We start from the raw sequence: 51,002 nt of genomic DNA, 5'->3' as shown, positions 1-51,002 counted from the left end.
GGGGGGGGCCGCCCCGCCGAGCGCGGCGCGCCCCCCCCCCCCCCGCCCCCGGGGGGCGGGGGGGGGGGCCCCCCCCGGGGGGGGGGGGGGCCGGGGGCGCCCCCCCCCCCCCACCCCTGTGCCATGACGGCGCACCGGACCAGCCGGGCGCGGACCCGCTCCGGGAACCCCGGTTCAGGCGCCCGACATCTTCCCGAGGTTCCAGGCGTGCTGGTGGCGGGACTGCAGGGTGTCCGGATGATCGGCGCCCAGCACGCGGGTCCGGTCCTCGACGATCGCCGCGTGCAGCGCCGCCGCCTCCTGGTACCGGCCGGTCGCGCTGATGTTCCAGGCATGCTGATGGCGCGACAGCAGGGTGCGGGAGTCGTCGGGGCCCAGGAGCCGCCTGCGGGCCTCCGCGACCGCCCCGTGCAGCTCCGCCGCCTCCTCGTACCGTCCGGTCCTGCCCACGTTCCAGGCGTGCTGGTGCCGCGACAGCAGCGTGTCCGGGTCGTCGGGGCCGAGCACCCGGACACGGTCCTCGACCAGGGCCGCGAAGAGCTCGGCCGCCTCCTGGTTCTTCCCCGCGTCACCCACGAACCAGGCGTCGTTGTGCCGGGACTGCAAGGTGTCCGGATGATCGGCACCCAGGACCCGGACCCGGTCCGCGATGACGCCCGCGAACAGCTCGGCCGCCTCCTGGTGCCGCCCGGCGCTGCCCACGTTCCACGCGTGCTGGTGCCGCGACAGCAGCGTGTCCGGGTGATCGGGCCCGAGGACGCGGGCACGGTCCTCCATCAGCGCCCCGTGCAGCGCCGCCGCGTCGAGGGGCCGGTTCGTGTGCCCGACGTTCCAGGCGTGCTGGTGGCGCGAGTGCAGGGTGTCCAGGTGGTCCGGGCCGAGGACCCGGGCCCGGTCCTCCGCGACCGCCGCGTGCAGCTCCGCCGCCTCCTTGTGCCGGCCGGTCCTGCCGACGTTCCAGGCGTGCTGGTGCCGCGACAGCAGCGTGCGGGAGTCGTCGGGCCCGAAGGCGCGGGCCCGGTCCTCGGCGATCGTGGCGTGCAGCGTCGCCGCCTCCGCGTTCCGGCCTGTCCTGCCCACGTTCCAGGCGTGCTGGTGCCGCGACAGCAGCGTGTCCGGATGTACGGGGCCCAGCACCCGTACGCGGTCCTCGACGAGCGCCGCGAAGAGCGCCACGGCCCGCTTGTTCCGGCCCGCGTCACCCACGAACCAGGCGTCGTTGTGGCGGGACTGCAAGGTGTCCGGATGATCCGCGCCCAGGATCCGGGTCCGGTCCGCGATGACGGACTCGAAGAGCGCCGCCGCCTCCGCGTGGCGGCCGGCGCTGCCCACGTTCCACGCCTGCTGGTGCCGCGACAGCAGCGTGTCCGGGTGATCGGGCCCGAGGACCCGGGCACGATCCTCGACGAGGGCCGCGTGCAGCTCCGCCGCCTCCGCGTTCCGGCCGGCGTTGCCGACGTTCCAGGCGTGCTGGTGCCGGGAGAGCAGCGTGTCCGGGTGGTCGGGTCCCAGGACGCGGGCCCGGTCCCTGACGAGCGCCGCGAAGAGCGCCACGGCGTCCTGCTTCGCGTCGGTCCCGGTCGCCTCCCGGGCGTCGTCCTCCCGGGGCCGCACGGCGTTCGCGGGCTCCGGCTCCAGGATGCGGGTGCCACCCTCGCCGGCGGCCCTGCGCTTGTCGCCCGGCACCGCGTCACTCGGCCGTCCTGCCCGGAAGCCGCCCGGCCAGGACGCGCCGTCACGCGGATCGATGACGCCGCGGAGCCGGTCGCGCACCTCCGCGGCCGTCGCGGGCCGTTGGTCGGGGTCCTTGGCCAGCAGGTCGGTCACCAGCTCGTCCAGCGAGGTCGGGATGCCGCCGCGGCGGCTGCCCGGGGGAATCGGCTCCTGCTGCAGGTGGGCGTACACCAGGGCCCCGGGCTCGGAGGCGTCGAAGGGCGGCCGTCCCGTGAGCAGTTCGTACAGGACGCAGCCGAGTGAGTACAGGTCGCCCCGCCCGTCGCCGGTCCTGCCCTGGAGCCGCTCCGGGGGCATGTACGCCGGGGTGCCGATGACGCGGCTGGCCAGGGTGGCCGCGGACAGGTAGCGGGCGATCCCGAAGTCGAGGACCTTCACGGTGCCGCCCGCGGTGAGCATGACGTTGTCCGGCTTCAGGTCGCGGTGCACCATCTCGACCGCGTGGGCGGCCACCAGCACGTCGGCGATCTGCGCCGTCCAGTCCATGGCCGCGGCCACCGGGGGACGGCCGTCCTGGCGCAGTACCGCGCGCAGGTCACGCCCCTCGACCAGTTCCATCACCAGGAAGAGCGTGCCGTCCGTGTCCTCTCCCAGATCGTGGACGCCCACCACCCCCGGGTGACTCAGCCCGCCCGCGGTGCGCGCCTCACGGAAGAACAGCTCGGCCGCCCCGGCCTCGTCCGGCATGTGGTGGAGGAGCTTGACCGCGACCCGGCGCATGATCCTGTTGTCGCGGGCCTGCCAGACCTCACCCATGCCCCCGCGGCCCAGTAGCTTCTCGAGTTCGTACCGGTGCGCCAACACCCTCGCTGCCAACACTGCCCCCACACTCAGTTCGCCGATGACCGCGGAGCTCCCGTGGACGGCCGCAAGCCGGCCGTACGCGAACGGTTTTCACGCATCCGTCCCCCGGCACGCGGCCCGCGTCGGCGAGCTGCCCCGGCTCCGGGGAGGAGGATGCCACGGCCTGCGACGAAGCGCTGCCACGAACCGGTTCAGGCTACCGCGCGGCGGTGGGGCCGTTGAATCCCAGGGCCGCGAGCGCCCGGGCCGGGTGCCGATCCGCCCGGATCCGCTTCCCCGTCCGGCACATGACGGCGCCGGCGCCCTCGACCGCGGGGGTCGTGGACGCCGGCGCCGCACCGGTTCAGGACACCGTCAGCGCGCGGATCGAGGTCGGCGCGTGGCCGGGCTCGGTCGCCACGTCCTCGAACTCGTTGACGGACGCGATGTCCGAGCCGCTCATCGAGATGTTGGTGACGCGCTCGAGGATCGCCTCGACCACCACCGGCACCCGGTGCTCCGCCGCGAGCTTCTTGGCCTCCTCGAAGGCGGGCAGCAGCTGGTCGGGCTCGGTGACCCGGATGGCCTTGCAGCCCAAGCCCTCGACGACCTTGACGTGGTCGACGCCGTAGACGCCCACTTCCGGGGAGTTGAGGTTCTCGAACTCCAGGTTGACCTGGAAGTCGATGTCGAAGGTGCGCTGCGCCTGCCGGATGAGCCCCAGGTAGGAGTTGTTCACCAGCACGTGGACGTACGGGATGCGGTGCTGCGCGCCGACCGCGAGTTCCTCCAGCATGAACTGGAAGTCGTAGTCGCCGGAGAGCGCGACCACCGAGCCCTCCGGGTCCGCCGTGGCCACGCCGAGCGCGGCGGGGATCGTCCAGCCCAGCGGCCCGGCCTGGCCGCAGTTGATCCAGTGGCGGGGCCGGTAGACGTGCAGCATCTGCGCGCCCGCGATCTGGGAGAGGCCGATGGTGGTGACGTAGCGGGTCTCGGGGCCGAACGCCCGGTTCATCTCCTCGTACACCCGCTGCGGCTTCAGCGGCACGTCGTCGAAGTGCGTGCGCCGCTGGAGCGTCGCCCGGCGTTCCTGCGTGGAGGCCGCCCATCGCGAACGGTCCTTCAGCTGTCCGGCGGCCTTCAGCTCGCGCGCCACCTCGACGAGGACCTCCAGGGCCGCCTTCGCGTCCGAGGCGATGCCGAGGTCCGGGGCGAAGATCTTGCCCAGCTGGGTGGGCTCGATGTCGACGTGGACGAAGGTGCGGCCCTTCGTGTAGACGTCCAGCTTGCCTGTGTGGCGGTTGGCCCAGCGGTTGCCGATGCCGAGGACGAAGTCGGACTCCAGGAAGTTCGCGTTGCCGTAGCGGTGGGAGGTCTGGAGGCCGACCATGCCCGCGTTCAGCTCGTGGTCGTCCGGGAGGATGCCCCAGCCCATCAGGGTGGGGACGACCGGGACGCCGGTCAGCTCGGCGAACTCCACCAGGAGGTGCGACGCGTCGGCGTTGATGATGCCGCCGCCGGCGACGAGCAGCGGGCGCTCGGACGCGTTCAGCATCTCGACGGCCCGCTCGATCTGCTTGCGGCTCGCGGCGGGCTTGTGGACGGGCAGCGGCTCGTAGAGCTCGGGGTCGAACTCGATCTCGGTGAGCTGCACGTCGATCGGCAGGTCGATGAGGACCGGTCCCGGCCGGCCCGTGCGCATCAGGTGGAAGGCCTGCTGGAAGACGCCGGGGACCTGCGCGGCCTCCAGGACGGTGGTCGCGGCCTTGGTCACCGGGGCCGCGATCGACGCGATGTCGACGGCCTGGAAGTCCTCCTTGTGGAGGACCGCCGTCGGGGCCTGGCCGGTGATGCAGAGGATCGGGATCGAGTCGGCGATGGCGGAGTAGAGGCCGGTGATCATGTCGGTCCCCGCGGGCCCCGACGTCCCGATGCAGACACCGATGTTGCCGGCCTTGGCACGGGTGTAGCCCTCGGCCATGTGCGAGGCGCCCTCGACATGGCGCGCGAGGGTGTGGTGCACCCCGCCGGAGGCCTTGAGGGCCGCGTAGAACGGGTTGATCGCCGCACCCGGCACACCGAACGCGTTACTGACGCCTTCGCGCTTGAGGATCTCAACTGCCGCTCGGGCAGCGGTCATACGAGGCATTGAGTGCTCCTGCTCGGACCTGGTGGATTCGGGCTCTGTCGCGCCACCTGAGAGCACCAATTCCGCATTACGGAAGTTTTGTTCTGCTATACGGAATCCAATGTAGGACGACCCCCCAGGGCCGTCAAGAGAACGGGATCCGGCGCTCCCGGGCGGGGGTGAAGACACGACCGCGAAGTACGCCAACTCCCTCACGGGAACGTCGCTCCTGGTGGACGATGGAGTACGGAACGCGGTCGCCGCCGGAGCGGCGGAGGGAAGGGGCAGCACGTGGAGTCCGTACCGGTGCGCTGCCCGGCCTGCCGCAGGGAGCACGCGTACATCACGCCGGTCTACCCCTGCCCGTGCGGCTCCCCCACCGCCCCACCGCTGATGCGCGGCGCGCCCGCGGTGCCCATCACCCACCGCACGTGGAACGACGACTGGGTGAGCGTGCGCTGCCACTCCTGCGGGCGCCGCGACCAGTGGCCGCATCCCGAACTCTGCTGCCCCTGCGGGACGGTGCTGCGCATCCCGGTGCGCCCCGTGGCGACGCGCGGCATCACGCAGGCCGCCGCGGGACCGGCCGCCCCCTCCCCCGTACCGCCGTCCCGCACCGCGGCGCGTCCGCGCCCGTCGTTCAGGCCGCTGGTGATACGCACGGCGCGCGACGCGGTGAGCACGGCGGCGCTGTACCTGCGCTGGCTCGGCTACCGCGACGTCGTCCAGCCCGAGGTACGGCCGAGCTCCCGGATCGACCTCCGGGCCGCCGGTCTCGTGGCGCAGGTCGACGCGACCACGCGGCCCACACCCCTGCGTGACGTCGAGTGCCTCTGGCTCAACGCCCTCAACGCCTCGGTGGCGGCCGTACTGTTCTCCCTGGCCGGCTACACGGACGAGGCCCGCTCCCGCGCGGACGGCCTCGCCATCCCGCTGTTCGTCCTCGACCTCACGGGGACCCCTCAGCCCGCCAACGGTCCGGCCGACGAATTGATCAGCGTCGGCCCCTGAGGCCGCATGATTTCGGTCACCTGTGCCCTGCCGACCGCATATGTTCGGGGCGTTGTCAGTATGAGGACGTAGAGTGAAGGCATGGTCTTAACTCCTCGGCATCCCACTCACTCCTCCCCCGTTTTCCTGACCCAGCCCGCCCACCCCTCCGCCGTCGAGGCGAACGAGGCGATCCGCGCGCTGGTCGACGCGCGCGCCGGCCAGGACTGGACCCCCGTGGAGGCCGCGGAGTACGAGGTACTGCTCGTCGAATGGGCGGCGGCCACCCAGGGCATCGGCTCCGGCGTCACCGAAGCCGCCTGACCCGCCGCCGCCCGTCCGGGACTACGCGCCGTAGGTCTCCCGGAGTTCGACCTTCCGGACCTTCCCGCTGACCGTCATCGGGAAGGCCTCCAGGATCCGCAGGCCGCGCGGGATCTTGTAGTGCGCGAGCTGCTCGCGGCAGTACGCCGTCACCTCGTCCAGCGTCGGCGGGTCCGACGGGTCACGGGGGATGACACAGGCCAGGATCTCCTCGCCGTAGGTCGCGTCGGGCACCCCGACCACCTGGACGTCCGCGATCTTCGGGTGGCCGTACAGGAATTCCTCGATCTCCCGGGGATACACGTTCTCGCCCCCACGGATGATCACGTCCTTGATCCGGCCGACGATCTGGACGTAGCCGTCCTCCCTCATCACCGCGAGGTCGCCGGTGTGCATCCAGCGTCCCGCGTCGACGACTTCGGCGGTCCGCTCGGGCTGGTCCCAGTATCCGAGCATCACGCTGTAGCCCCGGGTGCACAGTTCACCGGCCTCGCCGCGCGGCAGGGTCACGCCCGTCACCGGGTCGACGACCTTGACCTCGATGTGCGGCATCACGCGCCCGACCGTGCCGGTGCGGCGCTCCAGGTCGTCGTCCCTGCGGGTCTGGGTGGAGACCGGGGAGGTCTCCGTCATCCCGTAACAGATGGACACCTCCTCCATGTGCATCTCGGCGACCACCCGCTTCATCACCTCGACCGGGCACGGCGATCCGGCCATGATCCCGGTACGCAGCGAGGAGAGGTCGTACGAGGCGAAGCCGGGCAGGTTCAGCTCCGCGATGAACATGGTGGGCACGCCGTAGAGCGAGGTGCAGCGCTCCTGCTCGACGGCGGCCAGCACCGAGGCGGGCTCGAAGGCAGGGGCGGGGATCACGGCGCAGGCGCCGTGGGAGGTGATGGCGAGGTTTCCCATGACCATGCCGAAGCAGTGGTAGAACGGCACGGGCAGGCAGACCCGGTCCTGTTCGGTGTAGGCGATCATCTCCCCCACGAAGTAGCCGTTGTTGAGGATGTTGTGGTGGGAGAGGACGGCCCCCTTGGGGAAGCCGGTGGTGCCGGAGGTGTACTGGATGTTGATCGGGTCGTCGCAGGACAACCCGGCCTCCCGCTCGGCCAGTTGGTCTCCCGTCACCGATGCCGCGGCGGTGGTCAGCTCGTCCCAGGACGGGTCACCGATGTAGTGGACCGACCGCAGGGCGGGACACTCGGCGCGCACCTGGTCCACCAGCGCCCGGTAGTCACTGGTGCGGTGGGCGAGCGAGGCGACCAGGACGGAGATGCCGGCCTGCCCCAGCACGTACTTCAGTTCGTGCGCGCGGTAGGCGGGATTGATCGTGACCATGACGGCCCCGATGCGCGCCGTCGCGTACTGGACGAGGACCCATTCCGGGCAGTTCACCGCCCAGATGCCGACCCGGTCGCCCTTGGCCACCCCGGACGCCATCAGCCCCCGGGCCAGTTCCTCCACGTCGGCGCCGAAGCGCGCGTAGGTCCAGCGGCGTCCCGAGACCACGTCGACCAGGGCCTCCCGCTCGCCGAACGCCTCGATCGCCCGGTCCAGGTTGCGGCCGATGGTGTCGCCGAGCAGGGCGGTACCGCCCGTGCCGTGCGCGTAGGAGAGGCCGGTCACCGGAAGTCCCCCTCGTCGAACTCGGTACCGGCGCCCTGCGCCGTCCGCTCGCGCAGCTCGATCCTGCGGATCTTCCCGGAGACGGTCTTGGGCAGGTCGGCGAATTCCAGCCTGCGGATGCGTTTGTACGGGGCGAGGACCGACCGGGAGTGCTCGAACAGCACCTTGGCGGTGTCGGGGCCGGGTTCCCAGCCCGCCGCGAGCACGACGTACGCCTTCGGGACGGAGAGGCGGACCGGGTCGGGGGCGGGCACGACGGCGGCCTCGGCCACCGCCTCGTGCTCCAGCAGGGCGCTCTCCAGCTCGAACGGCGAGATCTTGTAGTCGGACGCCTTGAAGACGTCGTCCGCGCGGCCGACGTAGGTGAGGTAGCCGTCCTCGTCGCGCGCGCCGATGTCCCCGGTGCGGTAGTAGCCGCCTGCCATGGCCTCGGCGGTGCGCTCGGGGTCGCCGTGGTAACCCGTCATCAGCCCGACCGGGGCGTTGGACAGGTCGAGGGAGATCTCGCCCTCCCGGGCTCCCGGCTCACCGGAGACCGGGTCCAGCAGCACGACCTGGAAGCCGGGGCTCGGACGCCCCATGGAGCCGGCCTTGAGCAGCTGCCCCGGGCTGTTCGCCACCTGGACGGAGGTCTCGGTCTGGCCGAAGCCGTCCCTGATGGTGACGCCCCAGGCGCGCCGGACGCTCTCGATGACCTCGGGGTTGAGCGGCTCACCGGCGGCGACGGCCTCCCTGGGCGGGGTGCGCAGCTGGGAGAGGTCGGCCTGGATGAGCATCCGCCAGACCGTGGGCGGGGCACAGAAACTGGTGACTTCCGAGCGGTCCATCTCCGCCATCAGCCGGGCGGCGTCGAAGCGGGTGTAGTTGAAGATGAAGACCGTGGCCTCGGCGGTCCAGGGAGCGAAGAGGTTCGACCAGGCGTGCTTCGCCCAGCCGGGTGAGGAGATGTTCAGGTGCACGTCGCCGGGCTTGAGCCCGATCCAGTACATCGTGGACAAGTGGCCGACCGGGTACGAGACATGGGTGTGCTCGACCAGCTTCGGGCTCGCCGTCGTCCCGGAGGTGAAGTACAGCATCAGCGGTTCGTCGGCGTCGGTCGCCGCGTCCGGGGTGAACGTCTCCGGCGCCCTGTCCGCGTCGCCGTAGGAGAGCCAGCCCTCGACGTCGCCGCCGACGGCGATGCGGGTGTAGTCACCGGGCACCTCGTCGAACTTCCCGGTGTCGGCCGACCGAACGAGGACATGGCGCACCCGGCCGCGCTCGACCCGGTCGCGCAGGTCGACCGGCCCCAGCAGCGGGGTGGCGGGGATGACGACGGCGCGCAGCTTCATCGCGGCGAGGGCGGTCTCCCACAGCTCGGTCTGGTTGCCGAGCATCACCAGGACCCGGTCCCCCGCGGCCACGCCCTGGGCCCGCAGCCAGTTCGCGGCACTGTTCGAGCGGGCCGCCATCCGGGCGAAGGAGACCTCCGTGCGTCCGCCGTCCTCCTCCACGATGTGCAGGGCGGTGCGGTCGTTGCCCTCGGCGATGACGTCGAACCAGTCGAGCGCCCAGTTGAACCGGTCGAGCCGGGGCCAGCTGAAGCCCGCGTAGGCCGCGGAGTAGTCCTCGCGGTGTGCGATCAGAAAGTCCCGGGCCGCCCGGAACGTCTCCGTCGCAGTGGTTGCCGGCATGTGTCCTCCTCGTTGCGAACCCGTCCTTTAACATCATGTGAACAGTGACCCAGATCTCACCACCCCCGAACGGGGGTACGGCGGAACAGGGCGGGGTGTCATCGGCGTGCCGGAAGCGGGCGAGGAGACCGAGTTGCGCGCGGCCCTGCTGCGGCTGCGCCGGACGAGCGGGCTGCCGGTGGTCTTCGGCGGGCTGCTGTCCGACGCGCGCCACGCCAGGATCGCCGAGCTGAGCGGGGCGCAGACCCCCGCACTGCGCGGTCTCATGATCTCGGCGGGCAGCGGTCTCGGCGGGAAGGCGATCGCGCTGTCACGGCCGTGCGCGGTCACGGACTACCCCTCGGCCCGCCACATCAGCCACGAGTACGACACGGCCGTCGCCGCCGAGGGCCTGCGCTCGGTCGTCGCCGTGCCCGTCGTCGTGCGCCGCACGGTGCGCGGGGTGCTGTACGGGGCGCTGCGCGAGCCGCTCACCCTCGGCGACCGTGCGTTCGACGCGGCGGTCTCGGCGGCCCGCGACGTGGAGCAGGCCCTCGCCGTACGGGACGAGGTGCAGCGGCTCCTGGCCACCACCAGGGACCGGGTCACCGATCCGGGCACGGGACCCGGCACCTGGGAGGACGTCCGGGAGGTCCATCGCGAGCTGCGGGCCCTGGCCCCGAGGATCGCCGACCCCGCACTGCGCGAGGAGCTGCTCTCGGTGTGCGGCCGGCTCGCGTCGGCCGCCGGGGCGGAGCGGCCACGGGCGGGCGGACCGGTCCGGCTGGCGCCGCGCGAGCTGGACGTGATCGCCTGCGTCGCCTCGGGCGCGACGAACGCCGCGACGGCCGGCCGGCTGGGCCTGCGGCCCGAGACCGTGAAGAGCTATCTGCGGTCGGCGATGCGGAAGCTGGGGGCGCGTACCCGGCTGGAGGCCGTGGTGGCGGCACGGCGTGCGGGGCTGCTGCCCTGAGCGCCGGGGCGCCCCCAGGCCAGGAGGTGCGGGTGGATCAGGCGCCGACGTCGACGAACGTGCCGAACCGGACGTCGTGCGAGGGTGCCGGAGCCATGACCTTCAGCGTCTCCAGGGCCTCCCGGGTGATCTCGTCGCGCGCGGCCGGGCCGGTCTCCCCCAGCGGCTGCACCGTGACGACCGCCTCGTCCGCGGCCTCGTCGAGGCGCCAGAGCGCGGCCAGGAAGCCGTCGACGAGGACGGTTCCGTAGGCCTGGTTGCCCACGCCGTTGCTCCCCTTGTACGCGGGCGGGATCAGCCGGGTCCGGTCGGCGTGTCCGAGCAGCACGTTGTCGAACTCCGGCAGGAAGCGCGGCGGGGCCGGGGTGTCCGGGTCGGGACGCGGGGCGCCGGGCAGGTCGAAGAGCTCGGTGCCGTTCTCGTCGCGGAAGGTGAGCAGCTCCGGCCGCAGCCGCTCGAAGACCTCGCGCATCCGGGTGAGCCCGGCCCACATCTGCATGTCCTTGACCGAAGCGGGCCCGAAGGCACCGAGGTAGCGCAGCACGGTCGCGTCCGGTGAGGCGGCGGGTCGCGGCGGGCTGTCCAGCCAGTGCTCGGCCGTCGTCAGGGCGACCTGACCGCTGCGCCCCCACAGCCCGCGCGGGGTGACCTGGACCAGCGGCAGCAGGCAGCGTGCGGCGACGGCGAGCGCCCGTGGGTCGGCCTCGGGCCAGGGGCGCAGGAGTTCCTCGCGCAGCTCCTTCATGGTGCGGGGCCGCTCCTCGACGAGCTCCCTGCTGAGCGCGGCGAGCCGGTCGAGGTCCACACCGGCGAGCCCGTGCCGGAACATGTGCAGCTCCCGCTGCCGGGCGGGCTGGACCAGCGGGCGCAGGGTGAGGGCGTCCTCGGCGGTGTGGGTGTGGATCGTGGAGCGCAGGGTGACGATCCTGACCACCTCCCGGGACTCCATGAGCGAGGAGAGCTCTGCGGGATCGAAGCCCTCCAGGCGGGCGCGGAGCTGGAAGTACGGCGGCCGGGTGTTCTGGGCCTGCAGACCGACCAGGTGACCGATGGCCTCCTTCGCCGGCAGGGCGGCCCGGCGCAGCAGCAACTGACGCTCCAGAGTCGCCCTGTTGAGCGCGCGGGTGGAGAGCAGGGGTGCGTTCTTCGCGGCCATGTCCCGCAGCGTACGCGGGCCCGTCGGCGCCGGTCGGCGAAGCGCGACACTCGCGGGGGCCGCGGCGCCGCGGCCCGGGCGGGGCGGGCCCTCATGATGGGGCGGGTGATCAGTGTCCTGTTCGCCGTCCTGACCGCGCTCAGCAACGGCTCCGCCTCCGTCCTCCAGCGGCGGGCCGCGCTCACGGTGCCCGACAGCGAGGCGATGCGCCTGTCACTGATCGGGCGTCTGGTGCGCCAGAAGGTGTGGCTCGCCGGGATCGGCCTCGTGATCGTCGCCGCCGTATGCCAGGCGGTGGCGCTGGCCACGGGCCCGATCGCGGTCGTCCAGCCGATCTTCGTCATCGAGCTTCCCGCCACGCTGCTCATCGCCGGGTTCGTCATGCGGGTGAAGGTCACCCGCCCGGTCTGGTACGGGGTGGCCGCCGTGACGCTGGGGCTGGCCCTCGCCATGGCCGCCGCCGATCCCGCCGGAGGCAGCGACGACGTCAGGGGCGCGGCCTGGATCCCCGCCCTGGTGGCGACCGGGGCGTTCGAGGCCGCGCTGATCGCCGGCGCGCTCGGCACCCGGGGCAACCCCAGGGCCGCGTTGCTGGGCCTTGCGGCGGCCTGCGGTTACGCGCTGACCGCCGCGCTGATGAAGGACGCCATGGCGCGGCTGGACAGCGACGGCGCGGTCGGCCTGCTGACGGCGTGGCAGCTGTACGCCACCGCTGCGGCCGGCGTCGGCGCGCTGTTCCTCCTCCAGAACGCGCTCCAGGCGGGCAGCCTCGTCGCCGTACAGCCGATGCTGACGCTGGGGGACGCGCTGATCAGTGTGCTGTACGGGGTGACGCTGTTCGGCGAGGAGCTGCGGGCCGGGTGGTGGCTGCTGCCCCAGCTGGCCGGGCTCGCGCTGATCGCCGTCGGCTGCGTCGTGCTCTCGCGTTCGCCGCTGGCCACCGCCGGACCGCCGCCCGGCACGCGGTGAACGGGGTTCAGGGGCGCCCCCGGGCGGGGACCTCCTCGCCGGGCGGCACCGGTCCGGGCGGGGTGCCGTCGCCGAACGGCCGGCCGCCCAGCTGCTCGCGGTGGTGCGGGGTCCGCCATCCCGACAGATCGGGGCCGAGCGGCACGATCCCGGTCGGGTTGATGCCTGTGTGCACCTGGTGGTAGTGCCGCTTGATGTGGTCGAAGTCGACGGTGTCGCCGAAGCCGGGCGTCTGGTAGAGGTCGCGGACGTACGCCCACAGGACCGGGTCCTCGGTCAGTTTCGAGCGGTTGCACTTGAAGTGCCCGTGGTAGACGGCGTCGAAGCGCACGAGCGTGGTGAACAGCCGGATGTCGGCCTCGGTGATCGTGTCCCCGACGAGGTAGCGCTGCCCGGCGAGTCGCTCGGAGACCAGGTCCAGGCGGCGGAAGACATCGACGTACGCCGCTTCGTACTCCCCCTGTTCCGAGGCGAAGCCGGCCCGGTAGACCCCGTTGTTGACGTCCCGGTAGATCCCGTCCATCACCTCGTCGATCCCGGCGCGCAGCGGCCCGGGGTACAGGTCGGGGGCGCCGGGGCGGTGCAGCTCGGTCCACTCGGTGGCCAGGTCGAGCGTGATCTGCTGGTAGTCGTTGGTGACCAGGGTCCGGGTCGGTACGTCGACGACGGCGGGCACGCTGACCCCGCCGGGGTAGCCGCGTTCCCTCGCGTCGTACGCCTCGCTCAGGAAGCGGATGCCGAGCACCGGGTCCCTGCCGTCCTCGTCGAGGGTGAACCGCCAGCTGCGGTCGTCCTGGATCGGGTCGGCGACGGCGAGCGAGAGCGCGCTCTCCAGCCCGAGCAGCCGGCGGGAGACCAGGGCGCGGCTCGCCCACGGGCAGGCGCGGCTGACGACCAGCCGGTAGCGCCCGGACTCGACGGGCCAGCCGTCACGGCCGTCGGCGGTGATGCGGTCGGCGAAGTGGCTGCGCGAGCGTTTGAAGGGCTTGTGGCCGTACGAGGTGTTGGCGTTCGGTCCCTGGTCCTCGGTGTCGTTCATCGTGGTCTCCCCGGCGCTTCGGTGGCTTCGGTGGCTTCGGACGTCTCGGAACGTCTCCTTCCCCGCCGGCCCGCCCCGACATCGGCCAGGGCCACGATCAGAGCCGCGAGGACGAACGCGACGGAGACGACGAGTCCGTGGTCGTAGGCGCCCGCCCAGTCGTCGGGGCCCAGCCTGGCGAAGAAGACCGAACCGACGGCGGCGATCCCGATGGCCGAGCCGACGCGCTGGCTGGTCTGGAGGGTGCCCCCGGCACTGCCCGCGTTGTTCACCGGCACCTCGGAGAGGGTGAGGGTCTGGTTGGGTGCGATGACCAGTCCGCTGCCCAGCCCCGACAGCAGCAGTGGGGCGGCCATCGCGAGCCCGGCGCCCCGCCCCGGCACCAGGTGCGCGGCCAGTGCGGTGAGGCCGAGCCCCACGGCGACCATGCTCAGTCCCACGACGATGAGGGGCCGCCCGAAACGGCCGACCAGCCGGCCGCCGATACTCGCCGACGCGCCCGCGCCCAGGGCGAACGGGGTGATCGCGAGCCCGGCCTCCAGGGCGCTGTAGTGGAGTCCGGACTGGAGGTAGAGGGTGCTGATGAAGAAGATCGAGGTGAATCCCGCGAAGTACAGCAGGATCATCAGGCAGCCCAGCCAGAAGGCCCTGAGCCGGAAGAGCGCCAGGTTGAGCACCGGCTGGACGCCACGCCGTACGCAGCGGGAGTCCCAGGCGACGAACGCGGCGAGCAGCGCGGCGGCGACCGGCACGAGCAGCCACTTGCCGTTCCCCGGCCACTGCTGGGCCTGGACGAACGGCAGCAGCAGGGCGAGCACCCCCGCGCCGAGCAGCAGCACGCCGACCGGGTCCAGGTCGCGCGGGCGCACCCGGCCGGCCGACGGGGTGTCGGGGAGCAGCCGCCGCGCGAGGAAGAGGCAGAGGGCCCCGATGGGGAGGTTGACGTAGAACACCCAGCGCCAGCCCTCCTCGGCCCCGGCGCCCTGGATCAGCAGACCTCCCAGCAGCGGGCCGACGGCGGTGGAGATGCCGACCACCGTGCCGAACATGCCGAAGGCGCGGCCTCGCTCGCGTCCGGAGAACATCTGCTGGATCAGCGCGGAGATCTGGGGCGAGAGCAGCCCGCCCGCCGCGCCCTGCAGCAGCCGGGCGACGACCAGCCACAGACTGGACTGGGCGGCCCCACAGGCGGCGGAGGCGAGGGTGAAGAGGGTCAGCCCGGCCATGAAGACGGTGCGCCTGCCCCGCGCGTCGCCCAGCCTCCCCCCGGGGATGAGGACGAGGCCGAAGGCCAGCGCGTAGCCGGACAGCACCCACTGGAGGTCGGATTCCGGGGTGTCGAGGCCCTCTTTGATGGACGGCAGCGCCACGTTGACGATGGAGACGTCCAGCAGGGTCATGAAGCCGGCCACCAGGCAGACGGCGAGGGCGCGCCAGCGACGGGGGTCGGCGGGGCCGGTACCGGGCTTGCCCGTGTCCCGGTGGTCCGTGCTCTCTGCCATGCTCGGCACCCTAGTTCGCCTCCGCCCGGACCCGGCCCGGGCGCGCCGTGCGGCGGGACGGCGTCCGGTGGTCCGGGCGCGCCGTGCGGCGGGACGGCGTCCGGTGGCCCGGACGCGCCGTGCGGCGGGACGGCGGCCGGTGGTCCGGACGCGCCGTGCGGCGGAGGGCGTCCGGTGCGCCGTGCGGCGGGCTGCGTGCGGGCAGGCGTGTCCGGCGCCGTGGTGGGTACCGACTGAGCATGACTGTCGGTAAAACGAGCGTTCTGGTCCTGGACTGTGCCGAGCCGCTGGAACTGGCTGACTTCTATGCGAACTTCCTCGACGCGGAGGTGAGGATCGGGAGCGATCCCGACTTCGTCGAGATCGTCGGCCCCGCCGGGGTGCACCTGGCCGTCCGTCGCGACCACGGCTACGCGCCGCCGAGCTGGCCGCGCCCCGAGGACTCCCACCAGGCGCATCTGCGCATCCTGGTCGATCCCGGGGACATGGACGAGGCCGAGCGCGAGGCGATAGGCCTCGGCGCCCGGCCCGTCGACACGGGGGACAGCAACAGCGGCCCGCGCGACGTCCGTGTCTACACCGATCCGGCCGGGCACTCGTTCTCCCTGGCCGTCTACCCGGCCCGGCAGCCCGGCACCCCGTAGACCACGGCTGCCCCGCGTCCTACACCGGCGCGGGGACGGCGAGACCGATGCCCGTGTGGCCCCGGCCGGCGTCGACGGTGTCGAACAGCCGGTTGGCGGGCCTCGGGAGCCCGTAGTGCTCGCGCAGCGTGGCTCCCGTGTACTCCGTCCGGAACAGGCCCCGCTCCTGGAGCAGAGGGACGACGCGGTCGACGAATGCCTCCAGGCCGGAGGGGAGGACGGCGGGCATGATGTTGAAGCCGTCGGCCGCCCCGCTCTCGAACCAGTGCTCGATGGTGTCGGCGACCTGCTCGGCCGTGCCGGCGAAGGTGCGGTGCCCGCGTCCGCCGCCGAGCCGGCCGATGAGCTCGCGCACCGTCAGCCTCTCGCGTCTGGCGAGCTCCACGACCAGGGTGTAGCGGCTCTTGGCCCCCTCGATCTCGTCCTCGTCGGGCAGACCGTCGGGCAGCTCACGGTCGAGGTGCAGGTCCGCCGGGTCGAGCCCGAGTGTGGCGGCCAGCTGGCGCTTGGCGTACTCCGGGACGATCAGCCGGTCGAGTTCGGCGTCGAGTTCCCGTGCCTCCGCCTCGGTGTCACCGATGACCGGGACGATGCCGGGCAGGATCTTGACGCCGTCGGGATTGCGGCCGAGCGCCTCCGCTCGCCCCTTGACGTCCGCGTAGAAGGCGATGCCCTCCTGGAGGGTCTGCTGCGCCGTGAACACCGCCTCGGCGTACCGGGCCGCGAAGTCCTTGCCGCTCTCGCTGGATCCGGCCTGCACGAGCAGCGGGTAGCCCTGCGGTGGCCTCTGGACGTTGAGCGGGCCGTCGACCCGGAAGAACTCGCCGGTGTGGGCGATGCCCCGCACCCGGTCCGCCCGTGCGTGGACGCCGGCCTCCTTGTCGGCCACGACGGCGTCGTCCGCCCAGCTGTCCCAGAGCTTCGTGGACACCTCGACGAACTCGGCGGCGCGCCGGTAGCGGTCCCGGTGCAGCGGTGTGTCGTCCAGGCCGAAGTTGCGGGCCGCGTCGGCCCCGGCGGTGGTGACGATGTTCCATCCGGCCCGGCCGCCGGAGATGTGGTCCAGGGAGGCGAACCGGCGGGCCAGGTTGTACGGCTCGTTGTAGCTGGTCGAGGCGGTCGCGATCAGCCCGATGTGCTCGGTGACCGCGGCCAGGGCGGTGAGCAGCAGGGTGGGTTCCAGCTTGGCGGCGGGGCGCCGGCCGGGGTCTCCCGCCAGGACGGGGCCGTCGGCGAAGAAGAGGGAGTCCAGGCGCCCGCGTTCGGCAATGCGGGCCAGGTTCTTGTAGTGCTCCAGGTCGGAGTCGGCCTCGGCGCGGCTCTCGGGGAGACGCCAGGACGCCTCGTGATGGCCGGTGGACATCAGGAACGCGTTCAGGTGGAGCTGCTTGCGCGGCATGGGTGTCTTCTCCTGAGAAGCTGGGGCGATCAGTGCGTGAGCTGGGGCCGCGCCACGCCCAGGGCAGCGAGCAGGGTGTCGCGGTACTCCTGGAAGCGCGGTTCGCGGCGGGAGCGCGGTGACGGCAGGTCGATCCTGAGGTCGACGCGAATGCGGCCCTCCTCCAGGACGAGGACACGGTCGGCGAGTTCGACGGCCTCGTCGACGTCGTGGGTGACGAGCAGCACGGCCGGCCGGTGACGTTCGTACAGCTCGCGCAGGAGGCCGTGCATCTTGATCCGGGTCAGCGCGTCGAGCGCCCCGAACGGCTCGTCGGCCAGCAGGAGTTCGGGGTCGCGCACCAGCGCGCGGGCCAGGGCTGCACGCTGCTGTTCACCGCCGGAGAGCTCATGGGGCCAGGAGCGTTCGCGGCCCTGGAGGCCGACCTCGGCCAGTGCGGTCAGCCCCCGCTCCCGTGCTCCGGGGCCGCGCAGCCCGAGGGTGACGTTGTCGAGCACCCTCAGCCAGGGCAGCAGCCGGGAGTCCTGGAAGGAGAGCGAGACCCGGTCGGGCACGGAGAGCTCGCCGGAGCCCTCGACGGTGTGGTCGAGGCGGGCGACGGCCCGGAGCAGGGTGGACTTGCCGGACCCGCTGCGGCCGAGGAGAGCGGTGAACTCCCCCTGCGGCACGGTCAGGTCGAGCTCCCTGAGGACGTCGCGGTCGCCGAATCGGCGTACGAGCCCGGTGGTGCGGATGGCGGGACGGTCGTCCGTCAGCCCGCCAGGGTGCGTCGCCATGACAGGACCTTCCTTTCGGCGGCGCGTACGGCCGCGTCCGAGGTGAAGCCGAAGATCCCGTAGGCCACGAGGCCCACGACGATCACGTCGGACTGGGCGTACTGCTGGGCCTGGAACATCATGTAGCCGATCCCGCTGGTGGCGTTGATCTGCTCGACCACGATGAGACCGAGCCAGGACGAGGTGACGCCGAGGCGCAGCCCGACGAAGAAGCCGGGCAGCGAGCCGGGCACGACGACCTTGCGCAGGAACGTCGCACGGCTCAGGTCGAGTCCCTCGGCGAGTTCGACGTACCTGCCGTCGATGCCGGTCAGTGAGGCGTAGGTGTTGATGTACATGTTCACCGCGACGCCGAGCGCGATCACGGTGACCTTCATCTGCTCGCCGATGCCGAGCCAGAGGATGAGCAGCGGGAGCATGGCCAGGGAGGGGATGGCCCGCTTGATCTGGAGCGGACCGTCCAGCAGGTACTCACCACTGCGGCTGAGGCCGGCCGCCACCGCGAGGACCACCCCGGCGGACACGCCGAAGAACAGGCCGAGTCCGGCGCGCCGCAGGGAGATCAGCACGTTGTCCTGGAGACGGCCGGACTCGATCAGGTCGGCCGCTGTGGCGAGCACCGTGCCGGGAGACGACAGGATGCGCGGGTCGAGCTGCCCGGAGGCGGAGGCCGCCCACCAGGCGAGGACGAGCAGCGCGGGGCCGATCAGGCGCCCCAGCGGGAGGGACCGTCCCGGGCCGAGCCGCCTGCGGGTGCCCCGGGAGACGCGCACCGGCGCTGCGCCGGTGTGCGGCGCTCCCGGCTCGGTTTCCGCCGTCCGCGCGCCGACCGGGTGCCGTTCCGTCATCAGGCCGCTCATGACTCCTCCCGGTACTCGGCGGCCACGGCTTCGGCCGCGAGCCCTTCGAAGCGGCGGTCGAAGAGTGCGGAGGCCTTCTGCTTCGGCACGAAGCCCCCTTCGGCCAGCAGGTCGGCCGTCTCCTGCTCCCAGGCGAGCGCCTCGTCCCAGCTGACGGGGAACTGCGGTTTGCGCTGGGAGTCGACGATGCGTCTGCCGTCCTCCTTCGACACGCCCTGGTCCTTCACGTAGTACGTGTCGATCCACTCGTCCTGGTTCTCCCAGGCCCAGACCTGCCCCCGCGCCCACAACGACACGAAACCGCGCACCGCCTTGGTCTTCTCCGGGTCGTCGAGGACCTCGGTGGGCACCCAGAGCACGGTCAGCAGGTCGACGACGTCCGTCTTCACCGCGCCGGCGCCGTCCTTGGCGTACTGGTCGAGGTACTTCGTCAGGGTCGGCTCGGGCAGCGGGGCCACGTCCACCTGCCCGGACTGCAGCGCGGTGAGGAACTGGGTACTGGGCAGGGGGACCAGTTCGGCGTCGGAGTTCCTCAGTCCCGCCTCCTTGAGCGCGCGCAGGACGACGACGCCCTGTGCCTGCCCCTGGGAGAACGCGATCTTCTTCCCCCGGAAGTCCTCGGCCTTCGTGAGGGACGATCCAGGTGCCGTGGCAAAGGTGTAGAGCGGATTCCGGCGTACCTGTACGGCGACGATTTTCGCCTGGAGTCCGATGGCGTGCGCCTGGATCGGTGGAATTCCCGCATTGGTCGCCAGGTCGATGGATTTGGCGCGGAATCCCTGAATCACATCAGGCCCCGCGGTCAGGTTCGGCCATTCGGCGACGGTGAATTCGAGCTCCTTGCCGAGGCCGGACGGCTTCAGCTGGAGCTGCGTCGAACGGGCGGCGATCTTGAGCTCGGTTCCGGGTGCCGGCTTTCCCGAGGGCAGGGCGCCGGAGGGTTCCGCGCCGGCCAGGGTTCCGGCCTGCGGGGAGCACGCGGCGAGACTCAGTACGGTGCCTCCCGCGAGAGCGAGGAACGATCTCCGGCCCAGGGGCCGCCGGTTGTCGTGGCGTGTCATCGTGAATTCCTGATCACTGGTCGGGCGCGGGGCGGATGGAGTGGTACGAGCCGTCGTGGAAGAGCAGCGGGGCGCGTCGCTCGTCGAGCCAGGACTCATCGACCCGGGCGATGACGATGCGGTGGTCACCGGCCGGGACGATGCCGCTGACCGTGAGCCGCAGCCAGCCCGCAACCCCGTCGAGCACCGGTTCGCCCCCGGCGAGCCGGCGCCATCCGGTCGGCGCCGCGAAGCGGTCGATGCCGCTGGTGGCGAACGTGGTGGCCAGGCCCGCCTGTTCGGCGCCGAGGAAGTTGACCACGGCGGTGGACGCCCGCTCGATGTGCGGCCAGGAGGAGGTGGACGTCCCGACGCCGAACGAGACCAGCGGAGGGCTGAGGGAGAGCGAACTGAGCGAGGTGGCGGTGAAACCCACCGGGCCGCGCCCGGCGTCGGCGGTCACGACCACGACGCCCGCGGGGTGCCTGCGGAAGGCCTGCCGGAATCGCTCCGGAGCGATTCCGGCAGCGGGCGCGGGGGCGGACACGGCGGGTTCGGGCGACGGGACTGCGGTGTACGAGGACACGGTGACGGTCAATGTCTCTCCCCGGTCGGAATACGGGCGTGGGTAGGGGGAACGGGCGCACGCAGGCGCCTCGGGGCGCGGGAACGTGCGCGGACGCGCGCAGAGCGCGGGAACGGCCGGCGGGAGGGAATCACGCACCGGTGCGGACCACCCGGCGGAACAGCTGGGCTTATCGACGACCCGGACAGGGACGACAACAGGAATGCCGGGCGATTTCGCTCACCGGCACGGCCGCGCGGCAGGTGCGCGCCCGGTCGGGCACGTCCCCTGAATTCCGCTGTCGGCTGGTCATGAATTCATCTTCCCGTTCGGCGTGCGGCCGGTCAACAATGCAACGTTCTGAATTAAAGCGGGAACGGCTCGCGGTCAGCAGACAGCGGGCAGCGCCGGCCACGGACACAGGGGATCGGTGTAGAGCGCGCCGAGCGCCACCGCCCCGCCCGCCGTGGACAGCACCGATCCGGTGAAACTGCTGGGTACCACGGTCCGTTCGGGGTCGTCGCAGACCCAGGAGCGCATCCCCGCCTCCTCCCTGAGGTCGGCGAGACAGCCGGGGATCAGGCCGGTGCCGGGCTCGACCACCACCAGGCACTGCGGGTCGAACATGTCCAGGAGCAGCGCCGCGGCCCTGCCGATCAGCCGGGCACGGCGGCGGAACAGGGCCACCGCGCGCGGCTCCCCGGCAACCGCGTGGTCCAGCAGTTCCTGGAACGTTCCCACGCGGAGGTCCTGTTCGGCCGCGCGGCGGATCATCGCCCGCTCGGACACCTCGGACTGCAGGCAGCCGGTGCGCCCGCAACGGCAGGGCTCCGCGTCACCCGATCCGCCCGAGCCGAGCGGGAGATGGGCGACGCTGCCCGCTCCGGAGCGCGGGCCCCGGTGCAGCTCACCGGCGGTGGCGAAGGCCGCGTCCACGACGGCGCCGACGAAGAGCAGGACCGTACTGGCCCGGGTCGACACCTCTCCGAACATCTGCTCGGCCCGGGCCAAGGCCCGCGAGTGGCTGTCGACATGGACCGGAAGCCCGGTGGCGGCGGCGAGGATCTCGCGTACGGGTACGGCACGCCAGCCGAGGTGGGGGTGCTCCACGACGACCCCGGCCGCCGGGTCCACCCGGTGGCCCGTGGCGACGCCCAGCGCCAGCACCCGGCGCCCGTCCGCGTGGGCGGTCGTCAGCGGGCCCAGCCGGGCGGCGATGCCGTCGAGGATCCGGCGCGGATCGGTACCGGGGTGCGGCCTGCGCTCCTCGGCCACGACGCGGCCCCGCAGGTCCATCAGGGCGACCGTCGAGTGGGCGACCGCGATGTGGGCGCCGGCCACGAGGAAGCGGCTGGTGTCGATGTCGACCGGCACGTGGGGGCGCCCGAGCCCACGTGGCCCGGTCGTCTCGGCGCTCTCCCGCACGAGGCCGCGGGAGAGCAACTGCCCCACGTGGCCCGTCACCGAGGCGGGCGAGAGGCCGGTGAGCCGGGCGACGGTCGAGCGGGCCACGGGCCCGTGGTCGAGGATCGCGCCCAGGACCGAGCCCGTGCCGGAGGCGCGGCGGGCGCCGGAGGGAGGGATCTCGGAGCGGCGCGGGGGCCGGGTGCGGGGGCGGGTGCGGCTGGGCACGGGCGGACTCGTCACAGGTTCGTCCAGGTACCTCGGTGCAGCGGGCGTGGAGGCGAGTCCCCCTCGAATCGGGGTTCTCCCGGCGGGAACCGGTGGCTTCGTACGGCCGGATCCGCGCGCGTCCGTGAAGGGGGCGTCCGCGCGTCGCCGGGAAGGGAAGGGACCTCCGGGGAAGGACTACGCGGACTCGGGGGTTCTCAGACCCGGTGACACGCCGCGGAGCACACGCGCTTCAGGTCGACATGACCTCGCGTCGTCAGGTGTGCGGAGCGCTGCATGTCACGCAACGTATCCGGCCGGCGGTGAGGGGTCAAACACCTGACCGCATGGTGGACTTCGGTCCCGCGGAACGGCCGGGGGGCCCGTCGGGACCACGCGCGTCGTCCCGCAGGTCGTCGGCCCGCTCCGGCACACCCGCCCGCCGGAAGGTCCCGTCGCACCGGCCCGGAACGGAACTCGGCTCCGACGACGGGGCGATGACGCCCGGAATTAACCTCCGGTCTCTTGCCACACCTGGTCTACGCGCATAGTTTTTGCCCCCTCACTACATACTTGGGGGCAGTTCCCGTGCACATAGCCAGACCCGGCTCCGCCCTGCTGGCCGCCGCCGTCGCCGTCACCCTGTCGGTCACCGCGCTGCCCGCCGCCTTCGCGGCACCGTCGTCGTCGGCCGTCATCTCCGAGGTGTACGGCGGCGGGGGCAACTCCGGTGCGACGCTCACCCGTGACTTCATCGAGCTCGCCAACGCCGGGCAGAGCTCCTTCGGCCTGTCCGGCTTCAGTGTCCAGTACCTGCCGGGCACCCCGTCCGCCGGTTCGCTGTGGCAGGTCTCCGCGCTGTCCGGCGCCGTCGCGCCCGGCGGTCGTTACCTCGTCGCGCAGGCCGCGGGCACCGGCGGCACGGTGGCCCTTCCGGCCGCCGACGCGACGGGCACGGTGGCGATGTCCGCGGCGAGCGGCACCGTCGCTCTCGTCTCCGGCACCACCCCGCTGACCTGCAAGACCGCCGCCGACTGCGCCGCCGACACACGGATCGTCGACCTCGTGGGCTACGGCTCAGCGGTGGTCCGGGAGGGCAGCGGCCCGGTGACGGGTGCCTCCGCCACCGCGTCCGTGGCCCGCGGATCGTCGCTTGCGGATACCGACGACAACGCCGCCGACCTGGCCTCCGGCACCCCGACGCCGGTCAACGCGGCGGGCGAGACGTCCGGCGGGACCGGCCCGGGCGAGCCCGGCGGACCGACCGAGCCCGGCACCGTGCGGGTCCACGACATCCAGGGCACCACCCGCCTCTCGCCGCTCGCCGGGCAGTCGGTGACCGGGGTCCCCGGCATCGTCACGGGCGTGCGGGCCTCGGGCTCACGCGGCTTCTGGATCCAGGACACCGCCCCGGACGCCGACGCCCGCACGAGCGAGGGCGTGTTCGTCTACACCGGCTCCGCAGCCCCCACCGTCGCCGTCGGCGACTCGGTGCTGGTCAGCGGAAAGGTCGCCGAGTACTACCCGGCGACCGGGGCCCAGTCGCTCACCCAGATCACCGCCCCGCTCACCACGGTGCTGTCCTCCGGCAACGCGCTGCCCGACGCGGTCGTCCTGGACCCCTCCTCGGTGCCGGACGGCTACGTGCCGTCGGCCGGCGGCGGGTCGATCGAAGGGCTGGCGCTCGACCCGGCGGCGTACGCCCTGGACCTGTACGAGTCGCTCGAGGGCACCCGCGTCACGATGGCCGACACCCGGGTGACGGGTGCGACGACCGCGTACGACGAGGTCTGGGTGACGGTGAAGCCGCAGGAGAACCCGACCGTGCGCGGCGGCACGCTCTACGCCTCCTACCAGGACCAGAACACCGGCCGCCTCAAGGTGATGTCGCTGAACCCGGCGCAGCCCGTCCCGGCGGCGAACGTCGGTGACGTGCTGTCCGGCACCACCACGGGCGTCGTCGACTACGCGTCCTTCGGCGGCTACAACGTCCAGGCCACCGAGCTCGGCACGCTGAAGGACAACGGCCTCAAGCGCGAGGTGACCCGGAAGCAGAAGGGCAAGGAGCTGGCCGTCGCCACGTACAACGTGGAGAACCTCGACGCGGCCGACGACCAGGCCAAGTTCGACACCCTCGCCCAGGGGGTGGCGGTCAGCCTCGCCTCCCCCGACATCGTGTCCCTGGAGGAGATCCAGGACGACAACGGTGCGGTGAACGACGGAACCGTGGGCTCCGAGGCGACGCTGAAGCGCTTCACCGACGCCATCGTTGCGGCGGGCGGGCCCCGTTACGCGTGGCGGTACGTGGCACCCGCGGACGGCCAGGACGGCGGTGAGCCCGGTGGCAACATCCGTAACGTCTTCCTCTTCAACCCCGAGCGGGTCGACTTCGTGGACCGTGCGGGCGGCGACGCCACCACCGCGGTCCAGGCGGTGAAGACGAAGAAGGGGGCCACGCTCTCCGTCTCGCCCGGCCGCATCAACCCCACGAGCACGGCCTGGGCCAGCAGCCGCAAGCCGCTGGTCGGCGAGTTCCGCTTCCGTGGCGAGTCGGTCTTCGTCATCGGCAACCACTTCGCGTCCAAGGGCGGCGACCAGCCTCTGCACGGCCGCTTCCAGGAGCCGGCGCGCAGCTCCGAGACGCAGCGGGTGCGCCAGGCCGCGGAGGTCAACACCTTCGTGACCTCGCTGCTGAAGGCGGACACGTCGGCCCAGGTCGTCACGCTCGGCGACCTGAACGACTTCGCCTTCTCCCCCACCATGGCGGCGCTGACCGGCGGCGAGGTGCTCAAGCCGCTGATCACGACGCTGCCCGCAGGCGAGCAGTACAGCTATGTGTACGACGGCAACTCGCAGACGCTGGACCACATCCTGACCAGCCCCGCCGTGCGCCGCTTCGACTACGACGTGGTGCACATCAACGCGGAGTTCGCCGACCAGGCGAGCGACCACGACCCGCAGATCGTGCGGTTCGACGTGAAGGGCCAGGGCAAGGGTCACCAGCACTGACACTCCCCCGGGTGGCGGCTCCGTGACGGGCCGCCACCCGGATCACCGGGACGGCAGCGGCCCTCACACGGATCGGCAAGTGCCGGGGCCACCGCGCGGGCCGGCCACGGTCCGCCCGTAGCCCCCGCCCGGTCCGGCCGGGCGAGGGGCTGGGGGCGCCGGCCGGCCGTCGTCGGCACCGCCGTCCGCTCGACGGGCCGTAGCACCGCTCCTGGTGCGGGGCACCGCCCCGGACTGCGCTGCCGTGTCCCGGTGGTGACGGCCGGTCAGCTCACCTCGGGCCCGTGCGCGGTGTGGGGGAAGCGTGGTGCCGAGGCGACGCGGGTGCGGATTCCGCTGGAGGGACCACCGGCGCCCGCGTCTGGTGCGGCAGCGGGGCCGCGGCCGGTTCGAGCGCCCCGCCGGTGAAGAAGCGCGTCACGAGGGCGGCGACCTCCTCCGAGCGCTCCAGCACCACCCAGTGGTCGGAATCGGGAAGGGTGAGGAAGCGGCTGCCCTCGATCGTCCCGGCGAACTCCCGCTGTCGTTCGGGAGAGGTCACCGTGTCGTGCTCCCCCGCGAAGACCAGCGCCGGCACGCCGGACAGCCCGCCGGAGAAGTCCGGCCGGTCCCCCAGCGCCCGGCGCAGCGACTCGGCGGCGTGCCCGGAGTGGGCCAGCGCGTGCAGGAAGGAGCGCCGCACATAGCGCCGGGCGAGCTCCCTGCGGTGGACGTGGCGGTCCGGGTCCAGGCACATCAGTCCGTCCGCGGCCAGGCTGGCGAAGCCCTCCGCGTCCCCCTCGGCGAGCCGCCGCGTCGCCCGGTGCCAGTAGTCCCGCTGCTCCTCGCCGATGTGCGTGGGTACGCCGCCGAGGACGAGCCGGGCGATGCGGCCGGGATCGTGGCGGGCGCAGTCGAAGGCCACGGCCGCGCCGTACGAGAAGCCGAAGAGGTTGATCCTGGGGGCGCCCAGATCATCCATGATGCCCGTCACGGCGGCCCGCAGGACCGGGGCGCCCGGGCCGGGCGGCAGGGGGTCGGCGGTGCCCATGCCGGGCAGGTCGGCGGTCACCACGTCGGCGACCGGGCCCAGGTGGTCGTCCATCTGCGGCCAGCCGAACATGCCCTGCAACGCGCCGCCGATGACGAGGACCGGTTCGGTGGCCGGCGCTCCGCCGGCGGCCGGGTCGCGGGGCAGCACGCGGTAGCCGTAGCGCAGTCCGTCCACGGTCAGCGACCGGATGATCTCCTCGGGCATGATGCTCCTCGCTTCCCGTCAGGCCCTGGTGAGCACGAGCGCCGCGTTGTGGCCGCCGAAGCCCAGCGACGTCTTGACCGCGCAGTCGAAGGAGGCGTGCCGGGCCTCCTTGCTCACCACCTCGACGGGGATCGCCGGGTCGGGGGCGTCGAGGTTGGCGGTCGGCGGGACGAGCTGACGCTGGAGGGCGAGGACGGTCAGCGCGGCCTCGATGCCTCCGGCCGCGCCGAGGGTGTGTCCGGTCATGGCCTTCGTCGAGGTGACCAGGGGGTGCTCGCCGAGGACCCTGCGCAGCATGACCGCCTCGATGAGGTCGTTGGCGACGGTCGAGGTGCCGTGGGCGTTGACGTGGCCGACGTCGAGGGCGTCGATCCCGGCGTCGGCCAGGGCCGTGCGCAGCGCCCGTTCGATGCCGAGGCCGTCGGGGTCGGGTGCCACGGCGGAGTGGGCGTCGCTGGAGGCGCCGTAACCGGCGACCCTGGCGCGGACGGTGGCCCCGCGGGCGCGCGCGTGCTCGGGGCGTTCCAGGACGAGAAGACCCGCGCCCTCACCGACGACGAATCCGTCGCGGTGCGTGTCGAAGGGACGGCAGGCGGCGTGCGGGTCGTCGCGGCGGGTGGAGACGGCCCGCATCTGGCAGGCGCTGGCGATCAGGAGCCGGGAGCGGACGGACTCGGCGCCGCCCGCGACGACGATGTCGCAGGCCCCGGTGCGGAGCATCTGGTGAGCCGTGCCGATGGCCACGGTCCCCGACGAGCAGGCGGTGGAGACGGCCTGGCTGGGGCCGTGCACCCCGAGGTCCATGGCGACGCTGCTCGCGGCCCCGTTGACGACGCTCAGCGGGGCGAGCTTCGGGGAGACGCGCCGCGCTCCGCGCTGCGCGAGGGTGGTGTGCTGTTCGTCGTAGAACGGCAGGCCGCCGTGAGCGGAGCCGATGACGACACCTACCCGGCCGCTGTCCCAGACCGCCGGGTCGAGGCCGGCGTCCGCGACGGCCTCGCGGGCCGCGATCACGGCGAGCTGGGAGAAGCGGTCCATCAGCCGCTGCGCGGCGACGCCAAGAACCGCCTTCGGGTCGACACCGGTGACCGTGTACATGAAGTCGCAGGGCAGGCCGTCGAGTTCCGGCGGGTTCTCGACGGAGGGGGCGACCGCCGGGTCGCAGACACCGTCCCAGGCGGCCTCGGCCCCCACGCCGGCGGCGGTGACGAGGCCGATGCCGGTGACCGCGGCGCTGAACGGCTCGATGCCCGGCCGGGCGGGGCGACGGGCGAACGGCCCGCGGGCGGTCACGCGCCGGCCTTGTCGCGCACGGCCGCGACCAGATGGCCGACGGTGTCGCGGGACGACAGGACGACGTCCTCCAGATCGATGTCCATCCGGTCCTCGATGAGGAGCCGGAGTTCCTCCAGGGCCAGCGAGTCCAGGCGCAGCTGGCGGAGCGGCACCTCGGGCCGGATGTCCAGCGGATCGGTTCCGAACCTGGTGACGAGCAAGGCGCTGATCTCTTCCGAGGTGCTCATGGGGACGCTCCTCCGCTTCGGTACGCGGTGACGCCGGCCGCGTGAGGGGTGAGGTGGCCATCGGGGACGCCGGGCGCTCGGGAGGGACCCTTTATACGCCTTCGAGGCCCGCCCTCCGGCCCTCGTTCCCCCGGGAGGAGGGTGAGCGTCCAGGTGTGCGAATCCGCCGCGCCGGTGCCGGGGGTGACACGATGGGCCGGGACAGGCAGATGGACGTACAGACGTGCGGACACCGACGACCGGGAAGAGCGAGGCGGCCATGACGGAGGAACGGCGCGAGGAGGCGGTGCGGCTCAGCCCGTCCGGCTGGGTGGCGAAGCAGGCCGAGCTGTACGAGTCCTCGGGCGGCACCAAGGGGACCACCCAGCTCGGCGTGGACTGTCTGCTGCTGGACTACGTCGGCCGGCGCAGCGGCGCCCTCCGGCGCACGGTGCTGATGTACGGGCGGGACGGCGAGGACTACCTGATCGTGGGGTCGAACGGCGGCTCGGACAGCCACCCGCTCTGGTACCTGAACCTGCTGGCCGGCCCGGAGGTGGAGGTCCGGGTCCGCACGGAGCGCTTCCCCGCTCTGGCGGAGCCCCTGTCACCCGAGGAGAAGGAGCGGGTGTGGCCGCATCTGGTGGAGGTCTTCCCCCGGTACGCCGAGTACCGCGCGAAGACGTCCCGGGAGATCCCGGTGGTCCGGCTGCGCCGGCGCTGACCGGCGCCGGGCGAGGGCCGGGGAAGGGGGCCAACAGGGCTCCCCGCGACGATGCTTGGGCCGTACACTCCGCGATCATGACCTTCGAAACCGTGTACGCCGACGCCCCCTCCCCGGACGGGCCCGCGCTCTTCCCGACCATGTCCACGATGCGCGCCATGCGCCGCCTCAAGCCGGAGCCCGTCCCGGACGAGACGCTCGACCAGCTGATACAGGCAGCCGTCTGGGGTCCCAGCGGAGGCAACATGCAGGCGTACGAGTACGTGGTCGTCACCGACCGCGCGGTGATGGCCGAACTGGCCCCGCTGTGGAAGCGGTGCGTGGACGCCTATCTCGCGACGACCGGGAAGCACGCGCCGAAGGGGATGCCCAAGGCCGCGTACGGCCGGATGGTGGCGGCGATCGAGTACCAGCGTGACCACTTCGCGGACACCCCGGCGCTGATCATCCCCTGCTACAAGTTCCCGGAGCCGCAGTTCGACGAGGAGGGCCTGGCCGTCTACGCCGAGGCGCTCGGCCCGGCGGGCCTCGAGCACATGGCGGGCACGCAGACGCGCTTCCAGGCGCTCGCGGAGGGCTCCTGCGTCTATCCGGGCGTGCAGAACATCCTGCTGGCGGCCCGGGCCCTGGGGCTCGCGGCCAACGTCACCATCTGGCACCTGATGCTGGAGCAGGAGTGGAAGAAGGCGCTCGGCATCCCCGAGGACACGCACACCTTCGCGGCGATCCCGGTGGGATGGCCCGAGGGCAACTTCGGCCCTGTGCGACGCCGTCCGGTCGCCGACGTCGTCCACCGGGACCGCTGGTAGCCGCACCCGTCCGCCGTCACCCCTCGGCCGGTGGGGTGACGGCCCGGGCAGGGCCGAACGGGTAGGCCAACTCCATTGGAGTGAAGGCGACTTGGACACAGCGACGCCTCGTTGTCATGCATTGCTCAGGTGGATAGCCTGTGCGGGCTCGACGGCCCCGGTCCACCCCCTGGGCCCTCGGCCTTCCTCTCCCCCACAGACCTGGAGCAGGTAATGCCCCCACGCCCAGCCGGCCCCACCCGAGGCCGCGCCGCCGTCCTGGCCTCGCTCACCGTCACCGCTCTCGTCGCCACCGGCCACCCGGCCTCGGCGGCTCCGGCCGCACCGGACTCCTTGAACCAGGCCTTCGCCCGGGCCGCCGAGGAGTACGGCGTACCGCGCGACCTGCTCACCGCCGTGGGCTACGGCGAGACCCATCTGAACGGCCACGGAGGGCTCCCCAGCCAGGACAACGGCTACGGCGTGATGCACCTCGTCAGCAACCCCTCCAACCGCTCCCTGGAGAAGGCCGCCGCCCTCACCGGTGAGGCCGTGGCCGAGCTGCGCCGGGACACCGGGACCAACATCCTGGGCGGCGCGGCGGTCCTGCGGAGCCATGCGGACGCGCTGGGCATGGACGCGGCCGAGCGGGCGGACATCGACGCCTGGTACCCGGCCGTGGCCCGCTACAGCGGGGCGGAGGGCTCCGTCGCCGCCCTCTACGCGGACACCGTCTACACCTTCCTCGCCGAAGGGCTGCGCACGACCGTCGGCGGCGAACGCGTCTCGGTCACCTCCCGCCCCGTCTCCCCCGAGAAGGGGCCGCTCGCGAAGGCGGACGTCACCGCCCAGAGCCCCGACTACCCGCCCGCGCTCTGGGTCGCCGCCAACGCCGCCAACTACGCGACGGGCCGCACCGCCACGGTGGACAAGGTCGTCATCCACGTCACCCAGGGCTCGTACGCCGGGACCATCAGCTGGTTCCAGAACCCGGTGTCCCAGGTCAGCTCCCACTACGTGGTCAGGTCCTCGGACGGCCAGATCACCCAGATGGTGCGCGACAAGGACACCGCGTACCACGCCAGGAGCGCCAACGCCTCGTCGCTCGGCATCGAGCACGAGGGCTTCGTCGACGACCCGTCCTGGTTCACCGACACGATGTACCGCTCCTCGGCCGCACTGACGAAGTACCTCTGCGATCGGTACGGCATCCCCAAGGACCGGACCCACGTCATCGGGCACAGCGAGGCCCCCGGGAACGACCACACGGACCCGGGCGTCAACTGGAACTGGACCTACTACATGCAGCTCGTCGGAGGGACGGGCGGCAGCGCGGACGGGCTGAGCTTCGGCGCGTACACCACGCAGTCGTCGGGCTCGACGGGCGCCCAGGTCACCGCGCTCCAGACACTGCTGAACCAGCAGGGCTACGAGGCGGGCACCGCGGACGGGATCTTCGGCCCCACCACCAAGAGCGCCGTGCAGGCCTTCCAGACGGCCCGCGGGCTGAGCGCCGACGGAACGGTCGGCCCGAAGACCTGGACCGCCCTGCTCTCGGCCGGCACCACGCCTGTGCTGACCAAGGGCAGCTCGGGCGACGCCGTGAAGCGGCTCCAGCGGGCGCTGACCGCGGCCCTGGGCACGACGGTGTCCGTCGACGGCGCCTTCGGCACGGCCACGGACACGGCGGTGCGCAGCTACCAGAGCTCGCGGGGTCTCTCGGTCGACGGCAGCGTGGGGCCGAACACCTGGGCGGCCCTCCAGTCCGGACGCTGATCCCCGGCAGGCTCCCCGGCCGCCAGGACGCCGGTCCGGGCCGGCTCCTCCGCCCCGTGCCCCGCACCGCCCGCTGAGTACCGGTACTCATGCCCCCGGCCCCCTTCCGCCGGGACCATGACGGACGAGCGGGTACGGCGGGACACGGGGCGGAGCGCCGTCGGGCGCCGGTGGAGGGGGACGGCATGGGCCGGTTCATGGGAGCGGTGCTCGCGACGGCGGTGGTGGCCGGCGCGCTGGCGCTGGCGTACACGTCGGGGGCGCCCGCCTCACTGCTGCTGGGCGCCGCCGCGGGGGTGGTGAGCCTGATGTGGCTGCTCCTGCTGCTGACGGTCCCCTGGAATCTGTACTTCCGGGCGCACACGGTGCTGGCCGAGATCGGTGTGAGCCGCTCGAAAGGCCTGGAGGTACCGGAGGAGCGGGACACCGAGGCCGCCCGGATCGCCCGGCTGATGCTCCGGGTCGCCGTGGGCGGGCACGCGCTGACAGCCGCCCTGGTCGTGGCGGTCACAGCGGCCACGGGAGCCGTGACGGGCTACTGGTTCGCGGGCTTCTTCCTGCTCAGTACGGCCTTCAGGCCGGCCGGAGCCTACTTCGGGCAACTGCGGCGGCGGCTCGGCACCCTGATCGAGGACGTCACCTTCCCGCGCGACGACGTGCTGGAGGTGCGCGAGCGGGTCGAGCGGCTCCACGCGGGCACGAAGGCCCTGGAGGAGAGGGCCGAGGAGCAGTACCGGGCCCTGGCCGAACTGCGCCGGACCGTCGACGCGCTGAACGTCGCCTCGCACGGGCGGGCCGACGAGGCCGACCGGAAGATCGCCGCGCTGGGGCGCGAATTCGAGTCCACGGTGCATCGCCTGACGGACAACCAGGAGATCATCAGCGGCCTGAAGGCCTTCCTGCGCCTGCTGCGGACGGCCGACGAGGTGAGCTGAGACCCCCCGCCGAGCCCTGGCCGTGACCCGCTCCACGCCTACGCCAGGACGGAGCCGCAGCGCTCCGTCATGACGGGTCTCGCACCGGCGATGCGCTCCTCCACGTTCACCGGCCGGCACGCGCCGGCCGGCCGCCGATCAGCTGGGACGAGGCGCAACGGCGTATCGAGGAGCAGCGGCGCACCGAGGCCGCGGCCCGGCGGGGCGGGAGGCCCTGACGGCTGCCCGCACGCTCCGGAGCGCACCCGCCGGCCACGGGTACGCCTTCCACCACCCCGCGCCCACGGGCGAACCTGAGGCCTGCCGGCACCGGGCCGGCGGGACCCGGAGGGCGGTCGGACATGGCGCGTACGCAGTCGAGGTGCGGAGCACTCACGCAGAAGGGCACGGCCTGCCGGCGGCTGGCGATGAAGGAGGCCTCCCGGTGCGACCGGCACCGGGGCGACTGGTCCCGCTACACCGTCGCGAGGCGCAAGGCCCAGGAGAAGGCGGCCCGCCGCCGCAGGTGAAAGCTCCCCCGCGCGCGTCGGTGCTCGGACACGTGAAAGAGGTGGTCCCGCACCCCGGGGGATGCGGAACCACCTCTGCCGGCCGTTCAGCGGGTCACTTCAGGCCGAAGGCCTTGATGATCTCCTGGTCGACGGCCAGACCGCCGGGTCCTTCGGCGTGCGCCTTCAGCGAGACCGAGGCCGCGCCCACGGCAGGTGTCCGCAGCTTGGCGGTCCACTCCCCCGACGCGCCCTTGCGCAGCTGGACCGCGCTCCAGGTCCTGCCCTCGTCGTAGCTGACCGACAGCGAGGCCCTGGTCGCCTTCACGGCGCCGTCCAGCCACTCCTGCGTGCCCGACTCGATGCCCACCTCGACCTGCTTGCCGGCCTTGACGTCGCCCGCCAGGTCGGTGGACACGTCGTAGTCCAGCTGGAGGAGGGGGATGTCGGCCTGCTGGGTGCCCTCGGGCAGCGCCCCCGAGACGAAGTCCCACGCGGTGTGCGTGCGGGTCGAGGTCTTCCAGGTGGCCTCGTCCCGCGCCGAGTCGATGACCAGGCGGTACGGCACCTTCTCGGCCGACAGGTCCCAGACGGCGCCGGCGCGGCCCGCACCCTTCTTGACCAAGGTGCCGCCCTGGTAGAACGCGTAGGAAGTGGTGTCGTACTCGTCGGCGGGCATCGCGCCGGAGTGGCCCTCGCCCGAGTCGGTCCACGGTGTGATGTTGAACTGGAGGTCGTTGTACGCGGTGCGGAACGGACCCCAGTAGCCCGTGCCGAGACGCGGTCCGGTGACCGGGGCGAACCAGTCGGCGCGATAGGTCCTGCCCGCCGTGTAGTCCAGCTCCGCGCTGCGCATCTCCTGCGCCCTGTCGGACGCGTCGGCGTTGAGCACCGAGTGGTTCTCGTACCAGAAGGAGGCGCCCGGCAGCGGGGTGACCCACTCGGTGCGGGTGCCCGGCAACGTCTCGTACTCCTCGAAACCGATGCCGAAGCCGTAGTCCGGGATGTCGTAGCGGTAGCCGCCCCCGAGCACGTCCCGGTGGCCGTAGAAGGTGTTCTCCACCTTCGCCAGCTGCCGGGCCGAGGGCGCGAAGGCCAGCGAACGGTCCGGGACCGCTCCGTCGTGACGGTCGACCAGGTCGTAGACGTAACGCGCGAACTTGCGCTGGTCGACGTCGATCCGGGAGCCCTTGCGGGCTGCCGCGACCAGAGCCGCCCCCGCGAGCCGCTGCACCGAGGCGACCGGGATCGTGGTCTCCTCGCCGTAGGGCACGTAGGAGGACTCCATCAGCACGCCCCGGCCGTCGTTGACGACGAAGAGCGCCGAGGCGCCCGCGGCGAGCGCGTTGGCCAGCCGCTCGGCGGGGGCGACGGCGTCGCTGCGGTCGACCACGACCGCCTTGCCGCGGGCGTCCAGCCCCTTGTAGTCGGCGGACGCGCCGTTGCCGGCGAAGACGGCCTTGAGCTTGCGGTCGCTGTCCTCGGCGACCGGGGAGCCGATCTGCGCGGTGACCGGGACGTCACGGCCACCGGCCGACACGTCGATCGCCTTCTCCCCCTGCCGCCAGCGGGTCAGATAGCTGAAGTCCCCCTCCTTGACCTTCTGGGTGGGGCTCACCCACAGCTGGTCGTAGGAGATCGGGAGGGTGAACGCCTCACGCTGGACGACACCGTCGGGTGACGTGCGCGCCATGTCGAGGCGCATCTGCCGCAGCTCGGTCTCCTCGGGCGTGCTCACGGTGACCTTGCGCGCCTCGGAGGCGTCGAGGGTGACCGTCGTGGGCTTGTCCAGGACGGTCTCGGGGGCCATCAGGAAGGCCAGGCCCTGGGAGTCCGCCCGGTCACCCTCCACGTCGAGGGCCGTCCACGCGGTGTAGTTGCCGGGCGGCAGACGCAGGGTGGTCTCGCCCGAGAGGTTGACCAGGTCGAGGTTCGGGTCGCCCAGGGCGGCGAGGACCACGGTGCCGTCGGCGGGTTCGCCCGCGCGGTCACGCAGCCGGAGCTTCAGGTCGTAGAGCTCCTGCTCCTTGTGCACGGCGAAGCCGGTGTGGGCCACGGTGGTGCCGGCGGCGTCGGTGGCGACGACCTGGCCCGAGAACTGGGTGTCGACCGGGACCTTCGAGGGGTCGACCGAGAGGACGGCCTCGGCCGTGGAACCCGCCGGGACGGTCAGCGTGGACGTGGACAGGGTGTACGCGGCCGTGTCCGTGTCCGTCGCCAGGTCCAGCGTCACGTCCGAGGCACCGGTGTTGCGGTAGGTGAGGGTGCGCTGGGCGACCGGGTCGGAGGAGCTGTGCGGCCAGTCGTACGACGCGACCTCGACGGAGCCGGTGGCCTCGATCGTCGTGTCGAGGGCGGCCTTCACGTCGAGCCGGCCGGTGCCCTGCTCGTACGGGGTGTAGGCGGGAAGCCGCACGGACGAGCTCATCAGCGCGTCCTTGATCCGCTGTCCTGACCACTCGGGGTGACGCTGCTTCAGGATGGCCGCCGCACCCGCGACGTGCGGGGTGGCCATCGACGTACCGGACATCGACTGGTACATGCCCTCGATACCGGGGACCGACTGCGAGGCGGCGGCCTCGATGTCGACGCCCGGTGCGGAGAGGTCGGGCTTCAGGCCGTGGGACCGCACGAGCGGTCCCATGGAGGAGAAGTCGGCCCTGCCGTCCTGCTTGTCGACGGCGGCGACGGTCAGCGCGCTCGCGGCGGAGCCGGGCGAGCCGATGGTGCCCGCCCCGTAGGCGTTGCCCGCGGCGATCACGAAGAGCGGGCCCCCGTCGGCGGAGAGCGCGTCGACGGCCTGCGCCATCGGGTCGTTCCCGTCGTCCGGGATGCTGGAGCCCAGGCTCATGGAGACCACGTCGGCCCCCTCGGCCTTCGCCCACTCCATGGCCTCGATGATGCCGGAGTCCGCCCCGGACCCGCCGTCGCTCAGCACCTTGCCGATGATCAGGTCGGCGCCGGGGGCGACGCCCTTGGCGGCGCCGCCCGACGCCGCCCCGGAGCCCGCGACGGTGGAGGCGACGTGCGTGCCGTGGCCGTTCCTGTCGTCGACCTCCTCGCCCGGCACGAAGCTTCTGGACTGCGTGATGCGGTCCTTGACGTCCGGGTGCGTCGCGTCGACGCCGGTGTCCAGCACGGCGACCGTCGTGCCCGTGCCGTCGTAGCCCGCCGCCCAGGCCTCGGGGGCGTTGACCTGCGGCACGGAGTCCTTGAGCGCCGCCTCGACCTTGCCGTCGAGCCACAGCGCGGCGATGCCGCTGTCCAGCGAACGGCTCCTGCCCGTACGGGAGATGTCGCTCCAGAAGGCGCGGGCGTCGTCCTTGTCGGCCGTGAGCGCCGCCCCGTTCACCGACTCCAGCCGGCGGACCGTCTTGCTGCCGCGCGGGGCGGCGGGCAGCGAACGCGCCGTGCTCGCGGGGTAGGTGGCGATCAGCGGGATACCGCCGGCCCGCTCGTCGTCGTACCCCATCTTCACCAGGGTCGAGATGTTGAACAGCCGGCGGTCCAGCTTCCCGGCCGCGACGAGCGCGCTCGCCTCGTCGGGGATGACGTAGACGTCCTCCCCGGCCTGCCGCACGTGCACGCCGCCCTCGGCGCCGTCGGGGCGGTCGACGGTGACGGTGTCCTGGTCACCCGCGCCGTCCGTGAAGTGGACGACGTCGCCGGTGACCAGCGTGATGTCGTGGTCGCGGGCGTCGGTGCCGTGGCGTTCGGGGGCGGCCGACGGCTTCGGAGCGGCGGTCGCGGAACCCGCCGCGGGGAGCATGACGCCGCTCACGAGGGCGACCGAGGTCGCTATGAGCAGAGCCCTGCGTCCCGCGCGAGCGGGTCTCGCCCGGCCGGAAACGGAGGAGAGGGAAAATGTCATGCAGCTGATCTACCGGTAAATCCGGGGCTGCGGACGGCTTCTCCCCTGGCGTGAAACCGCCGTGGCGGCAACCCGCCCGGCGTGGTCGGCCGTCGACCGTCGTCTTCAGGCCACCGGGACGCGCGCGGGGGCGTCCTCGTGGTGGATCGGCGTGTGGGAGCCCTTGAGCGGCAGTCCACTGCCCCCGCGGCGTTCGGCGACGATCTCCGCGGCGATCGAGAGGGCCGTTTCCTCCGGCGTACGGGCGCCGAGGTCCAGCCCGATCGGCGAGTGCAGCACGGCCAGCCGGCTCTCCGGCACACCGGCCTCGCGCAGCCGCTCGTTGCGCTCCAGATGGGTACGGCGCGAGCCCATCGCGCCGACGTAGGCGACCGGCAGCCGCAGGGCCAGTTCGAGCAGCGGGACGTCGAACTTCGCGTCGTGGGTGAGGACGCAGAGCACCGTGCGGGTGTCCACGTCCGTGGTGGCCAGATAACGGTGCGGCCAGTCGACCACGATCTCGTCGGCGTCCGGGAAACGGGCCGCCGTCGCGAAGACGGGCCGGGCGTCGCAGACGGTGACGCGGTAGCCGAGGAAGCGGCCTGCCCGCACCAGGGCCGCGGCGAAGTCGATGGCCCCGAAGACGATCATCCGGGGCGGCGGGACGCTCGACTCGACGAGCAGGGTCAGGGGCCGCCCGCAGCGGGAGCCGTCCGCACCGATGGCGACCTGCCCCGTGCGCCCCGCGTCGAGCAGGGCGCGGGCCTCGGCTGCGGCGGTGCGGTCGAGCTCGGGATGTCCGCCGAGCCCGCCCTCGTACGTCCCGTCCGGACGGACGAGCAGGAGCCGTCCGAGCAGGTCGTCGGGCCCTTCGGTGACACGGGCGACCGCCGCCGCGCGGCCCTGCGCGGCGGCGGCGAACGCGGCGGCGAACACCGGGCGCGCGGGGTCGTCCGCGCGCACCGGGGTCACCAGGACGTCGATGACTCCCCCGCAGGTCAGGCCGACCGCGAAGGCGTCGTCGTCGCTGTATCCGAAGCGCTCGCGCACGGTGGTGCCGTCCTCGATCGCCTGCCGGCACAGCTCGTACACAGCGCCCTCCACGCACCCGCCGGAGACCGATCCGATGGCCGTTCCCTCACTGTCCACGGCGAGGGCGGCACCCGGCTGCCGGGGCGCGCTGCCGCCGACGGCCACCACGGTGGCCACGGCGAAAACGCGTCCCTGCCCGACCCACCGGTGCAGCTCTTCGGCGATGTCCAGCATGGCGTGTCTCCTTCTGACTGAGGTGCGCTGGGACGCGGCGGGCGTCAGGGACTGACGCCCAGCCAGCTCTCGATGGGGTGCAGGGCGAAGTAGACGAGGAAGACCAGCGTCAGGACCCACATGAAGACGCCGACCTCGCGGGCCCTGCCCTGGGCGAGCTTGATGGCCGAGTACGCGATGACGCCCGCCGCGACACCGGTGGTGATGGTGTAAGTGAACGGCATCAGGACCACGGTGAGGAAGACCGGTACGGCGACGGAACGGTCGCCCCAGTCCACGTGCCGGGCGTTCTGCATCATCATGGCGCCGATCACGACCAGCGCGGCGGAGGCCACCTCGGCCGGCACGATCGCGGTGAGCGGCGTGAAGAAGAGGCAGGCGGCGAAGAAGAGTCCGGTGACGACGGAGGCGAGCCCGGTGCGGGCGCCCTCCCCGACGCCGGTCGCCGACTCGACGAACACGGTCTGGCCGGATCCGCCGGCCACTCCGCCGATCGCCCCGCCCGCTCCGTCGATGAACAGGGCCTTGGACAGGCCGGGCATCCGGCCCTTGTCGTCGGCGAGCTTCGCCTCCGTGCCGACGCCGATGATGGTGGCCATCGCGTCGAAGAAGCCGGCCAGGACCAGAGTGAAGACGATCATGCCGACCGTCATCACACCGACGTCGCCCCAGCCTCCGAACTCGACGTCCCCGAAGAGCGAGAAGTCCGGTGAGGAGACGGCGCTGCCGCTCAGCTCGGGCGGGCCGCTGCTCCACGCCTTGGGGTCGATGTCACCGACGGCGTTGACCACGACGGCGGCCAGCGTGCCGGCGACGATGCCGATCAGGATCGCCCCGGGGACGTTGCGCGCCTGCAGCATGAAGATCAGCAGCAGGGTCACCGCGAAGACGAGGACCGGCCAGCCCGCGAGTTCACCGGCGGGGCCTAGGGAGAGCGGCGTCGCCGCCCCCTGGTGGACGAACCCCGCCTTGACCAGGCCGATGAGGGCGATGAAGAGGCCGATGCCGATGGTGATGCCGTGCTTCAGCGCCAGCGGGATCGCGTTCATGATCAGTTCGCGGAGGCCGGTGACGACCAGCAGGCAGATCACCACGCCGTAGACCACGCACATGCCCATGGCCTGCGGCCAGGTCATGGCCGGCGCGACCTGCGAGGCGAGCACCCCGGAGACGCTGAGGCCGGCGGCGAGGGCGAGCGGCACCTTGCCGACGAAGCCCATCAGCAGGGTGGTGGCCGCCGCCGCGAGTGCGGTGGCGGTGATCAGGCCCGGCTGGCCGAGCAGATGGCCCTCGACGTCCTCGCCGCCGAGGATGAGGGGGTTGAGCAGGAGGATGTACGCCATGGCCATGAAGGTCGTGACGCCGCCGCGCACCTCGCGCGCGACGGTCGATCCCCGTTCGGATATGTGGAAGTACCGGTCGAGCCAGGACCGCCCGGCGGGGACGCGCGAGCCGGGGCCCGCGTCCTCCGCTCCGGTCCTGGGTTCCACGGACTGCTGGGTCATGTTGCCTGACTCCCAAGGTTCACAGGGGCACCCGCGTGGAGCTGTCGTGATTGCGGGATTTGGGATGACTGCGAGGCGCACGACCCGGGGGACGGCCCGAGGCGAACTCTTCGTGCAGAGGGATCGGTGGGGTGGGTCCTGGGGTGGTGCCGCGCCGGGCGGACACCGCCCCTGGACCCGCTGGCGGATCGTCAGGTCCCGGTGATGTGCTCGGGGCGCACCGGGGTCCTCTCGAGAGCCAGGCCCGTCGCGTTCCGGATCGCCGCGAGGACGGCCGGGGTGGACGACAGGGTCGGGGCCTCGCCGATGCCTCGCAGCCCGTACGGGGCGTGGTCGTCGGCGAGTTCGAGCACGTCGACCGGGATGGTCGGGGTGTCGAGGATGGTGGGGATCAGGTAGTCGGTGAAGGACGGGTTGCGTACCTTCGCCGTCTTCGGGTCGACGATGATCTCCTCCATGACGGCGACACCCAGCCCCTGGGTGGTGCCGCCCTGGATCTGGCCCTCGACCGACAGCGGGTTGAGGGCCTTGCCGACGTCCTGGGCGCAGGCCAGTTCGATGACCTTGACCAGGCCGAGTTCGGTGTCGACCTCCACGACCGCGCGGTGCGCGGCGAAGGAGTACTGGACGTGGCCGTTGCCCTGCCCGGTGCGCAGGTCGAAGGGCTCGGTGGGGCGGTGGCGCCACTCCAGCTCGATGTCGACGGCCTCGTCCTCCAGCACCTCGGCCAGCGGAGCGAGCACCTCCCCCGCGTCGGTGACGACCTTGCCGCCCTCCAGCAGGAGTTCGGCGGTCGCCCAGGCGGGGTGGTACGTCCCGAACTTGCGGCGGCCCATCTCCAGGACCTGTTCCCGGACGGCCTCGCAGGAGTGCTTCACGGCACCGCCGGTGACATACGTCTGGCGGGACGCGGAGGTGGACCCCGCGGAGCCGACCTGGGTGTCCGCCGGGTGGATGGTCACCTGGCTGACGCCCAGTTCGGTGCGGGCGATCTGGGCGTGGACGGTGACACCGCCCTGCCCCACCTCGGCCATCGCGGTGTGCACGGTGGCGACCGGTTCACCGTTGATGACCTCCATCCGCACCCGGGCGGTGGAGTAGTCGTCGAAGCCCTCGGAGAAGCCGACGTTCTTCAGGCCGACGGCGTAGCCGACACCCCGTACGACACCTTCGCCGTGCGTGGTGTTGGACAGCCCGCCCGGCAGCGCGCGTACGTCGACGGAGCTGCCCTCGGCGTCGGCCGAGAGCCACTGCCGCTCGGGGGGCATCGGGCGGGCCTTGACGCGGCGCAGCAGTTCGGCGACCGGCGCCGGCGAGTCGACGGGCTGACCGGTGGGGAGGAGGGTGCCCTGCTCCATCGCGTTCAGCTGCCGCAGCTCGACCGGGTCCATGTCGAGCGCGGCGGCGAGCTTGTCCATCTGGGCCTCGTAGGCGAAGCACGCCTGGACCGCGCCGAAGCCGCGCATGGCGCCGCAGGGAGGGTTGTTCGAGTAGAGGGCGATCGCCTCGATGTCGACGTCCTCGACGGCGTACGGCCCGACGGCGAGCGAGGAGGCGTTGCCGACGACGGCCGGGGACGCGGAGGCGTAGGCGCCGCCGTCCAGGACGATCCGGCACTTCATGTGGGTGAGCTTGCCGTCCTTGGTGGCCCCGTGCTCGTAGTGGAGCTTCGCCGGGTGGCGGTGGACGTGGCCGAAGAAGGACTCGAAGCGGTTGTAGACCATCTTCACGGGCTTGCCGGTGCGCAGGGCGAGCAGGCAGGCGTGGATCTGCATCGACAGGTCCTCGCGTCCGCCGAAGGCTCCGCCGACTCCGGAGAGCGTCATGCGGATCTTGTCCTCGGGGAGGCCGAGGACGGGGGCGATCTGGCGGAGGTCGGAGTGCAGCCACTGGGTGGCGACGTACAGCTCGACGCCGCCGTCCTCGGACGGCACGGCGAGGCCGGACTCCGGGCCCAGGAAGGCCTGGTCCTGCATGCCGAAGACGTAGTCGCCGGTGACGACGACGTCGGCGCGTTCGGCGGCGCGGGCGGCGTCGCCCCGGACGATGGGCTGGCGGTGGACGATGTTGGGGTGCGGGACGTGCCCGATGTGGTGGTCGGTGCGGCCCTCGTGGACCAGGACGGCTCCGGGCGCGGTGGCGGACTCCTCGTCCGTGACGACCGGCAGCTCGGCGTAGTCGATCCTGATCTTGGCGGCGGCGCGCCGCGCGGTCTCGGGGTGGTCCGCGGCCACCAGGGCCACGGGCTCGCCGTGGTGGCGGACCTTGCCGTGGGCGAGGGCGGGGGTGTCCTGGATCTCCAGGCCGTAGTTCTTGACCGCGGCCGGGAGGTCGTCGTAGGTCAGGACGGCGTAGACACCGGGGGTGGCGACGGCCTCACCGATGTCGATGGACCGGATCTCGGCGTGCGCGACGGTGGAGCGGAGCGTGTGGCCCCAGAGCATGTCCTCGTGCCACATGTCCGAGGAGTACGCGAACTCGCCCGTCACCTTGAGGGTGCCGTCGGGGCGCAGGGTGGACTCGCCGATGCCACCGGGGGTCGTGGAGCCCTGGGTGATCTTGGTGGGGGTGCCGGCCGGTACGGTCGCGGCTCGTGGATGCAGCGGCATGGTCATCGCACCGTCTCTTCCTGACGGGCCGCGGCGAGGCGGACGGCGTCGAGGATCTTCTCGTAACCGGTGCACCGGCAGAGGTTGCCCGAGAGCGCCTCCCGGATGTCCTGGTCGGACGGGGAGGGCTTCGTCTCCAGGAGCTCGTCGGCGGCGACGAGCAGGCCCGGGGTGCAGAAGCCGCACTGGACGGCTCCGGCGTCGATGAACGCCTGCTGGACGGGCGAGAGTTCGGCCGCCTCGGCGCTCTGCGCGTCGGCGGGCCGCGCCTGCCACCGCCGGGCGGCGTCCAGCGACGTGCCGCAGGCGCCGGCGGCGCAGCCGGTGCCGGGGTGGGCGTCCTCCCGGTGCCTGGCGTAGTCGGCGAGACCCTCGACGGTGACGACCTCGCGGCCCTCCGCCTGGCCTGCGGCGACGAGGCAGGAGCAGACGGGCACGCCGTCGAGGCGGACCGTACAGGAACCGCATTCGCCCTGTTCACAGGCGTTCTTGGAACCGGGGAGACCCATGCGCTCGCGCAGGACGTACAGGAGGGACTCGCCCTCCCAGACGTCGTCGGCCTCCTGCTGACGGCCGTTGACCGTGAAATTCACTCGCATGATCAAGCAGCTCCTTCGAGGGTGCGTCCCGCTCCGCGGTACTGCTCCCAGGTCCAGCCCAGCGTGCGCCGGGCCATGATGCCGACGGCGTGCCTGCGGTAGGCGGCGGTTCCCCGTACGTCGTCGATGGGGTTGCAGGCCCCCGCGGCGAGCTGGGCGAACTGCGCGGCCACGGAAGGCGTGATGACCTTGCCGTTCTCCCAGAAGCCGCCCTCCTCCAGCGCCGCGTTCAGGAAGTCCTCGGCCTCCTTCGCCCGGACCGGGGTCGGGGCGGCGGAGCCGATGCCGGTGCGTACGGTGCGGGTCTCCGGGTGGAGGGCGATGCCGAAGGCGCAGACGGCGATGACCATCGCGTTGCGGGTGCCGACCTTGGAGTACTGCTGCGGGCCGTCGGCCTTCTTGATGTGCACGGCCCGGATCAGCTCGTCCGGTGCCAGGGCGTTGCGCTTGACGCCGGTGTAGAACTCGTCGACCGGGATCATCCGCGTCCCCCGTACGGACGCGGCCTCGATCTCGGCACCCGCGGCGAGCAGGGCCGGGTGGGCGTCCCCGGCGGGCGAGGCGGTGCCCAGGTTGCCCCCGACGCCGCCGCGGTTGCGGATCTGCGGCGAGGCGACGGTGTGCGAGGCGAGTGCCAGTCCCGGCAGCTCGGCCCGCAGGTGCTCCATGATCGCGCTGTACGGCACGGAGGCGCCGAGGCGGACGGAGTCCTGGCCGACCTGCCACTCGGACAGCTCACCGATGCGGTTCAGGTCCATGAGGTGGCCGGGCCGCCTGTGGTCGAAGTTGATCTCGACCATCACGTCGGTGCCACCCGCGATGGGCACAGCCGTCGGGTGCTCGGCCTTGGCGGCGAGCGCCTCCTCCCAGCTGGCGGGGCGAAGGAAGTCCATGAGTGGCTCTCTTCTTCTCAATCGGGTCGTTCGGCTGGGCTGGGGACGGCCGGCCCTTGAGGATCGTTCCTGTGATGTTCACGCGGTGTGTGGCCCAGTACACAAGCCTTGCTCCACTCGGTGCAGTCACGGAAACCATGAAGGAATTGGCTGGTCCCCATCACCGTCTTGTAGATTCGAACGAATGGCGGGCACCCGTAACCTCACCGCAATTCACAGGTGACCCCCGCCGCTCCTGACCGACGAAGAGAACGGCGGCGATCGACCATGCGGCTGCGCGCACTGCTGGACACCGAGGCGCTGGGCCTGCAGCTGCTGGGCGGCGAGGACGAGCTGGACCGGCCGGTGCGGGGCGTGATGACGACCGACCTGCGCGACCCCAGCCGCTACCTGTCCGGCGGGGAGCTGGTCCTCACGGGGCTGGCCTGGCGGCGGGACGCCTCGGACACGGAGCCGTTCGTGCGGATCCTGGCGAACGCCGGCGTGGCCGGCCTGGCGGCGGGCGAGGCGGAGCTCGGGGCCGTACCGGACGATCTGATCGAATCGTGCCTGCGGCACCGGCTCCCGCTCTTCGCGGTCGACGAGACCGTGGCGTTCGCGACGATCACCGAGCACGTGGTGCGCCAGGTCTCCGGCGAACGGGCCGGTGACCTCGCCGCCGTGGTCGACCGCCACCGCAGGCTGATGACCTCGGGCCCGGCGGGTGGCGGCCCCGAGGTGGTCCTGGACCTGCTCACCTCCGACCTCGACCTGCGCGCCTGGGTCCTCTCGCCCACGGGCCGCCAGATCGCCGGCGCGGGCGAACCTCTCCCGCCGAGGACCGGCGCGGAGCTGGCCGGGCAGCATCTCGCGGCGACCCGCACCGGCCGGCCCGGACCCCACCGGGCGGAGGTGGGCGGCACGGTCTACTCGCTGTTCCCGGTCCGGAACACCGGGCGGGCGACGGTCCCGGACCGCGATGTGCGCGAGTCCGTGCTCTCGGACTGGGTGCTGGCCGTGGCGGCCGACGCGGGCGACTGGCCGGCGGCACGGCTGGATCTGCTCCAGGGTGTCACCCAGCTGATCGCGGTCGAGCGGGACCGCCGTGACGCGGCCCGCTCCGTACGCCGCAGGCTCGCCCAGGAGGTCCTGGAACTGGTCCAGACGGGCGCGGCCCCGGCGGAGATCTCCGCGAGGCTGCGGGTGGCCGCCCCGGTCCTGCTGCCGGGTCTCGGCACCACCCCGCACTGGCAGGTCGTGGTGGCCAGGGTCGAGTGGACGCAGGGAGCGGAGCTCCCGGGAGGCCCCGTCGCGCAGGCGCTGCTGGAGGAGATCCTGGTCGACCCCGCGGTGTCGGGGCCCGAATCGGCCGACCGCATCGCCGTGGCGCACTCGGGCGAGGAGGCCGTCGCCCTCGTCCCGCTCACCGCGCTCCCCCAGGGCGATGCGGGCCGGCCGGGGGACCCGGAGCCCCCGGCCGCGGAGGGGGCGGACGCTCCGCAGGGGCACGACGCCGCGCTGCACGCCGACGCGCTGCTCGCCACCGTCCGCGCGCCGCTCTCCGCCGGCCTCGCCGGCGACGGCCGCCTGACACTGGGTGTCAGCGCCGCCGTGCACTCCGCCGAGGGCCTGCGCGGCGCGCTGGAGGAGGCCCGGCACGCCCGCCGGGTCGCGGCGGCCCGGCCGGGCGCGGTCTGCGCGGCCGGCCACCACGAGCTCGCCTCGCACGTCCTGCTGCTGCCGTTCGTCCCCGACGATGTCCGCCGCGCCTTCACCGCCCGGCTCCTGGACCCTCTGCGGGACTACGACCGGCGGCACCGCGCGGAGCTCATCGAGACCCTGGAAGCCTTCCTGGACTGCGACGGCTCGTGGACCCGCTGCGCGGCCCGGCTGCATCTGCACGTCAACACACTGCGCTACCGCGTCGGGCGTATCGAGCAGTTGACGGGACGTGACCTTTCGCGGCTCGAGGACAAGCTCGACTTCTTCCTCGCCCTGCGCATGAGCTGATTTCCCGGCACTACCACGGCCCGCCCTGGCTCCAGGTGATTGTGAAATCTTTCACCTGACATCGATCCGACCCCTTGGCCCCGCGTGCCATTCCGTGCTGAGATGCGCGCAGACCCAGGCCGACCGTCCTTCGCCGGTCGGCCTCCACAGCTCGACGGCGCGCTCGGGGAGGGCAACGTGGCGCATACCGCCATGTCTGGTTCCGGAACGACAGCAGATGACGATCCGCCGCTCCAGACCGCGGTATGGCGGCTGCGCTCACGCGCCTGCTGGACGGACGCCGCCGCGCTCCTCGAACCCCACGCGGCCACCGACCCCGCCGCCGCGCTCCAGCGGACCTCCCTGCTCACGGAGCGGTGCCTGTACACCGGCACCGGCTGGACCGACGCCGAGGACGCGCTGCGCACCGCCGAGGCGCTCGCCCACGACGACTCCGAGCGCGGCGCGGCGGCCTGCGAGCGCGGCTACCTCGCCTACGCCTCGACGCTGCTCGGGGCGCGCGACCGGGCCGACGAGGCGAGCGTGGCGCTCAGCAGGGCGGCGGCGCTGCTCTCCCCTTCGTCTCCCGGCCGCCCGCTGCTGGACTTCCGCCGGGGCCTGATCGCGCAGAACATCGCCGACTCCCCGCAGTCCGCCCGTGCCGCCTACCGCAGGGCGCACGCCGGGGCCACGGCCCGGGGTGACGCGTTACTGCTCTCCTTCACCTGGCGCCATCTCGCCTCGCTCTCGCTGCGCGAGGGCGAACTCGCCGAGGCGCGGCACGGCTTCGCCGAGTCGCTGCGGATAAGGGAGGAGCTGGGCTATCTCGTGGGCACGGCCCCGGCACTCATCTCGCTCGCGGACGCCGAGGCGGAACCCGAGGCGGCGGCGCGGCTGCGCGCCGAGGCGGGCCGGCTCTTCCGGCTGCTCGGCGGCGTACCGACCTGGCTGGCGCCCCGGCTCGAGCCGCCTGCCCCGGAGACCGTCGAGGCGAACTGAGCCCCGGGGCGAACCGGCCGTCGGGGCGCACCGGCACCGCTGCGGACGCGCGGGGGCGGACGCGGAGGCCCCGGAGACCCCGGGGGCCGCCGCCTCGCTCAGGCGTCCGCGCCGTCGAAGTGCTCGCGTACGAGCGACTGCACCACGGTCAGGTCCCGGGCGATGAGCGCGTCCAGCAGCGCGGTGTGCTGCGAGGCGTCGGCGAGCAGGTCGGCACGGCGGGCAGCGGGGCCGTTGACCAGGGGCCACTGCGAGCGGCGGTGCAGGTCACCGGCGACCTGCACGAGCTGCTGGTTGCCGGACAGCGCGAGCACGGCGCGGTGGAAGGCCCGGTCGCTCTCCGCGTAACCGGCGCGGTCGCCCAGCGCCGCGGCGGCGACCGTGGCGTCGGCCAGCGGGCGCAGCGCGCACCAGCGGGCCGCCGGGACGGTGCGGGCGAGCCGCAGCACGACCGGGATCTCCAGCAGCGCCCGGACCTCGGCGAGCTCCGCACGCTCGCGGGGGCCGCGCTCGCTGACCCGGAATCCCCGGTTCGGCACGACCTCGACGGCGCCCGCGGCGGCCAGCTGCTGCATCGCCTCGCGTACCGGGGTCGCCGACACGCCGAAGCGGGCGCCGAGTGCGGGGGCGGAGTAGACGTGGCCGGGGGTCAGCTCACCGCCGACGAGTGCGGCACGCAGGGCGTCCAGTATCTGGCCGCGTACGGAGTGCCGCTGGACCCCACGGGGCGCGGACGGCTCACCGTGCGTGTGCTCGCCGCGCGCCTGTTCGGGTACGCGGACGTCGGGCGGGGTGCCCGCGGACGTGTACGGCCGCGCGTCGTCACGCGCTCTGCCCTGCTCCACGGCGGCCTCCTCGCACTGGCGGGCCGACTCGCGTGCGTCCGGGCCCTTGTGCACGATAGGCGGAGCGGGCCGCAGTTCAAACATGGATCTCTTCGGGTAAGGTAAGGCTAACCTGCAAAGCTCCGTGATTCGGTGGTCCCCGCATGACCGTGCCCGCCCTGCTCACCGCCACCGCCCCGTCCCCGCTGACGGCGGCGTACACCCGTCTGGCCGAGGTCTTCCCCGGCTTGCGCGCCGAGGTGCTCGCCGATGACGCCGCGGCTCCTTCGGGCCCCGGGTGGGTCGGGGCGGCCGAGCTCGCGGCGGGTGGCGAGGCCCTGGAGGAGTTCCTGGCCTGGGACGCGGCGCAGGTGCGGCGGGACTACGGCACCGAGGCCCGCCCCGACGTGGTCGCGAGCTTCGGGCTTCACCGTTACGCCTGGCCGGCCTGCCTCCTCGTGACCCTGCCGTGGTTCACCCATCGCCGGGTTCCGCGCATCCCGGTGGAGGACGTCTCGTTCCACCGGGGCCTGGGCCGTCTGACCCTCCGCGTACGCGAGTTCGCGTGCCTGCCCGACGACCCCGCGGCCACCCGGCCGGGGGCCAGGGTCGTCCCCGACGAGGCGGCCCTGCGGGCCGAGGTCCTCGACTCCGTGGCCCAGCACATCGGCCCGGTACTGGACGGCTTCCGGGCGCGCATGCGGCGCGGCAAGCGGGCGCTGTGGGGCATGGCGACCGACGAGATCGTGGAGGGCCTCTGGTACGTCGCCCACCTCCTCGGCGAGGAGAGCCGCGGCATGAGGGAGCTGGAGCTCCTGCTGCCCGGCACCACCCGGCCGTACGTGGGCACCGCCGGCTTCCGGGAACTGACCGGCCCCGACGGTGAGGCACTGCCCACGCGCGACCGGGCCAGCTGCTGCATGTTCTACACCCTGCGGCCCGAGGACACCTGCGTCACCTGCCCCCGCACGTGCGACGCGGACCGCGTCCGGAAGCTCACCGCCGCCTCCTGATCCGTGCGGCGGCTCACACCACTCCGTCGGGCGACCCCAATTCGAACGTAACTCGGCCTCCCCGTGCGGAGGTTCGAAAAGATTCCGCCCATCGATGAGCCCTGCCACCCCAATGGCGTTCACTTGCCCCGAAACCCCCTGAGCGGCCCGGTATTTCCGTCACGATGGCGCCCGAAACGCCCTACGTGACGCAAGGGACCGCGCATGAGACTGACCGACATATCGCTTGACTGGCTGCTTCCGGGCGCCGTGCTGCTCGTGGGAGTCATGGCGGCGGTGACGGTGGTCGCGCGCGGCAAGCGCGCCGCTGAGAAGGCCGCGGCCGACGACAGCTGGGAACGGAGCGAGGAGCGCCGCCGGCGCAAGGAGGCGCTCTACGCCACCGCCTCGTACGTCCTGCTGTTCTGCTGCGCCGCGGTCGCCGCCGCCCTCTCCTTCCACGGGCTCGTCGGCTTCGGCCGGCAAAACCTCAGCCTCTCCGGGGGCTGGGAGTACCTCGTCCCCTTCGGCCTCGACGGGGCCGCGATGTTCTGCTCGGTGCTCGCGGTCCGCGAGGCCAGCCACGGCGATGCCGCGCTGGGCTCCAGACTGCTGGTCTGGACGTTCGCCGGTGCCGCCGCCTGGTTCAACTGGGTGCACGCACCGCGCGGGATGGACCACGCGGGCGCGCCGCACTTCTTCGCGGGCATGTCGCTGTCGGCGGCCGTGCTGTTCGACCGCGCGCTGAAGCAGACGCGCCGTGCGGCGCTGCGCGAGCAGGGTCTGGTGCCCCGCCCGCTGCCCCAGATCCGGATCGTGCGGTGGCTGCGCGCCCCTCGGGAGACCTTCGGCGCCTGGTCGCTGATGCTCCTGGAGGGTGTACGCACCCTGGACGAGGCGGTGGACGAGGTGCGGGAGGACCGCCGCGAGAAGGAACAGGACCGGCACCGCCGCAGGGACCAGGCGAAGCTGGACCGGGCCCGCATCAAGGCCCTGAACCGGCAGAACCGGGTCTGGACCCGCGGGGGCCGCACCGGCGGCCAGGTGGACGTCCAGGCCATCTCCCCCGCATCCGGAGGCGGTCCACCGGCCGTCGCGGAGCCTGCCATAACAGAGCCGGGACAACTGCCCCTGCGCCCCCGGCCATCCCTGCAAGCCGTGAACGGCTCGAACTCCAGGAGTACTTCGGCACAGACCCCGAGCGGTGAGACCGCGACCGTCGACCTCACGGCCGAGGACGACACCCAGGCCCTGCCCCGGCTCGACTCGCTGGAGCAGAAGCTCAAGGATCTGGAGCAGCAGTTCGGCTGAGCCTCAGGGCTTTCGGCCGTGCAGTTCGAACCAGACCACCTTGCCCAGTGCCTGGGCCGTGACTCCCCAGGAGTCCGCCAGGCTCTGGACGAGGAGCAGTCCCCTGCCGTGCGTACCGTCGTCGGCGTTCGGTACGTACGGCGCGGGCTCCTGCCCCGTGACGAAGTCGCGGACCTCCACCCGTAATCGAGTGGGTGCGGAGGTCGCGGTGACCACCGCCCCGTTCCTCGTGTGGATGAGCGCGTTCGTCACCAGTTCGCTGAGGAGGAGCTCTGCGACGTCGATCTCCTCCGGTGGGCGGCGGTAGCGCAGGAACTCCCGCAAGGCGCCCCGCACCTCCCCGACCCCCGACAGGTCGGCGTTCCCCAGTCTGCGGTGCAGTCGCACCGGCGGACTCTCCTGTCGCTTCGTCATGTCCCCCGTGCGCACGGTGAATCGTCTCCTTCGGTGCCGTTTCAGCCCGTCATGTCTCGAACGACCACACGCAATGCATTCCCCACGGGCGTGCGGTCACGCGTCCCCGGGCAACAACATATGAACGGACGGCCAGGCGACCCCGCTCGGACGGCCCGGGGTGTGGCAGATGTCTAATCACGGTTAACTTCCAGAAAGTTCACACGGGTTGGCGTTGACGGATCCGGATCTACGCGCGTCATCATAGGAGTCATGCGAATCCCCCCACGGATCACCACGCTCGGCGGCGCAGCCGCCCTCCTGTCCGTCCTCCTCGCCGGCGGACCGGTCAGCGCCTCGGTCGCGACCGTCCCCTCGACCGCCGCGGTGGGCAGCGTCTGCTACTCCGCGCTGCCGTCCCAGGCCCACGACACGCTCGACCTCATCGAGGCGGGCGGCCCGTTCCCGTACGAGCAGGACGGCACCGTCTTCCAGAACCGGGAGGCGCTGCTGCCCGGCCGGAGCACCGGCTACTACCACGAGTACACCGTCGTCACGCCCGGCTCCCCGGACCGCGGCGCCCGCCGGATCGTGACGGGTGAAGCGGTCGAGGAGGACTACTACACCGCCGACCACTACGAGTCCTTCGACCTGGTCGACCACGACTGCTGACCAGGCACTCCCCCGGTCCGGTCCGCGCCGTAGTCCCCCACCTGCGGCGCGGGCCACCGGACCGCCGGGGCGGCCACCTGGCCACCGGCCGCCGCGCCGCCGGCCGGGGAGGACACGCTTGTACGCTCCACGCATGACCGTGACCTATGTGATCGACGGCTCCGCCGTCACCGGCCTGGACAGCTTCTGGGACGCGATCGGCGAGGCGGTGAACGGCCCCGGCGGTTACTTCGGCCGAGGGCTCGACGCCTTCGCGGACTGCCTGAGCGGCGGTTTCGGCACCCCGGACGACGGCGCGTTCGTCATCGAGTGGCGCGACCACGTCCACTCCGCCCACGCGCTGGGCCACGAGGAGACCGCCCGTCGGCTGGAAGGACTCCTTCCGCGCGTGCACCCCACCAACCGGGCGCGGGTCGAGGCGGAACTGGCCGAGGCGCGGGCGGGCCGCGGTCCGACCCTCTTCGACCTGCTGGTGGAGATCATCACCGACCGGACCGCGCCCGGCACCCTGCGCCTGAGGTGAACCGCCCCGGGACGGTGCGTCCCGGCCCGGGCGCGGGGCGCACGGGCCACGCACTCAGGGACGCGGCACGTTACGGAGGTTGGAGCGGGCCATCTGGAGCATCCTGCCGACCCCGCCGTCCAGGACGATCTTGCTGGCGGAGAGGGCGAAGCCGGTGACCATGTCGGCACTGATCTTCGGCGGGATGGAGAGGGCGTTCGGGTCGGTGACGACGTCCACCAGCGCGGGTCCCTTGTGCTTGAAGGCGTCCTTCAGCGCGCCCTCCAGCTGCTTCGGCTTCTCGACCCGCACCCCGTAGGCACCGGCGGCCCGTGCGATCGCAGCGAAGTCGGGGTTCGTGTTGGTCGTGCCGAACGACGGCAGGC

42 protein-coding genes (1 of these 42 only partly in view) are annotated in these 51,002 nt (G+C 72.6%); 17 read left to right on the top strand and 25 right to left on the bottom strand.

Annotated features, from left to right (window positions below; translation table 11 throughout):
* Positions 1 to 174: 174 nt before the first annotated feature.
* Together ACFY8O_RS32390 and gcl are read right to left on the bottom strand one after the other, a co-directional pair.
* On the bottom strand, positions 175 to 2,553 hold the full coding sequence (locus ACFY8O_RS32390; protein WP_387908698.1) for a serine/threonine-protein kinase: 2,379 nt from the start codon (positions 2,551 to 2,553) through the stop codon (positions 175 to 177).
* Positions 2,554 to 2,881: 328 nt separating this feature from the next.
* Positions 2,882 to 4,666: a glyoxylate carboligase gene (gene gcl / locus ACFY8O_RS32385; protein ID WP_387908696.1), complete on the bottom strand. Its 1,785-nt coding sequence runs from the start codon at positions 4,664 to 4,666 to the stop codon at positions 2,882 to 2,884.
* Positions 4,667 to 4,936: 270 nt separating this feature from the next.
* Between gcl and ACFY8O_RS32380 the strand changes: the two genes are divergently transcribed.
* Together ACFY8O_RS32380 and ACFY8O_RS32375 are read left to right on the top strand one after the other, a co-directional pair.
* The gene (locus tag ACFY8O_RS32380) at positions 4,937 to 5,656 is read left to right on the top strand and encodes a hypothetical protein (RefSeq protein WP_387908694.1); all 720 of its coding nucleotides are present in this window, start codon (positions 4,937 to 4,939) and stop codon (positions 5,654 to 5,656) included.
* An 81-nt stretch (positions 5,657 to 5,737) separates the two neighbouring features.
* Positions 5,738 to 5,959: a hypothetical protein gene (locus ACFY8O_RS32375; RefSeq protein WP_145812717.1), complete on the top strand. Its 222-nt coding sequence runs from the start codon at positions 5,738 to 5,740 to the stop codon at positions 5,957 to 5,959.
* A gap of 21 nt (positions 5,960 to 5,980) precedes the next feature.
* Here ACFY8O_RS32375 and ACFY8O_RS32370 read toward each other — a convergent pair whose 3' ends face one another.
* Positions 5,981 to 7,588 (bottom strand): AMP-binding protein, encoded by a 1,608-nt coding sequence (locus tag ACFY8O_RS32370; protein WP_387908691.1) that lies wholly within the window; start codon positions 7,586 to 7,588, stop codon positions 5,981 to 5,983.
* On the bottom strand, positions 7,585 to 9,261 hold the full coding sequence (locus tag ACFY8O_RS32365) for an AMP-binding protein (RefSeq protein WP_145812713.1): 1,677 nt from the start codon (positions 9,259 to 9,261) through the stop codon (positions 7,585 to 7,587). The genes ACFY8O_RS32370 and ACFY8O_RS32365 overlap by 4 nt, the downstream gene beginning before the upstream one ends.
* Before the next feature lie 106 nt (positions 9,262 to 9,367).
* Between ACFY8O_RS32365 and ACFY8O_RS32360 the strand changes: the two genes are divergently transcribed.
* Complete coding sequence (locus ACFY8O_RS32360; protein WP_145812730.1) at positions 9,368 to 10,213, top strand: helix-turn-helix transcriptional regulator; 846 nt, start codon at positions 9,368 to 9,370, stop codon at positions 10,211 to 10,213.
* 37 nt (positions 10,214 to 10,250) lie between these two features.
* On the opposite strand, the gene ACFY8O_RS32355 is transcribed toward ACFY8O_RS32360, so the two are convergent.
* Entirely contained in the window at positions 10,251 to 11,369 is a 1,119-nt protein-coding gene (locus ACFY8O_RS32355; RefSeq protein ID WP_387908689.1) for a winged helix DNA-binding domain-containing protein, read from the bottom strand.
* A gap of 105 nt (positions 11,370 to 11,474) precedes the next feature.
* Here ACFY8O_RS32355 and ACFY8O_RS32350 point away from each other — a divergent pair, with 105 nt between their 5' ends.
* Complete coding sequence (locus ACFY8O_RS32350; RefSeq protein ID WP_387908687.1) at positions 11,475 to 12,338, top strand: DMT family transporter; 864 nt, start codon at positions 11,475 to 11,477, stop codon at positions 12,336 to 12,338.
* Positions 12,339 to 12,345: 7 nt separating this feature from the next.
* Here ACFY8O_RS32350 and ACFY8O_RS32345 read toward each other — a convergent pair whose 3' ends face one another.
* Together ACFY8O_RS32345 and ACFY8O_RS32340 are read right to left on the bottom strand one after the other, a co-directional pair.
* Positions 12,346 to 13,377 carry a glutathione S-transferase family protein gene (locus ACFY8O_RS32345; protein ID WP_387908685.1) on the bottom strand — a complete coding sequence of 344 codons (1,032 nt, stop codon included), beginning with the start codon at positions 13,375 to 13,377 and terminating at the stop codon, positions 12,346 to 12,348.
* Positions 13,374 to 14,879 carry an MFS transporter gene (locus ACFY8O_RS32340; protein WP_387908683.1) on the bottom strand — a complete coding sequence of 502 codons (1,506 nt, stop codon included), beginning with the start codon at positions 14,877 to 14,879 and terminating at the stop codon, positions 13,374 to 13,376. Before ACFY8O_RS32340 ends, ACFY8O_RS32345 begins: the two co-directional genes overlap by 4 nt.
* Positions 14,880 to 15,118: 239 nt before the next feature.
* Between ACFY8O_RS32340 and ACFY8O_RS32335 the strand changes: the two genes are divergently transcribed.
* Positions 15,119 to 15,523, top strand: a complete 405-nt coding sequence (locus ACFY8O_RS32335) for a VOC family protein (protein WP_145812703.1) — start codon at positions 15,119 to 15,121, stop codon at positions 15,521 to 15,523.
* A 19-nt stretch (positions 15,524 to 15,542) separates the two neighbouring features.
* On the opposite strand, the gene ACFY8O_RS32330 is transcribed toward ACFY8O_RS32335, so the two are convergent.
* The 6 genes from ACFY8O_RS32330 to ACFY8O_RS32305 form a co-directional block, all read right to left on the bottom strand.
* Positions 15,543 to 16,922 carry an LLM class flavin-dependent oxidoreductase gene (locus ACFY8O_RS32330; protein ID WP_387908680.1) on the bottom strand — a complete coding sequence of 460 codons (1,380 nt, stop codon included), beginning with the start codon at positions 16,920 to 16,922 and terminating at the stop codon, positions 15,543 to 15,545.
* A 29-nt stretch (positions 16,923 to 16,951) separates the two neighbouring features.
* On the bottom strand, positions 16,952 to 17,698 hold the full coding sequence (locus ACFY8O_RS32325) for an ABC transporter ATP-binding protein (protein ID WP_145812699.1): 747 nt from the start codon (positions 17,696 to 17,698) through the stop codon (positions 16,952 to 16,954).
* Positions 17,674 to 18,558 carry an ABC transporter permease gene (locus tag ACFY8O_RS32320; RefSeq protein WP_145812697.1) on the bottom strand — a complete coding sequence of 295 codons (885 nt, stop codon included), beginning with the start codon at positions 18,556 to 18,558 and terminating at the stop codon, positions 17,674 to 17,676. Before ACFY8O_RS32320 ends, ACFY8O_RS32325 begins: the two co-directional genes overlap by 25 nt.
* Entirely contained in the window at positions 18,555 to 19,619 is a 1,065-nt protein-coding gene (locus ACFY8O_RS32315; RefSeq protein ID WP_387908678.1) for an ABC transporter substrate-binding protein, read from the bottom strand. Before ACFY8O_RS32315 ends, ACFY8O_RS32320 begins: the two co-directional genes overlap by 4 nt.
* A 13-nt stretch (positions 19,620 to 19,632) precedes the next feature.
* Complete coding sequence (locus tag ACFY8O_RS32310) at positions 19,633 to 20,196, bottom strand: flavin reductase family protein (protein WP_387908676.1); 564 nt, start codon at positions 20,194 to 20,196, stop codon at positions 19,633 to 19,635.
* 354 nt (positions 20,197 to 20,550) lie between these two features.
* Positions 20,551 to 21,795 (bottom strand): ROK family protein, encoded by a 1,245-nt coding sequence (locus ACFY8O_RS32305; protein ID WP_387908674.1) that lies wholly within the window; start codon positions 21,793 to 21,795, stop codon positions 20,551 to 20,553.
* A gap of 567 nt (positions 21,796 to 22,362) precedes the next feature.
* Here ACFY8O_RS32305 and ACFY8O_RS32300 point away from each other — a divergent pair.
* Positions 22,363 to 24,783, top strand: coding sequence for an endonuclease/exonuclease/phosphatase family protein (locus ACFY8O_RS32300; protein ID WP_387908672.1), 2,421 nt, complete (start codon positions 22,363 to 22,365; stop codon positions 24,781 to 24,783).
* Between the two features lie 271 nt (positions 24,784 to 25,054).
* Here ACFY8O_RS32300 and ACFY8O_RS32295 read toward each other — a convergent pair whose 3' ends face one another.
* From ACFY8O_RS32295 to ACFY8O_RS32285, 3 genes are read right to left on the bottom strand one after another with little or no spacing between them, the layout of a single operon-like run.
* The gene (locus tag ACFY8O_RS32295; protein ID WP_387908670.1) at positions 25,055 to 26,020 is read right to left on the bottom strand and encodes an alpha/beta fold hydrolase; all 966 of its coding nucleotides are present in this window, start codon (positions 26,018 to 26,020) and stop codon (positions 25,055 to 25,057) included.
* Positions 26,021 to 26,038: 18 nt separating this feature from the next.
* Positions 26,039 to 27,313 carry a beta-ketoacyl-[acyl-carrier-protein] synthase family protein gene (locus ACFY8O_RS32290; protein WP_387908669.1) on the bottom strand — a complete coding sequence of 425 codons (1,275 nt, stop codon included), beginning with the start codon at positions 27,311 to 27,313 and terminating at the stop codon, positions 26,039 to 26,041.
* Positions 27,310 to 27,543, bottom strand: a complete 234-nt coding sequence (locus ACFY8O_RS32285; RefSeq protein ID WP_145812685.1) for an acyl carrier protein — start codon at positions 27,541 to 27,543, stop codon at positions 27,310 to 27,312. The genes ACFY8O_RS32290 and ACFY8O_RS32285 overlap by 4 nt, the downstream gene beginning before the upstream one ends.
* 259 nt (positions 27,544 to 27,802) lie before the next feature.
* Here ACFY8O_RS32285 and ACFY8O_RS32280 point away from each other — a divergent pair, with 259 nt between their 5' ends.
* From ACFY8O_RS32280 to ACFY8O_RS32260, 5 genes are all read left to right on the top strand, one after another.
* A complete protein-coding gene (locus ACFY8O_RS32280; protein ID WP_145812726.1) occupies positions 27,803 to 28,246 on the top strand; it encodes a nitroreductase family deazaflavin-dependent oxidoreductase in 444 nt (147 codons plus the stop codon).
* Between the two features lie 77 nt (positions 28,247 to 28,323).
* On the top strand, positions 28,324 to 29,055 hold the full coding sequence (locus tag ACFY8O_RS32275; protein WP_387908666.1) for a nitroreductase family protein: 732 nt from the start codon (positions 28,324 to 28,326) through the stop codon (positions 29,053 to 29,055).
* A 213-nt stretch (positions 29,056 to 29,268) separates the two neighbouring features.
* On the top strand, positions 29,269 to 30,810 hold the full coding sequence (locus ACFY8O_RS32270) for a peptidoglycan-binding protein (protein WP_387908665.1): 1,542 nt from the start codon (positions 29,269 to 29,271) through the stop codon (positions 30,808 to 30,810).
* Between the two features lie 185 nt (positions 30,811 to 30,995).
* Complete coding sequence (locus ACFY8O_RS32265; RefSeq protein ID WP_387908663.1) at positions 30,996 to 31,745, top strand: hypothetical protein; 750 nt, start codon at positions 30,996 to 30,998, stop codon at positions 31,743 to 31,745.
* 341 nt (positions 31,746 to 32,086) lie between these two features.
* Positions 32,087 to 32,254, top strand: coding sequence for a hypothetical protein (locus ACFY8O_RS32260; protein WP_167526283.1), 168 nt, complete (start codon positions 32,087 to 32,089; stop codon positions 32,252 to 32,254).
* A gap of 94 nt (positions 32,255 to 32,348) precedes the next feature.
* Here ACFY8O_RS32260 and ACFY8O_RS32255 read toward each other — a convergent pair whose 3' ends face one another.
* From ACFY8O_RS32255 to ACFY8O_RS32230, 6 genes are all read right to left on the bottom strand, one after another.
* Complete coding sequence (locus tag ACFY8O_RS32255) at positions 32,349 to 36,002, bottom strand: S8 family serine peptidase (protein WP_387908709.1); 3,654 nt, start codon at positions 36,000 to 36,002, stop codon at positions 32,349 to 32,351.
* Positions 36,003 to 36,209: 207 nt separating this feature from the next.
* The gene (locus ACFY8O_RS32250; RefSeq protein ID WP_387908661.1) at positions 36,210 to 37,349 is read right to left on the bottom strand and encodes an XdhC family protein; all 1,140 of its coding nucleotides are present in this window, start codon (positions 37,347 to 37,349) and stop codon (positions 36,210 to 36,212) included.
* Between the two features lie 44 nt (positions 37,350 to 37,393).
* Positions 37,394 to 38,854, bottom strand: coding sequence for an NCS2 family permease (locus ACFY8O_RS32245; RefSeq protein ID WP_145812673.1), 1,461 nt, complete (start codon positions 38,852 to 38,854; stop codon positions 37,394 to 37,396).
* 191 nt (positions 38,855 to 39,045) lie between these two features.
* Positions 39,046 to 41,463 carry a xanthine dehydrogenase family protein molybdopterin-binding subunit gene (locus tag ACFY8O_RS32240; protein ID WP_387908707.1) on the bottom strand — a complete coding sequence of 806 codons (2,418 nt, stop codon included), beginning with the start codon at positions 41,461 to 41,463 and terminating at the stop codon, positions 39,046 to 39,048.
* Between the two features lie 2 nt (positions 41,464 to 41,465).
* The gene (locus ACFY8O_RS32235) at positions 41,466 to 42,062 is read right to left on the bottom strand and encodes a (2Fe-2S)-binding protein (RefSeq protein WP_145812669.1); all 597 of its coding nucleotides are present in this window, start codon (positions 42,060 to 42,062) and stop codon (positions 41,466 to 41,468) included.
* Between the two features lie 2 nt (positions 42,063 to 42,064).
* Entirely contained in the window at positions 42,065 to 42,955 is an 891-nt protein-coding gene (locus tag ACFY8O_RS32230; protein WP_145812667.1) for an FAD binding domain-containing protein, read from the bottom strand.
* Positions 42,956 to 43,222: 267 nt separating this feature from the next.
* Here ACFY8O_RS32230 and ACFY8O_RS32225 point away from each other — a divergent pair, with 267 nt between their 5' ends.
* Positions 43,223 to 44,944, top strand: a complete 1,722-nt coding sequence (locus ACFY8O_RS32225; protein WP_387908658.1) for a PucR family transcriptional regulator — start codon at positions 43,223 to 43,225, stop codon at positions 44,942 to 44,944.
* 192 nt (positions 44,945 to 45,136) lie between these two features.
* Positions 45,137 to 45,922, top strand: coding sequence for a hypothetical protein (locus ACFY8O_RS32220; RefSeq protein ID WP_145812662.1), 786 nt, complete (start codon positions 45,137 to 45,139; stop codon positions 45,920 to 45,922).
* Positions 45,923 to 46,020: 98 nt separating this feature from the next.
* Here the strand turns inward: ACFY8O_RS32220 and ACFY8O_RS32215 are convergent, their stop codons facing one another.
* Positions 46,021 to 46,767, bottom strand: a complete 747-nt coding sequence (locus ACFY8O_RS32215; RefSeq protein WP_387908656.1) for a GntR family transcriptional regulator — start codon at positions 46,765 to 46,767, stop codon at positions 46,021 to 46,023.
* Positions 46,768 to 46,910: 143 nt separating this feature from the next.
* Here ACFY8O_RS32215 and ACFY8O_RS32210 point away from each other — a divergent pair, with 143 nt between their 5' ends.
* Entirely contained in the window at positions 46,911 to 47,759 is an 849-nt protein-coding gene (locus tag ACFY8O_RS32210; RefSeq protein WP_387908654.1) for a (2Fe-2S)-binding protein, read from the top strand.
* A gap of 204 nt (positions 47,760 to 47,963) precedes the next feature.
* A complete protein-coding gene (locus tag ACFY8O_RS32205; protein ID WP_145812656.1) occupies positions 47,964 to 49,049 on the top strand; it encodes a DUF2637 domain-containing protein in 1,086 nt (361 codons plus the stop codon).
* Between the two features lie 3 nt (positions 49,050 to 49,052).
* Here the strand turns inward: ACFY8O_RS32205 and ACFY8O_RS32200 are convergent, their stop codons facing one another.
* Positions 49,053 to 49,463: an ATP-binding protein gene (locus ACFY8O_RS32200; RefSeq protein WP_145812724.1), complete on the bottom strand. Its 411-nt coding sequence runs from the start codon at positions 49,461 to 49,463 to the stop codon at positions 49,053 to 49,055.
* A gap of 252 nt (positions 49,464 to 49,715) precedes the next feature.
* Here ACFY8O_RS32200 and ACFY8O_RS32195 point away from each other — a divergent pair, with 252 nt between their 5' ends.
* Positions 49,716 to 50,114 (top strand): ribonuclease domain-containing protein, encoded by a 399-nt coding sequence (locus tag ACFY8O_RS32195; RefSeq protein ID WP_387908651.1) that lies wholly within the window; start codon positions 49,716 to 49,718, stop codon positions 50,112 to 50,114.
* A gap of 133 nt (positions 50,115 to 50,247) precedes the next feature.
* A complete protein-coding gene (locus ACFY8O_RS32190; RefSeq protein ID WP_145812652.1) occupies positions 50,248 to 50,637 on the top strand; it encodes a barstar family protein in 390 nt (129 codons plus the stop codon).
* 54 nt (positions 50,638 to 50,691) lie between these two features.
* Here ACFY8O_RS32190 and ACFY8O_RS32185 read toward each other — a convergent pair whose 3' ends face one another.
* Positions 50,692 to 51,002: the 3' end of a pyruvate dehydrogenase gene (locus ACFY8O_RS32185; RefSeq protein ID WP_387908649.1), read on the bottom strand. Its footprint extends 1,432 nt past the window's final position; only the last 311 of its 1,743 coding nucleotides appear in the window; its start codon lies off the right edge, out of view; it ends in the stop codon at positions 50,692 to 50,694.

The organism is Streptomyces argenteolus, from assembly GCF_042902585.1.
GTDB classification, from domain to species: Bacteria; Actinomycetota; Actinomycetes; order Streptomycetales; family Streptomycetaceae; genus Streptomyces; species Streptomyces argenteolus.
This window is presented reverse-complemented; position numbering and strand designations above follow the sequence as displayed.

Bases quoted from the DNA above. Each gene is read 5' to 3' on its own strand.
- ACFY8O_RS32280 (WP_145812726.1), top strand. From the start codon at position 27,803: ATGACGGAGGAACGGCGCGAGGAGGCGGTGCGGCTCAGCCCGTCCGGC.
- ACFY8O_RS32330 (WP_387908680.1), bottom strand. From the start codon at position 16,922: ATGCCGCGCAAGCAGCTCCACCTGAACGCGTTCCTGATGTCCACCGGC.
- ACFY8O_RS32325 (WP_145812699.1), bottom strand. From the start codon at position 17,698: ATGGCGACGCACCCTGGCGGGCTGACGGACGACCGTCCCGCCATCCGC.
- ACFY8O_RS32255 (WP_387908709.1), bottom strand. From the start codon at position 36,002: ATGCTCCCCGCGGCGGGTTCCGCGACCGCCGCTCCGAAGCCGTCGGCC.
- ACFY8O_RS32275 (WP_387908666.1), top strand. From the start codon at position 28,324: ATGACCTTCGAAACCGTGTACGCCGACGCCCCCTCCCCGGACGGGCCC.
- ACFY8O_RS32265 (WP_387908663.1), top strand. From the start codon at position 30,996: ATGGGCCGGTTCATGGGAGCGGTGCTCGCGACGGCGGTGGTGGCCGGC.
- ACFY8O_RS32375 (WP_145812717.1), top strand. From the start codon at position 5,738: ATGGTCTTAACTCCTCGGCATCCCACTCACTCCTCCCCCGTTTTCCTG.
- ACFY8O_RS32195 (WP_387908651.1), top strand. From the start codon at position 49,716: ATGCGAATCCCCCCACGGATCACCACGCTCGGCGGCGCAGCCGCCCTC.
- ACFY8O_RS32260 (WP_167526283.1), top strand. From the start codon at position 32,087: ATGGCGCGTACGCAGTCGAGGTGCGGAGCACTCACGCAGAAGGGCACG.
- ACFY8O_RS32335 (WP_145812703.1), top strand. From the start codon at position 15,119: ATGACTGTCGGTAAAACGAGCGTTCTGGTCCTGGACTGTGCCGAGCCG.
- ACFY8O_RS32365 (WP_145812713.1), bottom strand. From the start codon at position 9,261: ATGCCGGCAACCACTGCGACGGAGACGTTCCGGGCGGCCCGGGACTTT.
- ACFY8O_RS32315 (WP_387908678.1), bottom strand. From the start codon at position 19,619: ATGACACGCCACGACAACCGGCGGCCCCTGGGCCGGAGATCGTTCCTC.
- ACFY8O_RS32320 (WP_145812697.1), bottom strand. From the start codon at position 18,558: ATGAGCGGCCTGATGACGGAACGGCACCCGGTCGGCGCGCGGACGGCG.
- ACFY8O_RS32240 (WP_387908707.1), bottom strand. From the start codon at position 41,463: ATGCCGCTGCATCCACGAGCCGCGACCGTACCGGCCGGCACCCCCACC.
- ACFY8O_RS32355 (WP_387908689.1), bottom strand. From the start codon at position 11,369: ATGGCCGCGAAGAACGCACCCCTGCTCTCCACCCGCGCGCTCAACAGG.
- ACFY8O_RS32235 (WP_145812669.1), bottom strand. From the start codon at position 42,062: ATGCGAGTGAATTTCACGGTCAACGGCCGTCAGCAGGAGGCCGACGAC.
- ACFY8O_RS32270 (WP_387908665.1), top strand. From the start codon at position 29,269: ATGCCCCCACGCCCAGCCGGCCCCACCCGAGGCCGCGCCGCCGTCCTG.
- ACFY8O_RS32190 (WP_145812652.1), top strand. From the start codon at position 50,248: ATGACCGTGACCTATGTGATCGACGGCTCCGCCGTCACCGGCCTGGAC.
- ACFY8O_RS32250 (WP_387908661.1), bottom strand. From the start codon at position 37,349: ATGCTGGACATCGCCGAAGAGCTGCACCGGTGGGTCGGGCAGGGACGC.
- ACFY8O_RS32230 (WP_145812667.1), bottom strand. From the start codon at position 42,955: ATGGACTTCCTTCGCCCCGCCAGCTGGGAGGAGGCGCTCGCCGCCAAG.
- ACFY8O_RS32220 (WP_145812662.1), top strand. From the start codon at position 45,137: ATGTCTGGTTCCGGAACGACAGCAGATGACGATCCGCCGCTCCAGACC.
- gcl (WP_387908696.1), bottom strand. From the start codon at position 4,666: ATGCCTCGTATGACCGCTGCCCGAGCGGCAGTTGAGATCCTCAAGCGC.
- ACFY8O_RS32340 (WP_387908683.1), bottom strand. From the start codon at position 14,879: ATGGCAGAGAGCACGGACCACCGGGACACGGGCAAGCCCGGTACCGGC.
- ACFY8O_RS32205 (WP_145812656.1), top strand. From the start codon at position 47,964: ATGAGACTGACCGACATATCGCTTGACTGGCTGCTTCCGGGCGCCGTG.
- ACFY8O_RS32345 (WP_387908685.1), bottom strand. From the start codon at position 13,377: ATGAACGACACCGAGGACCAGGGACCGAACGCCAACACCTCGTACGGC.
- ACFY8O_RS32285 (WP_145812685.1), bottom strand. From the start codon at position 27,543: ATGAGCACCTCGGAAGAGATCAGCGCCTTGCTCGTCACCAGGTTCGGA.
- ACFY8O_RS32295 (WP_387908670.1), bottom strand. From the start codon at position 26,020: ATGCCCGAGGAGATCATCCGGTCGCTGACCGTGGACGGACTGCGCTAC.
- ACFY8O_RS32245 (WP_145812673.1), bottom strand. From the start codon at position 38,854: ATGACCCAGCAGTCCGTGGAACCCAGGACCGGAGCGGAGGACGCGGGC.
- ACFY8O_RS32200 (WP_145812724.1), bottom strand. From the start codon at position 49,463: ATGACGAAGCGACAGGAGAGTCCGCCGGTGCGACTGCACCGCAGACTG.
- ACFY8O_RS32225 (WP_387908658.1), top strand. From the start codon at position 43,223: ATGCGGCTGCGCGCACTGCTGGACACCGAGGCGCTGGGCCTGCAGCTG.
- ACFY8O_RS32210 (WP_387908654.1), top strand. From the start codon at position 46,911: ATGACCGTGCCCGCCCTGCTCACCGCCACCGCCCCGTCCCCGCTGACG.